Source organism: Methyloversatilis sp. (assembly GCF_051861465.1).
Taxonomy (GTDB): Bacteria; Pseudomonadota; Gammaproteobacteria; order Burkholderiales; family Rhodocyclaceae; genus Methyloversatilis.
The window spans coordinates 57,672-113,839 of the sequence record NZ_JBHYCQ010000004.1 but is presented as its reverse complement, the minus strand read 5'-3'; the positions used below and the strand labels follow the sequence as shown (position 1 = coordinate 113,839).

Annotated in this window: 54 protein-coding genes and 3 tRNA genes (1 of these 57 only partly in view); 19 read left to right on the top strand and 38 right to left on the bottom strand. The window is 64.8% G+C overall.

The window, feature by feature from the left end:
* Positions 1-554 carry the 3' end of an efflux RND transporter permease subunit gene (locus ACTIFF_RS07005; protein WP_439536187.1) on the top strand. The gene continues 2,593 nt to the left of window position 1, outside the view, so only the last 554 of its 3,147 coding nucleotides appear in the window; its start codon lies beyond the left edge, outside the window; the stop codon is at positions 552-554.
* A 2-nt stretch (positions 555-556) separates the two neighbouring features.
* Here ACTIFF_RS07005 and ACTIFF_RS07000 read toward each other — a convergent pair whose 3' ends face one another.
* The 3 genes from ACTIFF_RS07000 to ACTIFF_RS06990 form a co-directional block, all read right to left on the bottom strand.
* A complete protein-coding gene (locus ACTIFF_RS07000; protein WP_439536186.1) occupies positions 557-1,090 on the bottom strand; it encodes a PEP-CTERM sorting domain-containing protein in 534 nt (177 codons plus the stop codon).
* A 345-nt stretch (positions 1,091-1,435) separates the two neighbouring features.
* Positions 1,436-1,648 carry an RNA-binding S4 domain-containing protein gene (locus tag ACTIFF_RS06995; protein ID WP_439536371.1) on the bottom strand — a complete coding sequence of 71 codons (213 nt, stop codon included), beginning with the start codon at positions 1,646-1,648 and terminating at the stop codon, positions 1,436-1,438.
* 9 nt (positions 1,649-1,657) lie between these two features.
* Positions 1,658-2,815, bottom strand: a complete 1,158-nt coding sequence (locus tag ACTIFF_RS06990; protein WP_439536185.1) for a methionine aminotransferase — start codon at positions 2,813-2,815, stop codon at positions 1,658-1,660.
* A gap of 62 nt (positions 2,816-2,877) precedes the next feature.
* On the opposite strand from ACTIFF_RS06990, the gene mtnA reads away from it, so the two are divergent.
* The 4 genes from mtnA (at position 2,878) to ACTIFF_RS06970 (ending at position 8,095) form a co-directional block, all read left to right on the top strand.
* Complete coding sequence (gene mtnA, locus ACTIFF_RS06985; protein ID WP_439536184.1) at positions 2,878-3,945, top strand: S-methyl-5-thioribose-1-phosphate isomerase; 1,068 nt, start codon at positions 2,878-2,880, stop codon at positions 3,943-3,945.
* Positions 3,946-4,101: 156 nt separating this feature from the next.
* Positions 4,102-4,731: a class II aldolase/adducin family protein gene (locus ACTIFF_RS06980; protein ID WP_439536183.1), complete on the top strand. Its 630-nt coding sequence runs from the start codon at positions 4,102-4,104 to the stop codon at positions 4,729-4,731.
* Between the two features lie 115 nt (positions 4,732-4,846).
* The gene (locus tag ACTIFF_RS06975) at positions 4,847-7,462 is read left to right on the top strand and encodes a response regulator (RefSeq protein ID WP_439536182.1); all 2,616 of its coding nucleotides are present in this window, start codon (positions 4,847-4,849) and stop codon (positions 7,460-7,462) included.
* 48 nt (positions 7,463-7,510) lie between these two features.
* The gene (locus ACTIFF_RS06970; RefSeq protein ID WP_439536181.1) at positions 7,511-8,095 is read left to right on the top strand and encodes a rhodanese-like domain-containing protein; all 585 of its coding nucleotides are present in this window, start codon (positions 7,511-7,513) and stop codon (positions 8,093-8,095) included.
* On the opposite strand, the gene ACTIFF_RS06965 is transcribed toward ACTIFF_RS06970, so the two are convergent.
* Both ACTIFF_RS06965 and ACTIFF_RS06960 read right to left on the bottom strand, forming a co-directional pair.
* Positions 8,096-8,620: a cytochrome b gene (locus ACTIFF_RS06965; protein WP_439536180.1), complete on the bottom strand. Its 525-nt coding sequence runs from the start codon at positions 8,618-8,620 to the stop codon at positions 8,096-8,098.
* A gap of 182 nt (positions 8,621-8,802) precedes the next feature.
* Positions 8,803-10,680: a potassium transporter Kup gene (locus ACTIFF_RS06960; protein WP_439536179.1), complete on the bottom strand. Its 1,878-nt coding sequence runs from the start codon at positions 10,678-10,680 to the stop codon at positions 8,803-8,805.
* Positions 10,681-10,818: 138 nt separating this feature from the next.
* Between ACTIFF_RS06960 and ACTIFF_RS06955 the strand changes: the two genes are divergently transcribed.
* From ACTIFF_RS06955 to ACTIFF_RS06925, 7 genes are all read left to right on the top strand, one after another.
* Positions 10,819-11,172 (top strand): nucleotide pyrophosphohydrolase, encoded by a 354-nt coding sequence (locus ACTIFF_RS06955; protein WP_439536370.1) that lies wholly within the window; start codon positions 10,819-10,821, stop codon positions 11,170-11,172.
* 106 nt (positions 11,173-11,278) lie between these two features.
* Entirely contained in the window at positions 11,279-14,728 is a 3,450-nt protein-coding gene (mfd, locus tag ACTIFF_RS06950; protein WP_439536178.1) for a transcription-repair coupling factor, read from the top strand.
* A 289-nt stretch (positions 14,729-15,017) separates the two neighbouring features.
* Entirely contained in the window at positions 15,018-15,467 is a 450-nt protein-coding gene (locus ACTIFF_RS06945) for a CBS domain-containing protein (protein WP_306475994.1), read from the top strand.
* Positions 15,468-15,586: 119 nt separating this feature from the next.
* Entirely contained in the window at positions 15,587-16,525 is a 939-nt protein-coding gene (locus tag ACTIFF_RS06940; protein ID WP_439536177.1) for a diacylglycerol/lipid kinase family protein, read from the top strand.
* Positions 16,522-17,331 (top strand): metallophosphoesterase family protein, encoded by an 810-nt coding sequence (locus ACTIFF_RS06935; protein WP_439536176.1) that lies wholly within the window; start codon positions 16,522-16,524, stop codon positions 17,329-17,331. The genes ACTIFF_RS06940 and ACTIFF_RS06935 overlap by 4 nt, the downstream gene beginning before the upstream one ends.
* A 6-nt stretch (positions 17,332-17,337) precedes the next feature.
* Positions 17,338-18,156 (top strand): phosphatase PAP2 family protein, encoded by an 819-nt coding sequence (locus tag ACTIFF_RS06930; protein ID WP_439536175.1) that lies wholly within the window; start codon positions 17,338-17,340, stop codon positions 18,154-18,156.
* A 30-nt stretch (positions 18,157-18,186) separates the two neighbouring features.
* Positions 18,187-19,224, top strand: coding sequence for an ADP-ribosylglycohydrolase family protein (locus tag ACTIFF_RS06925; protein ID WP_439536174.1), 1,038 nt, complete (start codon positions 18,187-18,189; stop codon positions 19,222-19,224).
* 247 nt (positions 19,225-19,471) lie between these two features.
* Here ACTIFF_RS06925 and purL read toward each other — a convergent pair whose 3' ends face one another.
* A complete protein-coding gene (gene purL / locus ACTIFF_RS06920; protein WP_439536173.1) occupies positions 19,472-23,470 on the bottom strand; it encodes a phosphoribosylformylglycinamidine synthase in 3,999 nt (1,332 codons plus the stop codon).
* A gap of 384 nt (positions 23,471-23,854) precedes the next feature.
* On the opposite strand from purL, the gene ACTIFF_RS06915 reads away from it, so the two are divergent.
* The 4 genes from ACTIFF_RS06915 (at position 23,855) to ACTIFF_RS06900 (ending at position 28,238) form a co-directional block, all read left to right on the top strand.
* The gene (locus ACTIFF_RS06915) at positions 23,855-24,736 is read left to right on the top strand and encodes a tetratricopeptide repeat protein (RefSeq protein ID WP_439536172.1); all 882 of its coding nucleotides are present in this window, start codon (positions 23,855-23,857) and stop codon (positions 24,734-24,736) included.
* Positions 24,736-25,260 (top strand): DNA-deoxyinosine glycosylase, encoded by a 525-nt coding sequence (locus tag ACTIFF_RS06910; protein WP_439536171.1) that lies wholly within the window; start codon positions 24,736-24,738, stop codon positions 25,258-25,260. The genes ACTIFF_RS06915 and ACTIFF_RS06910 overlap by 1 nt, the downstream gene beginning before the upstream one ends.
* Before the next feature lie 31 nt (positions 25,261-25,291).
* Complete coding sequence (locus ACTIFF_RS06905; RefSeq protein WP_439536170.1) at positions 25,292-26,374, top strand: calcium/sodium antiporter; 1,083 nt, start codon at positions 25,292-25,294, stop codon at positions 26,372-26,374.
* 235 nt (positions 26,375-26,609) lie between these two features.
* Positions 26,610-28,238: a methyl-accepting chemotaxis protein gene (locus ACTIFF_RS06900; RefSeq protein ID WP_439536169.1), complete on the top strand. Its 1,629-nt coding sequence runs from the start codon at positions 26,610-26,612 to the stop codon at positions 28,236-28,238.
* A 120-nt stretch (positions 28,239-28,358) separates the two neighbouring features.
* Here the strand turns inward: ACTIFF_RS06900 and ACTIFF_RS06895 are convergent.
* The 20 genes from ACTIFF_RS06895 to rpoE all read right to left on the bottom strand — a co-directional run bounded on the left by ACTIFF_RS06895 (position 28,359) and on the right by rpoE (position 43,084).
* Positions 28,359-28,434, bottom strand: a tRNA-Gly gene (locus ACTIFF_RS06895).
* Positions 28,435-28,472: 38 nt separating this feature from the next.
* Positions 28,473-28,546 (bottom strand) — tRNA-Cys (locus ACTIFF_RS06890).
* Between the two features lie 68 nt (positions 28,547-28,614).
* A tRNA-Gly gene (locus tag ACTIFF_RS06885) sits at positions 28,615-28,690 on the bottom strand.
* Positions 28,691-28,760: 70 nt separating this feature from the next.
* Positions 28,761-29,333: a CDP-diacylglycerol--glycerol-3-phosphate 3-phosphatidyltransferase gene (pgsA, locus tag ACTIFF_RS06880; RefSeq protein WP_439536168.1), complete on the bottom strand. Its 573-nt coding sequence runs from the start codon at positions 29,331-29,333 to the stop codon at positions 28,761-28,763.
* A 4-nt stretch (positions 29,334-29,337) separates the two neighbouring features.
* Positions 29,338-31,119: an excinuclease ABC subunit UvrC gene (gene uvrC, locus ACTIFF_RS06875; protein ID WP_439536167.1), complete on the bottom strand. Its 1,782-nt coding sequence runs from the start codon at positions 31,117-31,119 to the stop codon at positions 29,338-29,340.
* Between the two features lie 33 nt (positions 31,120-31,152).
* Positions 31,153-32,187: a beta-N-acetylhexosaminidase gene (gene nagZ / locus ACTIFF_RS06870; RefSeq protein WP_439536166.1), complete on the bottom strand. Its 1,035-nt coding sequence runs from the start codon at positions 32,185-32,187 to the stop codon at positions 31,153-31,155.
* A complete protein-coding gene (gene acpS / locus ACTIFF_RS06865; protein WP_439536165.1) occupies positions 32,184-32,573 on the bottom strand; it encodes a holo-ACP synthase in 390 nt (129 codons plus the stop codon). Before acpS ends, nagZ begins: the two co-directional genes overlap by 4 nt.
* Positions 32,570-33,325 (bottom strand): pyridoxine 5'-phosphate synthase, encoded by a 756-nt coding sequence (locus ACTIFF_RS06860; RefSeq protein ID WP_439536164.1) that lies wholly within the window; start codon positions 33,323-33,325, stop codon positions 32,570-32,572. The genes acpS and ACTIFF_RS06860 overlap by 4 nt, the downstream gene beginning before the upstream one ends.
* 3 nt (positions 33,326-33,328) lie before the next feature.
* On the bottom strand, positions 33,329-34,063 hold the full coding sequence (gene recO, locus ACTIFF_RS06855) for a DNA repair protein RecO (protein WP_439536163.1): 735 nt from the start codon (positions 34,061-34,063) through the stop codon (positions 33,329-33,331).
* A gap of 58 nt (positions 34,064-34,121) precedes the next feature.
* Complete coding sequence (era, locus tag ACTIFF_RS06850; protein ID WP_439536162.1) at positions 34,122-35,084, bottom strand: GTPase Era; 963 nt, start codon at positions 35,082-35,084, stop codon at positions 34,122-34,124.
* Entirely contained in the window at positions 35,081-35,758 is a 678-nt protein-coding gene (gene rnc / locus ACTIFF_RS06845; RefSeq protein ID WP_439536161.1) for a ribonuclease III, read from the bottom strand. The genes era and rnc overlap by 4 nt, the downstream gene beginning before the upstream one ends.
* Before the next feature lie 4 nt (positions 35,759-35,762).
* Positions 35,763-36,128: a DUF4845 domain-containing protein gene (locus ACTIFF_RS06840; protein ID WP_439536160.1), complete on the bottom strand. Its 366-nt coding sequence runs from the start codon at positions 36,126-36,128 to the stop codon at positions 35,763-35,765.
* Between the two features lie 27 nt (positions 36,129-36,155).
* On the bottom strand, positions 36,156-36,968 hold the full coding sequence (gene lepB, locus ACTIFF_RS06835; protein WP_439536159.1) for a signal peptidase I: 813 nt from the start codon (positions 36,966-36,968) through the stop codon (positions 36,156-36,158).
* Positions 36,969-36,986: 18 nt separating this feature from the next.
* Positions 36,987-38,780, bottom strand: coding sequence for a translation elongation factor 4 (lepA, locus tag ACTIFF_RS06830; RefSeq protein WP_305632978.1), 1,794 nt, complete (start codon positions 38,778-38,780; stop codon positions 36,987-36,989).
* Positions 38,781-38,853: 73 nt separating this feature from the next.
* Positions 38,854-39,117, bottom strand: a complete 264-nt coding sequence (locus ACTIFF_RS06825) for a glutaredoxin family protein (RefSeq protein ID WP_439536158.1) — start codon at positions 39,115-39,117, stop codon at positions 38,854-38,856.
* Entirely contained in the window at positions 39,114-40,568 is a 1,455-nt protein-coding gene (locus ACTIFF_RS06820) for a DegQ family serine endoprotease (RefSeq protein WP_439536157.1), read from the bottom strand. The genes ACTIFF_RS06825 and ACTIFF_RS06820 overlap by 4 nt, the downstream gene beginning before the upstream one ends.
* Positions 40,565-40,993, bottom strand: a complete 429-nt coding sequence (locus ACTIFF_RS06815; RefSeq protein WP_439536156.1) for a SoxR reducing system RseC family protein — start codon at positions 40,991-40,993, stop codon at positions 40,565-40,567. The genes ACTIFF_RS06820 and ACTIFF_RS06815 overlap by 4 nt, the downstream gene beginning before the upstream one ends.
* Positions 40,993-41,877, bottom strand: coding sequence for a MucB/RseB C-terminal domain-containing protein (locus ACTIFF_RS06810; protein WP_439536155.1), 885 nt, complete (start codon positions 41,875-41,877; stop codon positions 40,993-40,995). The genes ACTIFF_RS06815 and ACTIFF_RS06810 overlap by 1 nt, the downstream gene beginning before the upstream one ends.
* Positions 41,878-41,957: 80 nt before the next feature.
* Entirely contained in the window at positions 41,958-42,479 is a 522-nt protein-coding gene (locus tag ACTIFF_RS06805; protein ID WP_439536154.1) for a sigma-E factor negative regulatory protein, read from the bottom strand.
* A gap of 5 nt (positions 42,480-42,484) precedes the next feature.
* Positions 42,485-43,084, bottom strand: a complete 600-nt coding sequence (rpoE, locus tag ACTIFF_RS06800; protein WP_069040772.1) for an RNA polymerase sigma factor RpoE — start codon at positions 43,082-43,084, stop codon at positions 42,485-42,487.
* Between the two features lie 251 nt (positions 43,085-43,335).
* Here rpoE and nadB point away from each other — a divergent pair, with 251 nt between their 5' ends.
* The gene (nadB, locus tag ACTIFF_RS06795) at positions 43,336-44,952 is read left to right on the top strand and encodes an L-aspartate oxidase (protein WP_439536153.1); all 1,617 of its coding nucleotides are present in this window, start codon (positions 43,336-43,338) and stop codon (positions 44,950-44,952) included.
* Positions 44,953-45,338: 386 nt separating this feature from the next.
* On the opposite strand, the gene fabF is transcribed toward nadB, so the two are convergent.
* The 8 genes from fabF to ACTIFF_RS06755 form a co-directional block, all read right to left on the bottom strand.
* A complete protein-coding gene (fabF, locus tag ACTIFF_RS06790; protein WP_439536152.1) occupies positions 45,339-46,577 on the bottom strand; it encodes a beta-ketoacyl-ACP synthase II in 1,239 nt (412 codons plus the stop codon).
* Positions 46,578-46,600: 23 nt separating this feature from the next.
* Positions 46,601-46,846 (bottom strand): acyl carrier protein, encoded by a 246-nt coding sequence (gene acpP / locus ACTIFF_RS06785; RefSeq protein WP_069040177.1) that lies wholly within the window; start codon positions 46,844-46,846, stop codon positions 46,601-46,603.
* Between the two features lie 132 nt (positions 46,847-46,978).
* Positions 46,979-47,725: a 3-oxoacyl-ACP reductase FabG gene (fabG, locus tag ACTIFF_RS06780; RefSeq protein ID WP_306476019.1), complete on the bottom strand. Its 747-nt coding sequence runs from the start codon at positions 47,723-47,725 to the stop codon at positions 46,979-46,981.
* Complete coding sequence (gene fabD / locus ACTIFF_RS06775; protein ID WP_439536151.1) at positions 47,725-48,663, bottom strand: ACP S-malonyltransferase; 939 nt, start codon at positions 48,661-48,663, stop codon at positions 47,725-47,727. Before fabD ends, fabG begins: the two co-directional genes overlap by 1 nt.
* Positions 48,664-48,676: 13 nt before the next feature.
* Positions 48,677-49,639, bottom strand: coding sequence for a beta-ketoacyl-ACP synthase III (locus ACTIFF_RS06770; protein WP_439536150.1), 963 nt, complete (start codon positions 49,637-49,639; stop codon positions 48,677-48,679).
* Positions 49,636-50,649, bottom strand: a complete 1,014-nt coding sequence (gene plsX / locus ACTIFF_RS06765) for a phosphate acyltransferase PlsX (protein WP_069040174.1) — start codon at positions 50,647-50,649, stop codon at positions 49,636-49,638. Before plsX ends, ACTIFF_RS06770 begins: the two co-directional genes overlap by 4 nt.
* A gap of 76 nt (positions 50,650-50,725) precedes the next feature.
* Complete coding sequence (gene rpmF / locus ACTIFF_RS06760; RefSeq protein ID WP_019917801.1) at positions 50,726-50,905, bottom strand: 50S ribosomal protein L32; 180 nt, start codon at positions 50,903-50,905, stop codon at positions 50,726-50,728.
* 157 nt (positions 50,906-51,062) lie between these two features.
* Positions 51,063-51,602: a YceD family protein gene (locus ACTIFF_RS06755; RefSeq protein WP_439536149.1), complete on the bottom strand. Its 540-nt coding sequence runs from the start codon at positions 51,600-51,602 to the stop codon at positions 51,063-51,065.
* 159 nt (positions 51,603-51,761) lie between these two features.
* Between ACTIFF_RS06755 and ACTIFF_RS06750 the strand changes: the two genes are divergently transcribed.
* Together ACTIFF_RS06750 and ACTIFF_RS06745 are read left to right on the top strand one after the other, a co-directional pair.
* The gene (locus ACTIFF_RS06750; protein ID WP_439536148.1) at positions 51,762-52,352 is read left to right on the top strand and encodes a Maf family protein; all 591 of its coding nucleotides are present in this window, start codon (positions 51,762-51,764) and stop codon (positions 52,350-52,352) included.
* Entirely contained in the window at positions 52,349-53,077 is a 729-nt protein-coding gene (locus tag ACTIFF_RS06745) for an SAM-dependent methyltransferase (protein ID WP_439536147.1), read from the top strand. The genes ACTIFF_RS06750 and ACTIFF_RS06745 overlap by 4 nt, the downstream gene beginning before the upstream one ends.
* A 24-nt stretch (positions 53,078-53,101) precedes the next feature.
* Here ACTIFF_RS06745 and ACTIFF_RS06740 read toward each other — a convergent pair whose 3' ends face one another.
* The 4 genes from ACTIFF_RS06740 to ACTIFF_RS06725 are packed head-to-tail and all read right to left on the bottom strand — an operon-like array spanning position 53,102 to position 56,078.
* A complete protein-coding gene (locus tag ACTIFF_RS06740; RefSeq protein WP_439536146.1) occupies positions 53,102-54,067 on the bottom strand; it encodes a S49 family peptidase in 966 nt (321 codons plus the stop codon).
* Between the two features lie 22 nt (positions 54,068-54,089).
* Positions 54,090-54,428 (bottom strand): Rieske (2Fe-2S) protein, encoded by a 339-nt coding sequence (locus tag ACTIFF_RS06735; RefSeq protein ID WP_439536145.1) that lies wholly within the window; start codon positions 54,426-54,428, stop codon positions 54,090-54,092.
* Positions 54,416-55,072 (bottom strand): HAD family hydrolase, encoded by a 657-nt coding sequence (locus ACTIFF_RS06730; RefSeq protein ID WP_439536144.1) that lies wholly within the window; start codon positions 55,070-55,072, stop codon positions 54,416-54,418. The genes ACTIFF_RS06735 and ACTIFF_RS06730 overlap by 13 nt, the downstream gene beginning before the upstream one ends.
* On the bottom strand, positions 55,056-56,078 hold the full coding sequence (locus tag ACTIFF_RS06725) for an RluA family pseudouridine synthase (RefSeq protein ID WP_439536143.1): 1,023 nt from the start codon (positions 56,076-56,078) through the stop codon (positions 55,056-55,058). Before ACTIFF_RS06725 ends, ACTIFF_RS06730 begins: the two co-directional genes overlap by 17 nt.
* Between the last annotated feature and the right edge of the window lie 90 nt (positions 56,079-56,168).

Here is a 56,168-nt window from a genome sequence, read left to right as displayed (position 1 = left end):
CGGTGACCGGTGCCGCCGAAGCGCAGGCACAGGCGCGACGCGAACTGGTCACGCATTCGGCGCTCGCCGCCGCTGCCATTGCCATCATGTTGATGCTGGCGTTTTCGAGTTCGCGCAATCTCGTGATCACCTTCGTGAACCTGCCGTTCGCGCTCATCGGCGGTGTGCTGGCGGCGCTGGCCGGTGGCGGCTGGCTGTCTCTGGGTTCCGTGGTCGGCTTCGTCACGCTGTTCGGCATCACCCTGCGCAACTCCATCATGCTGGTGTCGCACTTCCAGCACCTGGTGGAGCGGGAAGGTCATCCGTGGAATCTGGACACCGCCATACTCGGCGCGTCGCAACGCCTCCCTTCAATCCTGATGACCGCACTGGTGACCGGTCTCGGCCTGATGCCCCTGGTCCTGGGCTCGGGCGAACCCGGTCGGGAGATCGAAGGGCCGATGGCCGCCATCATCGTCGGCGGCCTGACGACCTCGACGATACTGAACCTGCTGGTACTGCCGACGCTTTTGCTGCACTACGGCCGCTTCGCCAAAACGCCGCAGGACAGCTGAATTCAGGCGCGCGGCGAACGACGCGAAGCGGCAATCCCGATCAGGCCGAGGCCGGCGAGCATCAGCGTAAAGGCTTCCGGCTCGGGCACGACGCCGGTGACGAACTGAGCGCTCAGAAAGGCGCCCTGGGAAACGGGCTGGTCGGTCCAGGAAAATTCAGCGAACGTCGGTCCGACAGTCACTTTGACATTGCTGAGGATCGTGATCAGCACAACATCCTTCAGCACGATCGACGGGCCGAATTCGAGGCCCGACAGCTTCAGGGTCATTTGCTCCCGCGCTTCTCCGCAACTGCGGATGCCGCAGAAGTCGCGCGGCGACCCCAGTGAGAACCCCGAGTCGGAATAGTCGAACGGCAACATGCCACCGACCAGACTGCCCTCTACGCCAGCGCCGACGACGGCCGAGAACCGACCGTAATCAGCCGTTTCGGCGCGCAGGGCAGTAGAGACGATGTCGCCGTTGAGTCCGGCTGCCGCCGGAAAGGAAAGCACGGCGCCGAGCGCCGCCACGCCAAACAGGGTGGGAAATTTCATTGAGTACCTCGCATCGCGATCCGCAGTAACGCCGCGGCAATTCAGAAGGAAGGAATATCCGCCTGAACGGATGCAAGCAGAGATCAAGCCAAGTGAGGAAAAAAATAACAAAACCGCGTCGAATCAATCACCTCTCGGATGCCTCCAACCCGCCTCCCGGGCCAACGTCACCCGGCCTGGTGCAAATGTAAAAAGCGTCGACACAATCCAGGTGCGCCAAGGTCTGTTCTCATCTGATTCGCACATGACGCGTGCCGTCAGTGCGCCCTGCGGGTTTCCCCTGGGCGACGGGTCGCACGAATCAGACCAGAACAGACGCCAGGGCGACAAGACCCTGGATGTCCGTCACCGGACGGCGATGCACACCCCGTCACACACCACCTTCTGGCCGCTGCGGATCTTCGCCGTCTTGCGGGTTTCGTTTTGCCCGTCCACCTGCACATCGCCCCGTGCCACCCGCACTTTCCCTTCGCCGCCACTGCTGGCGAGGCCGGCGAGCTTCAGCAGGTCGCACAGTGCGACGTATTCTCCGGTCAGCTTGAAATCAACGGTTTGCATGGTCATCCTTCAGTAGACACTCAGCCGGTCGACCGCCCGCGCAATGACAGCTTCCGTCTTGGCGAAGCAGAAGCGGATCAGCCGCGCATCGTGGCCGTCGTGGTGAAAGGCCGACACCGGGATCGCCGCGACACCGGCTTCGCGCATGAGGCGACGTACGAAGGACTGATCCGGTTCGTCGCTGATGGCGCGATACGACGCCAGCTGGAAGTAGGTGCCCGCGCACTCCGGCAGTTCGAAGCGCGAGCCGGCCAGACCGGCGCGGAAGGCATCGCGCTTGCCCTGATAGAAACGGCCCAGTTCAAGGTAGCGCGATGGCTCGGCCATGTAATCGGCCAACCCGAGCTGGCAGGGTGTGTTCACCGCGAACACGTTGAACTGGTGCACGCGGCGGAATTCTGCGCTCAGTGCGGGGGGCGCGCAGACGAAACCGACCTTCCAGCCGGTCACATGGAAGGTCTTGCCGAAGCTCGACACCAGCACCGTACGCGCCGCCAGTTCCGGCAGCCGCGCGGCACTGGCGTGTTCGCGTCCGTCGAACACGATGTGCTCATACACCTCGTCCGAAATCACCACGATATCGCGGCTGTCGCACAGTCGGGCAAGTGCGCGCTGATCGTCCATCGACCACGCGGCCCCCGTTGGATTGTGCGGCGTATTGGTGATGATGAGCCGGGTGCGCGGCGTGATGCAGCGCGCCACTACCTCCCAGTCGGGCAGGAAATGCGGCGCTTCGAGGCGCACGAACACCGGCGTGGCGCCGGCCAGCCGGATGCCCGGCAGATAGCTGTCAAATGCCGGCTCGAACACGATGACTTCGTCGCCCGGCCCGGCGAAAGCCGTGATCGCCGTATAGACCGCCTGGGTTGCACCGGCGGTGATCGTGATCTCCTGTTCGGCGTCATAGTCGGCGCCATACACCGCGCGCATCTTCTGGGCCACGGCCTCGCGCAGCGCCAACTGGCCGGACATCGGGGAATACTGGTTGCCGCCTGCCCGCATGTGCGACGCCACGGCATCGAACAGTGGCGGATCGGCACTGAAGTCGGGAAAGCCCTGTGCAAGATTGATCGCGCCGCAGGCCTGCGCCTCGCGCGAAATGACGGTGAATATCGTTGTGCCGACGTCGGGCAGTTTCGACGTCAGATGGCCGGAGAAGTCCTGCATGTCGGATGTCTGTGTCGCGAATCGACGGATTATGCTTGAAGCCCCGCCCATCCCGATCCGACATGAACGACACGCCCAGCCCGTTGCGCCTCGACGGCAACCGCCTCTACATCCTCGACCAGACGCTGCTGCCCTTTGCCAAGCAGGAAGTGGGCCTTGAAACCGCCGCGCAGGCGGCCCGCGCCATCGCGACCATGCAGGTCCGCGGCGCACCACTGATCGGCGCCATCGGTGCCTTCGGTCTGGCGCTTGCGCTGCGTAAAGCGGCCGACGATGGCGCGCTCGACGAGGCCGTACGCGCCCTCGCGGCAACCCGCCCGACCGCGGTCAATCTTGCGTGGGCACTGCATCGCATCGCCACGCATGTGCGGCCGCTGCCGCCGGCCGCACGCGCCAGTGCCGCCTGGCGCGAGGCCCTCGCAATCTGCGACGAGGACCGCGCCGCCAACCGGCGCATCGGCGAACTGACGCTCGAACTGATGCAGGCAATCACGCCCCGGTCCGGCCGGCTGAACCTGATGACCCACTGCAACGCGGGCTGGCTCGCCACGACAGGCTGGGGCACGGCGCTGGCCGGCGTCTATCTCGCACACGCCGCCGGCGTCGACCTGCACGTATGGGTCTCGGAAACCCGGCCGCGCAACCAGGGCCTGCTGACCGCCTGGGAGTTGGCAGGCGCTGGTGTGCCGCATACCGTCATCGCCGACAACGCCGCAGGCCAGCTGATGCGCGCGGGTCAGGTCGACGCGGTCATCATCGGCGCCGACCGCATCGCCGCCAACGGCGACGTTGCCAACAAGGTCGGCAGCTATCTGAAAGCGCTGGCGGCACGCGACACCGGGCTTCCGTTCTGGGTTGCGGCGCCGTGGTCGACGGTCGATGAAGGTTGCGCCAGTGGCGCAGCGATACCGATAGAAGCGCGCCATGGCGACGAACTGCGCGTGCTGCGCGGCGACGCCGGCAGCGTCCGCCAGCTCGATCCGCACAGCCCGGTCGAGAATCCGGCATTCGACATCACGCCGGCGCCGCTCGTGACGGCACTCATCACCGAGCGCGGCATCGTCGATCCTGTCGCCGGGATGCATTTCCCAGGCAACACGCTGCTGAATGATCCACAGAACCTAAAGTGAATTCTAGGAGCGTGAAACCCACGACGACAAAGCCTCTCCGCGATGTTGCATCGCGAAACACCTGATCTATCGTCAATTTTTAATGTAAACCCGCTTGTATTCTAGGCTCCGGTCAGGATAATCCACTGTTAATCCACAATACAGGGGCACACCCTGATGAACGAGGTCAGCGGCAGCGATGTGCTTGAAGCAGCGCGCCGGTTGGAAGTTTGCGGACTTAACCGCGGTGCCGCTGGCAACGTCAGCGCGCGCCGCGGTCCCGCATTCCTGATCACCCCGAGCGGACTCGAACCCTCTGAATGCACCGCCGACGACATGGTGGAAGTCTTCGGTGATGGCCACTGCAGCGGCCGCCGCAAGCCCTCTTCAGAATGGCGCATCCATCGCGACATCTACGCGAACCGCGCCGACGCGGACGCCATCGTGCACACGCACTCGCCATTTGCCACGGCACTCGCCTGCATCGGCGAATACATCCCACCCTTTCATTACATGATCGCCCGCTTCGGCGGCAGCACCGTGCGCTGCGCACGCTATGCGACCTTCGGAGAGCAGGCCTTGTCCGACGCGGTGCTCGACGCCCTGCCCGGCCGCTGCGCCTGTCTGATGGCGAACCACGGCATGCTGGTTTTCGGGCGCAGTCTGCGCCACGCGGTCGCGCTGGCCGTGGAACTCGAAACGCTGTGCGAGCAGTACTGGCGCGCGCTGCAGGTCGGCACGCCGAGGCTGCTCGACGACGACGAGATGGAGCGGGTGCTCGGCAAGTTCGCGGATTACGGTCAATGAGCATGCAGCACGAGCGGCCCGCACATGCTCAAGAATGGGGCTCGGCAGCCGTGAACCCTGTCAGCCTCCGTCGTCGCAATCCGGAGGCGATTTGCCCCTGATGCCGAATCCGTCAATGCCCACCACCCTTCTTTCACACGGCGCCACGCCGCGCAGCGAGCACGCAGAACGCCAGGTCGAGGCGGAACTGGTTGCGCTCGCCTACCGGCTGACTCCGTTCACGCTGGTGATGGCGATCGTGCTGGCCGGCCTGATCTGGGGCGTGCTGCACAAGGTTGTCGACATCAACGCACTGACCACGTGGCTGGTCGCCATGGTGCTGATCAACGTCGGCCGCTTCGGCCTGATCATGGCCTGGCGACATGTCGCACCGGGCGTCAATGAAACGCTGATCTGGAAGTGGCTGTTCATGCTGGGGGTGTTCGTCGCCGGCTGCGGCTGGGGGGCGCTCGGGGTCGCCCTGATGCCCCCGCCGGGCCACCCCTACGAAATGGTGGTGCCGCTCTGTCTCGTGGCCGTGGCGGCGGTCGGGCTGTTTTCGCTCACCGGCATGTGGAAGGCCTATGTGCTGATGGCACTGCCCACCTTGCTGCCGACCGCTTTCTTCTATCTCACGTCGCCCGAGCCGGAGCGCGAAGTACTCGGCGGCTTCATCCTGCTGTTTCTGCTGATCGCTGTTGTCAACGCCAAACGCTTCCAGAAGAACACCGCCGAATTTATCCGCCTGCGCCTGCATCACGCGCATGTGGCGAAGGAGAATGAAGAAGCCAAGGAAGCGGCCGAGCAGGCCAACCAGGCCAAGAGCCAGTTCCTGGCCAACATGAGTCACGAAATCCGCACGCCGATGAACGGCGTGCTGGGCATGGCGCAACTGCTGCTGCGCAGCGAACTGAATGGCGAACAGCGGCGCTATCTCGAAACGCTTTATCGCTCGGGCGAAAACCTGCTCGACCTGCTGAACGACATTCTCGATCTGTCGAAGATAGAAGCCGGCCGCTTCGATCTGGTACGCAGCGAATTCGACCCGCGTCGCACGCTGCGCGAAGTGACCGAACTGCTCGGTGCCCAGGCACGCGAGAAGGGACTGACGCTGGCACTCGACGTCGATGACGCGGTCCCCGGACGGGTCGAAGGCGATCCGGGACGACTGCGCCAGATCGCGGTCAACCTGATCGGCAACGCCATCAAGTTCACCGATCATGGCGGCGTGTTCGTCACGCTGCGCGTTCACTCGATGGACGATGACCTGATGCTGCAGCACCGCCCGACCACCGGCGCAGTGCGCATGGTGATGGCGGTGCGCGACACCGGCATCGGCATCACCGAACCCGACCAGGCGCGCATATTCGATGCCTTCGCGCAGGCCGACAACACGGCATCCCGCCGCTTCGGCGGCACCGGGCTGGGCCTCGCCATCTCGCGGCAACTGGCCGAAATGCTCGGCGGCGCCGTGACCTTGCGCAGCGCTTCGGGTATCGGCTCGACCTTCACGCTGTCGTTGCCCTGCAAGGTCGTGAGCACCGGCATGGAAGAAGCCCAGCACAGTCTGTCCCTGCCCAATCTGCCCCGCCTGTCCGGCACCGTGTTGCTGGTGGAGGACAGTGCGGTCAATGCAGAAGTCGCTTCCAACATGCTCGAGGCGTTCGGCCTGCGCTGGACGCTGGCGCGCGACGGCCGGCAGGCGCTGCAGGAGCTCGAGCATGCCCGGTTCGACCTCGTGCTGATGGATTGCCAGATGCCGGGCATGGACGGTTTCGAAGCCTGCGAACGCATCCGCGATCGCGAGCGTCTGGTCGGCCTGCCCGCGACACCGCTGATTGCGCTGACCGCCGGGGCCAATGACGGCGACCGCGAAAATTGCATCGCCGCCGGCATGGACGACTACCTCGCCAAGCCTTTCCGTGAAGACGATCTGTACGCGATCGTGCGCAAGTGGCTGCCCGACAACGCCGTGTCCGGTACCGGCACGATTTCGGTAGACGCGATCAGCCAGCACGATCGCGCCCGCTTCGCCGCGCTGTACGAAAAGGAATCGCAGCGCAATGTGGTGGCGCTGCAGGAAGCCCTGCGCGGCCACGATGACCACACGCTGCGCCGTGCGGCGCACACGCTGAAATCGCTCGCCGTGCATGCTCAGGCCTTCGATCTGCACGACACGATGCGCAGGCTCGAGGCGGCGGCCGTCGAAAAGGACTGGGCGCTGGCAACCGCGCTGGTGCCGATCGCCAGCCGCATGCAGCTCGAATCGGTGCGCCGCGTCGCCGAATGCAGCGCCGATGGCGACTCCGGCGGCGGATCGCTGCCCGGCGCGGTGGACATCCTGATCGTCGACGACGATGAAGCGGAACGCTTCCTGATGCGCAGATCGCTGGAGAACGCCGGCTGCACCGATGTGCGTGAAGCGGAAAGCGGAGAGGAAGCGCTGTTGATGGTCGGCCAGCAATGCCCGCACGTGGTGCTGCTCGATGGCCTGATGCAGGGCATGGACGGCATTGCCACCTGCCGGGCGCTGCGTGAGCACTATGCCCCGGAGCGCCTGATCATCGTCATGCTGTCCGGCATCGAAGATCCCAACTGGCAGCGCGCCGCACTAGACGCCGGCGCCAGCTGCTTCGTCGCCAAGTCGGTGTCGCGCGACGCACTGATGGACGCGCTCGCCACCAAGCTGGCCGAACTCGACCGCCCGCTGCGCAGTCGTACGCGTGGCAGGCCGCGTCTCAGCGTCGCCTGACCGACGCGTCGCCGCCTAAGCGCGACGCCGACACTCCGGGAGCGCGCGATGAACAAGTCACTGATCACCTTTCTGTTATGCCTGTGCGGCAGCGCATTGGCGATCGATGTATCCGATGTTCCGACCGACAAGCGCACCACACTTGATCGTTATCTGACAGCCGTGGAAGCACACCGCATGGTCAGCGAACGTGCGGCGAACGTCCTGTTCCTCGATGTGCGCACGCAGGCCGAGGTGAGCTACGTCGGCGCACCGGCAGGCATGGATGCCAACATTCCTTTCATGCTGGTCGATTTCGACCACTTCGACCCCAAATCCCGCCGCTTCACGCTGCACAAGAATCCCGCCTTCGTCAGCGCGGTCGAAGAGCGCCTCAAGGCCAAAGGCCTCGACAAGACGGCCGACGTCGTGTTGATCTGCCGTTCCGGCGATCGCACCACGCGCGCCGTTAATGCGCTGGCAGCCGCCGGATTCACCCGCGTCTGGACGGTGATTGACGGATTCGAGGGCGATACCGCGTCGGCGGGTGCCGACCGCGGCAAACGAACCGTGAATGGCTGGAAGAATGCCGGCCTGCCGTGGTCCTATGCGCTGGACAGCTCGCAGGTGTGGCTGCCCGCGGGCGCGCAATGATCAGCGGCCGGGCAGCATGCGCGAGAGCAAGCCGTCGCGATCGATGAAATGGTGCTTGACCGCAGCCAGGACGTGCCCGATCACGACCGCCATGAAGAAATAGTTCAGGAAGCGGTGCACGAGCAGCAACGCGTCACCCAGCGCCTCGTTCTTGTCCAGCAGATCGGGCAGCGGCAGCACGCCGAACCACACGGTCTGGAAGCCCTTGGCCGAACTCATCAGCCAGCCTGACAGTGGCGCCGCAATCATCAGTACATAGAGCAGATGATGTCCGGCGGCGGCGGCCCTGGCCTGCCACGCAGGTGTGCTGAGCGGCAGCGCGGGCGGCGCGTGCGTGACGCGCCAGCCCAGCCTCAGCACCACGAGCAGAAACAGCGTGACGCCAGCCCACTTGTGATACGAGTACAGCTTGAGTTTGGTCGGGGACAGCGGCAGTTCGGTCATGTACAGGCCGAGCCCGAACATGCCGAACAGCATCAGGGCAATCAGCCAGTGCAGGGACATCGCGGTGCGGGTGTAGCGCATGGTTCTCCTTTTTGGGGTGCCGTCGCAGGCCTTGCCGACCCGGGGCGCGATCGCCCCCGGTTCGCCGGGCCCGGTCCGGCGAACCGGGGGATTCGAGTCGGCCTGCCCAGTCTGTCATTGTCGCAGCCCGGCAGTTCCCGTACGACAGCAGGCCCACGGCGCAACCCGACGCGATGCATGCTTCAGAGGCTGATCTGCGTACCCAGTTCGACCACCCGGTTCGGCGGCAGATGGAAATAGTTTGCCGGCCCCTCCGATTGCCTGAGCATCCAGCCGAACAGCGCGCGGCGCCATGTCGACAGATCACCCACACCTTCGACGACGGTCGAGCGCGCGACGAAATAGGTCGTATCCATCGCTTCGAGTTCCAGTACTTCAGGCGGCAGCGCCTCCAGTGCTTTGGGAATATCGGGCTCCTCGCGGAAGCCGTAGCGCACCTCGATCGCCCACGTGTTGTCCGCCAGCCGCTGCACGGTCATCCGTTCTTCCGCCGCCACCCGGGGCACTTCCTCGATCCGTACGTGCAGGAACAGCACGGACTCATGCAACACCTTGAAATGTTTCAGATTATGGAACAGCGCACTCGGCACGGTTTCCGGGTCGGACGTCAGATAGATCGCGGTACCCGGCACGCGCGGCACCTCGGGAATCGGACTGGACAGGAAGTCCTCCATCGGAATGTTGATGCGCCTGCGCTCGCGCGCCAGCAGCTCGCTGCCGCGCTTCCAGGTGGTCAACATCGTGAACAGCGCCGCGCCCAGCAACATCGGCAGCCAGCCGCCATCGAGGAATTTGGTCAGGTTGGACGCGAAGAACAGCAGTTCGATGACGAAGAACACGCCCAGCACGGCAAGCAGCGCCACCTTCAGGCGACGCTGCGACATGGTGGTGATGAAGATCATCAGCAGCGTCGTGATGATCATGTCACCCGATACCGCAATGCCGTAGGCCGCCGCCAGATCGCTGGAGGTGTCGAATTCCAGCACCAGCACGACGACGCCGATCAGCATCAACCAGTTCACGGCCGGAATGTAGATCTGCCCGCGCTCGGTGTCCGACGTGTGCAGCTGGCGCAAGCGCGGCAGATAGCCCAGCCGCGAGGCCTGTGCAGTGATCGAGAAGGCGCCGGAAATCACCGCCTGTGACGCGATGACGGTCGCCATCGTGGCCAGCAGCACGAGCGGCAGGCGCAGCGCCTCGGGCGCCAGATTGAAGAAGGGATTGCTGACCGTTTCGGACGCCCGCAACACCAGTGCGCCCTGACCGAAGTAATTGATCAGAAGTGCCGGCGACACGATGAAATACCAGGCCAGCCGCACCGGTCGCTTGCCGAAATGCCCCATGTCGGCGTACAGCGCCTCGCCACCGGTCAGCGCGAGAAACACGGCACCGAGCAGCAGGAAAGCCTGCGCCGGTTTGTCGATCGCGAACACGATGGCGTACGTCGGATCGAGTGCGCGCAACACGTCGGGCGTCTGCACGATGCTGTTGATTCCGAGCAGCGCAAGCACCGCGAACCACACGATGGTGATCGGGCCGAAAAAACGTCCGACCAGCGCAGTGCCCTGACGCTGCACCGAAAACAGCACGATGATGATGACGATGGTGATCGGCTCGATCCAGTGCTCAAGCGTCGGCGCCACGACGGCCAGCCCTTCGACCGCCGACAGCACGGAAATGGCGGGCGTGATGACCGCGTCGCCGTAGAACATCGCCGCGGCGAACACGCCGGCAGCGGTCACTGCCGCCACCCGCCGGCGCACGCCTGCGCGGGCGGCCCGCTGCGCCAGCGACGCCAGCGCGAGCGCGCCGCCTTCGCCGTCGTTGTCGAAGCGAAGCACGATGAACACGTACTTGAAGGAAATGATCAGCGTGACGGACCAGAACAGCGCCGACAGCGCGGCCAGCACGTTCGCTTCCGACAGCGGCAGGCCGTGGCTACCGGTGAAGGCTTCCTTGAAGGCGTACAACGGACTCGTGCCGATGTCGCCGAACACCACGCCCAGCGCCGCCAGCATCAGCGGGCCGAGCGCCTTCGCGCCTTCTGTTCGTCGAGTCATTTCTGCGTCGTGGAATCACAGGTCGCCGATATTGCGCCGCAACATTTGCAAGATCAAGCGATCGTGCGCACATCCTGCGACACATTTGCAACAATCAGCCCGACTTCCAGAATCCGACTCACCATCGCCCCGCACACCATGGACGACACCGCTGACCTGTTGTCACTGCGCAACCTGATCCGTCAGTTCGTCGATGAACGCGACTGGGCGCAGTTCCACACCCCGAAGAATCTCGCGATGGCCATGAGCATCGAAGCCGCCGAAGTGATGGAACATTTCCAGTGGCTGGCCACCGGGCATGAGCTGACGGACACGAAGAAGCGGGCAGTCGGCCACGAACTGGCCGATACACTGGTGTATCTGGTTCGGCTGGCCGATACGCTGGACATCGACCTTCCCGCCGCCATCGCCGAAAAGATGCAGATCAACCGCGACAAGTACCCCGCCGAGCGCGTGCGCGGCGACGCGCGCAAATACGACGAATACGAGTGAGGCAGCCGGCAACCGTTTCCGCGATAATCCCGGCCTTCGCCGACCGCTGGCTATTTGATTTTTCGCGGTGCGCGAACCTCGACGTACCGCGGCGCTCTACCCGCCCATGACTTCATCGCCCTCGCTGCTGGACTCGCTTCTGCGTCCGCTGCCACGCCCACGTCCATCCAGCCGCATCGACTGGCCGCCGTTGCCCGGCGGCGCGCAAGCGCTCGCGCTCGCCCGACTGGCACGCGGAGCCGGCGCACCGCTGGTCGTCGTCGCGGCTCGGCCGATGGACGCGCAGCGCCTGCTCGACGAACTGCGCTGGTTCGCGCCGTCCTTGCGCAGCTTCCAGCTACCGGACTGGGAAACCCTGCCGTACGACCAGTTCTCGCCGCACAACGATCTGGTATCCGAGCGCCTGGAAACGCTGTACGCGCTGATGCGCGGCGAACTGGACGTGCTGGTCGTGCCGGCCTCGACCGCGCTGTACCGGCTGGCGCCGCGCGAATACCTCGCTGCGCACACCTTCTTCGTCAAGCAAGGCGAAAAGCTCGACGTCGAGCGCCTGCGCCTGCAACTGACGGTGGCGGGCTATGGCCCGGTGACCCAGGTGGTGGCGCCGGGCGAATACAGCGTGCGCGGCGGTCTGGTCGATCTGTATCCGATGGGCGCCGCCCTGCCCTACCGCATCGACCTGTTTGACGACGAAGTGGAAAGCATCCGCACGTTCGACGTGGACACCCAGCGCACCGTGTTCCCGACCAAGGAGATCCGCCTGCTGCCGGCACGCGAATTCCCGATGGATGACAAGGCGCGCACGGCCTTCCGCTCGCGTTTCCGCGAAGCGTTCGAGGGTGATCCGTCGAAGTCGGTCATCTACAAGGATGTGTCCAACGGCGTACCGACCGCGGGCATCGAGTACTACATTCCGCTGTTCTTCGAGCGCACCGACACGCTGTTCGACTATCTGCCGGTCAACGCGCTGGTGGCGCTCGATGCCGAGGTGAATGACGCCATCGGCGATTTCTGGCGCGACACGAAAAGCCGCTTCGACCTGATGAAGGGCGAACGTGCGCGGCCCATCCTGCCGCCGACCGAACTGTTCCTGTCGGAAGAGCAGTTCCATGTGTCGCTGGCCAATCGCGCCATCGTGCGCCTCGGGCGCGGCGCACCGGACACGTCGGCGGGTGCGTCGACCTTGCCGGAGCTGGGCATCGAGCGGAAGGCGGCCGACCCGCTGCACCGGCTGCGCGCGCAGGTCGCGGCACAGCGCGTCGTGGTGATCGCCGAATCGGCCGGGCGCCGCGAAACGCTGATCGACTATTTCGCCGAATACGGGCTGGCCAGTGCGCCGGTCGAGGGTTTCGACGCCGCCATCGCCGCAGACGCCGCCCTGACGGTCGCCATCGGTCCACTGGTCGAGGGCTTTGCGCTGTCATCACCCGCGATCGCGCTGGTGACCGAAAGCGAGCTGTACCCAACGCAGGCGCGTTCGCGCGGCAAGCGCGACGGCCGAAAGGTCACCGCCGAGAATTTCCTGCGCGACCTGACCGAGCTGAAGATCGGCGATCCGGTGGTGCATCTGCAGCACGGCATCGGGCGCTACATCGGCCTGACCCACATGGATCTGGGCGAAGGCGAAACCGAATTCCTGCATCTGGAATACGCCGACGGCGACAAGCTGTATGTGCCGGTGTCGCAGCTGCACCAGATCAGCCGCTACAGCGGCGCGCCGGGCGACCAGGTGCATCTGCACAAGCTCGGTTCAGGCCAGTGGGACAAGGCGAAGAAGCGCGCCGCCGCGCAAGTGCGCGACACCGCCGCCGAACTGCTGGCGCTGTACGCCCAGCGTTCGGCGCGCAAGGGCCATACCTTCGGTTTCAAGCAGCACGACATGGATGCCTTCGCCGAAGGTTTCGGCTTCGAGGAAACGCCGGACCAGATGGGCGCGATCAACGCGGTGGTCGGCGACATGACGTCCGGCCGGCCGATGGACCGCCTGGTGTGCGGCGACGTCGGCTTCGGCAAGACCGAAGTCGCGCTGCGCGCCGCCTTCGTCGCGGTGGCCGATGGCAAGCAGGTGGCCGTGCTGGCGCCCACCACGCTGCTGGCCGAACAGCACTACCAGACCTTCAGCGACCGCTTCGCCCAGGTGGCGCACGAATGGCCGGCACGCATCGCCGAAATCTCGCGCTTCAAGAGCGCGAAGGAACAGACGCAGGCGCTGAAGGAAGCCGCCGAAGGCAAGATCGACGTGCTGATCGGCACGCACCGCCTGCTGCAGAAGGACGTGAGCTTCGCCCGCCTCGGCCTGGTCATCATTGACGAGGAACACCGCTTCGGCGTGCGCCAGAAGGAGGCGCTGAAGTCGCTGCGCGCCGAGGTCGACGTGTTGACGCTGACCGCGACGCCGATTCCGCGCACGCTGGCCATGTCGCTCGAAGGCATCCGCGATTTTTCGGTCATCGCCACCGCGCCGCAGAAGCGGCTGGCGATCAAGACCTTCGTCAGCCCGTGGTCGCGCGGCCTCATCCGCGAGGCGGTGCTGCGCGAATTCAAGCGCGGCGGGCAGGTGTATTTCCTGCACAACGAGGTCGACACCATCGAAGAGATGGGCACCCGGCTCGCCGACCTGCTGCCGGAGGCGCGCATCGTCATCGGCCACGGCCAGTTGCCCGAACGCGAGCTGGAGCGCGTGATGCGCGAATTCACGCAGCGCCGGCACAACCTGCTGCTGTGCACGACCATCATCGAAACCGGCATCGACAATCCGAACGCCAACACCATCATCATCAACCGCGCCGACCGCTTCGGTCTGGCCCAGCTGCACCAGTTGCGCGGCCGGGTCGGTCGCAGCCACCACCAGGCCTACGCCTACCTGCTGACCGACGCGCACGCCAAGCCGACCGAACAGGGTCGCCGCCGGCTGGAAGCCATCACCATGATGGAAGAGCTCGGATCCGGCTTCTACCTCGCGATGCACGACCTGGAAATCCGCGGCGCCGGCGAAGTGCTCGGCGAATCGCAATCCGGCGAAATGCAGGAAATCGGCTTCAACCTCTACACCGACATGCTCAAGAGCGCGGTCAAGTCGCTGCAAAGGGGCGAAGACGCCGACCTCACGCAACCGCTGGACATCGTGTCGGAAATCAATCTGCACACGCCGGCGCTGCTGCCGACCGCCTACTGCCCGGACGTGCACGAGCGGCTCACGCTGTACAAGCGGCTCGCCAACTGCGAAACCGTCGACGAGGTGTCGGCGCTGCGCGAAGAACTGGTCGACCGCTTCGGCCAGATGCCCGACCAGACACGCGCCCTGCTCGAAACACACCGGCTGCGCATCGCCGCCAAACCGCTCGGCATCACCAAGATCGACGCGCACGACACGCAGATCCTGGTCACCTTCGTGCCCAACCCGCCGATCGAGCCGATCCGCATCATCCAGCTCGTGCAGAAGGACCGGAACTTCAAGCTGGCCGGCCAGGACCGACTGTCCTGGAAGCGCTCGAGCGCCGACCTGGATGCGCGCGTGGCCGGCGTGCGGGAGCTGATGAAAAAGCTTGCCGGCTGACAGGTGTCCCCGCACGTCCGGTGCGCCAGGGCATCAGCCTGCTGTTCGGCAACCGGCCTTTGTGAGACAGTGCGCCGTCGTTTGTTTTGCCGCACGCCGCTTGGGGTCTGTCGACCGCGCGGCGGCGTGCCAGCCGCCGCTCAACCGTCACCCGTTCAGAACCTGAAAGTCTGACGCCGACGACACCATCCCGTTCGCGCGAGGCACCGACCAACAGGCGCCCGCGCAACGAGAAGATCATCGCCCGACCCCACGGGCGGGATACGTCACGTCAACGAAGGGAGCTGAAATGGTTACGGTGAAGCAATTGCTGGCAGGCAAGCCACACAGGACAGTGCGCGCGGTCGCGCCGTCCGACTCGGTACAGACCATCCTCGAACTGATGAAGGCACACACGATCCGGTCGGTCGTCGTGCTCGAGTCCGACGCGCTGATCGGCATCGTGTCCGAGCGCGATTGTGCGCTCAAGGTACTGATGAACCAGGCGAGTCCGCGGCAGACAAGCGCGCGCGACATCATGACGTCGGACGTCGTGACCGTGACCGAAGAGAATTCGGTCGACGAATGCATGCGGCACATGACATCGAAGAACATCCGTCACCTGCCGGTCTGTACCGGCCGCACCGTGATCGGCATGGTGTCGGTCGGTGACGTGGTCAAGGAAGTCATCCGCCAGCAGACCGAGCACATCACTTACCTCGAAAGCTACATCAAGGGCCACGGCGTGCGCGGGTACTGAAGCACGTCATTCCGGTTCACCGATGGCGAGGCGTGTCAGTATCGTCCGGCTGACCGGGCGATACAGGCTTGCTATCGTCCGGCGCTTCCGGGGCCACGCCCCACAACCGAACGCACGCCATGCATGCCATACAGCCGCACGACGCGGCACCGTTTTTCATCGTCCTCAATGCGGCTTCCGGCAGCAGCGACGCCGCACAGACCTGCGCCACCATCGCTTCTGTGCTGGCGGCCGCTGGTCGAACGCACCACATCCTGATGGTGGAATCAGGCCAGACACTGCCCGAGCTGGCGCGCGATGCCGTGGCGCGGGCGCAGGCCGAACAGGGCATCGTGGTTGCGGCCGGCGGCGACGGGACGATCAACGCCGTCGCGCAGGCAATGCTGGGCAGCGGTCTGACCTTTGGCGTGCTGCCACAGGGCACGTTCAACTACTTCAGCCGCGAACACGGCATTCCGGCCGACACCGAAGCTGCAGTGCAACTGCTGCTCGACGGTGACGTGCGGCCGGTGCAGGCGGGCCGCGTGAACGACCGTGTGTTCCTGGTGAATGCCAGTCTCGGTCTGTATCCGGCGCTGCTGGAAAACCGCGAGGAGTGGAAGCGCCAGCTCGGACGCAGCCGCCTCGTCGCCTTCTGGGCCGGTCTGCTGACGCTGCTGCGCGAACACCGACGACTGACGCTGGACATCGAGCACGGCGGCGAGCGGCGCACCATCCGGACGGTGACGCTGTTCGTCGGCAACAACCGTCTGCAGCTGGAGCAGCTGGGTCTGCCCGAGGCGTCGGACCTCGCCCGCGGCAGGCTGGCCGGCATCACGCTGCGCCCGACCGGCAAGCTGGCCATGCTGTGGCTGCTGGTGCGCGGGGCGCTGGGTCGACTGGGTGACGCCGACCGCGTGGTCAATTTCAGTTTCCGCACGCTCAACCTGAGTTCGCGCCGGCGCCGGCACATCAAGGTGGCCACCGACGGCGAAGTCGCGTGGATGAATACACCGCTGCATTTCGAGGCGCTGCCGGACGCGCTGAATCTCATCGTGCCGCGCGGCCCGACGGCATGAGTGCACTGCTGATGCAGATTTCCGACACCCATTTCGGCGTCGAACGCCCGCCTGTGTGCGACGCCCTGCGCCGGCTGGCGCGGGCACAGCAGCCCGGCGTGCTGCTGCTGTCGGGCGACATCACTCAACGCGCACGCGCGCGTCAGTTTGCCGCCGCGCGCAGTTTTGTCGACAGCCTGGGCATCCCGGCGCAGGTCACCCTGCCCGGCAATCACGACATCGCGTTGTTCAACGTTTTTGAACGGCTGCTGGTGCCCTACCGCAGCTACCGGCGCGCCTTCGGCGCCGCGCACGATGCAGTGTTCGATGCTGAAGGTGTGCGCATCGTCAGCGTCGATTCGACGCGTGCATACCGCCATGTCGACGGCGAACTGTCGGCCGACCAGATCGAAGCCGTCGCGCGTGCGCTCGACGGCGCACCCGCCGGTGCGATGCGCATCGTCATGCTGCATCACCCGGTGGCCGTGAGCCGGCCCGACGAGAAGCACAACCGTGTGCATGGCCATCGCGAGGCAGTCATCCGCTGGCGGGCCGCCGGCGCCGATCTCATTCTGGGCGGCCACATCCACCTGCCCTTCGTGCGCCGGCTCGACGGCGACGGCCTGCGCACGGCGTGGGCCGTGCAGGCCGGAACCGCCGTGTCGGAGCGCACGCGACCGGAAGCCGGCAACTCGGTCAATCTGATCCGCGCGATCACGCTGCGTGGCGCGCGCGCCGCCGTTGTCGAGCGCTGGGACTACTGTTCGGAAAGCGATCGCTTCGAGTCGGGCGCACTGAGCGCGCTGGCGCTGGATGCGCATCACTGAGCACCGATGAGCGCCCTTCCTGCCGACCCGCAACAGCTGGCCGACTTCATCGCGCAGCACGCGGTGCCGCTCTGTCTGGGCGCCCTCGGCGTCGCCTTCACACTGGCCGTCGCCGGCCACACCACTGCCCGTCGCCTGTGGCCGGCGGGCGCCCGCACCCGCGTGCAGATCGCAACCACCGGCGCCGTCTGTCTGTTGTGTGCGCTGCTGCTGTTCGCTGCCCTCGCATGGGCCGTGTCCGGCGACGGCCGACTGGTGCAGTTCGACCACGCGCTGGCCGATGCCATGGCCGCGCATCAGCCCGCCGGTACGCTGCGTGTATTCGCCCGTCTCACGCACTTCGGCGACACGATCGTGCTGACCACGCTGTGCATCGTAGGCGCAGCCGCACTGCTGGCCGGCGGCGAACGCCTGCTGGCCGCCTCGTGGGTGGCGGCCATCGGCGGAAACTCGCTGCTCAATCATTCACTGAAGGCGATGTTCGAACGCGTTCGCCCGCTGCACGAACATGGCCAGACCTGGGAAACCAGCTGGAGTTTTCCGAGCGGTCACAGCTCGGGTACGCTGGTGGCCTATGGCATGGCCACCTGGATATTGATGCAACTGCTGCCGGCGCGCTGGTATCTGCCGGTGCTGCTGAGCGCTGTCGCGATCGCGCTGGTGACCGCGCTGAGCCGCATCGTGCTGCACGTGCATTTCGCCAGCGATGTGATGGCCGGCTTTGCATCCGGCTCCGCGTGGCTCACGTTGTGCATCACCGTCGCGGCGCTGTTTCGTCGACGCCCGGGCCGCATCATGCAACCATCCGGCCCGCGAAATGCCTGACCGCACAACGGTCCACAAGGAGCAGCAACCATGATCGATCACTCGCGCCTCGAAGCGGCCTGGTGGGCCAGCTTCATCGGCGACGCACTGGCCATGCCGGTGCACTGGTACTACACGCGCAGCCGCATCGCCGTCGACTATGGCGAGATCGACCATTACATGGCGCCGCACAATCCGCACCCGGACAGCATCCTGTGGCGCAGCACGTACCAGCACACCGACTCGACCGACGACATCCTGCATGACCAGGCCCGCTTCTGGGGCGGGCCACGCGGCATCCACTACCATCAGTTCCTGCACGCCGGCGAAAACACGCTGAACATCCGGCTCGCCGCCCTGCTGGCCGAGTCGCTGGTCGAGTGTGGCCACTACGACCGCGACGACTTCGCGCGCCGCTACCTCGACTTCATGCTGACACCCGGCATGCACGGCGATACCTATCTCGAGGAGTACCACCGCGCCTTCTTCAAGCACTACGCCGAAGGCCGCGAACTGGGCGACTGCGGCATCGAGGATATCCACATCGGTGGTCTGGCGACGCTGACACCGCTCATCCTGTTCCACGCCGCCAACCGCCACGCGATGCATGAAGCCGTGGCGTCGCACATCGATCTGACGCACAAGGGGCCGGTCGCGGCCGAAGCGGCGAAAGTGTTCGCCGACCTGATGTACTTCCTGCTGCAGGGCGTGCCGATCGATGACGCCATCGAGCGCGCGGGCGGCGCCGCGCACACCGCACTGACCTGGCCCTACCGATCGTGGGTGCGCACGCGGCCGGACGAAGAAGTCGTCGGTGCCCAGTTCAGCCCGGCCTGCTACCTGGAAGATTCACTGCCGGCGACGCTCTTCCTCGCCGTGAAATACGGGTCCGACCTGCGCGCCGGACTGATGTCCAACGCACGACTGGGCGGCGACAACTGCCACCGCGGCGTCGTGCTCGGCGCGCTGCTCGGCGCGCAGAGCGGCATGCACGCCGTGCCGCAGGCGTGGATCAACGGGCTGCATGAGCATGATCGCTTGAAGGACCTGCTGGAAAAACTCTCTGCGCTGGCGCTGAAGGACTGCTGACGACAGGCCAGCGCATGTCCCCCCACGTCGATACCTGGCACGCCGACCCTGCGGGAGCGGTGGCCCTTTGAAGGCCCTCCTGTGGGAGCGGCGGCCTCGCCGCGATACGCACTCTGCAATGAGACCATTGCTACGATGATCGCGGCGGGGCCGCCGCTCCCACAGGCCGCCTCTCCAATAGAGGCCGTTCGCTCAGAAGATAGGGGTCAGTCGCACACGCGCACCCCAGGAACAAGCCGTGCTCGGATCACCCCACCCACACCCGCGCATTCCTGAACATGCGCATCCACGGGCTGTCCTCGCCCCAGTGGTCCGGGTGCCAGCTCATCTGCACGCTGCGGAATACGCGCTCGGGGTGCGGCATCAGGATGGTGGCCCGACCGTCATCCGTCGTGACCGACGTGATGCCGTCGGGCGAGCCGTTCGGGTTGCGCGGATAGCGCGTCGCGACCTTGCCGTCGTGGTCGATGTAGCGCATCGCGACCCGGGCCAGCGACTGCGCCTGCAGGTCGTCGAACACGGCGCGCCCTTCGCCGTGCGACACCACGATCGGCAGTTTCGACCCGGACATGCCACGGAAGAAGATGGACGGCGACTCGACCAGTTCGACCATCGTGAAGCGCGCCTCGAATTGCTCCGAGCGGTTGCGCTCGAAACGCGGCCAGTGTGCCGCGCCCGGAATGATGTCGCGCAACTGGCTCATCATCTGGCAGCCGTTGCACACACCCAGTGCAAACGTGTCTTCGCGGTTGAAATATTCGGCGAAGGCGTCGCGCAGCTGTGCATTGAACAGGATGGACTTGGCCCAGCCGGCGCCGGCGCCCAGCACGTCGCCGTACGAAAAACCGCCGCAGGCGGCCAGACCCTTGAAGTCAGCCAGTTTCACGCGTCCCGCCATCAGGTCGGACATGTGAACATCGTGCGCTTCGAAGCCCGCGCGGTCGAAGGCGGCCGCCATTTCAACCTGACCGTTCACGCCCTGCTCGCGCAGGATGGCAATCCTCGGACGCTTTCCGCTGCTCACGAAGGGCGCTGCAACATCTTCCTGCGGCTCGAAGGTCAGCGCAGCGAACAGGCCGGTGTCATCCGTGTCGTCGAGCAGTGCGAACGCCTCGTCGGCGCAGCTCGCGTCGTCGCGCAGTGCGGCGATGCGGTGGCTGACTTCGCTCCACGCCTTCAGCAGATCGCTGCGCGCTTCGCTGAAAATGACCTTGGCGTTGTGCCACAGGCGGATTTCGTCGCGGTCATTCGGGCTGCCGATGCCGTGCGTGACGCCGGACAGCCCGCCTTCGCGCAGCACATCCATCACCTTCGAACGGTCCGCGACGCGGATCTGGATCACCGCGCCCAGTTCTTCCGCGAACAACGCCGAGAAGGTGCGGTCGTTGAAGCGGCCACGCACCGCGTCCGGCTTCTTGGCAAGCGAATCGACGTCGACCAGCAACGGGTCGTAAGCCAGCGTATCGAGGTTGATCGACAGACCGACCCGCGATGCGAACGCCATTTCGCACAGTGTGGCGAATAGGCCGCCGTCCGAGCGGTCGTGATACGCCAGCAGATAGCCTTCGTCGCGCAGCCGGTTGATCGCCGGCAGGAAGCGGCCCAGCAGCACCGCGTCGGCGTCCGGGGCATGTTCGCCCACCACGCCATAGGCCTGTGCAAACGCCGAGCCGCCGAGGCGGTTCTTCATCTGGCCAAGATCGAGCAGCAGCAGTTCGGTGTCGACTTCAGGGTCCGTCAGGAGCTGCGGCGTCAGCGTCTTGCGCACGTCGCCGACCGGCGCGAACGCCGTGATGACGAGCGACAGCGGTGAAATGACTTCCATCTGCCGCGCGTTCTGACCTTCGCCCTCGGTCCAGCGCGTCTTCATCGACAGGCTGTCCTTGCCGACCGGAATCGACAGGCCGAGCCCGGGGCAAAAGTCGATCGCCACGGCCTTCACCGTGTCGAACAGTGCCGCGTCTTCGCCCTTGTGGCCGGCAGCGGCCATCCAGTTGGCCGACAGCTTGATGCGGTCGAAGCTGCGCACGTCGGCGGCGACAAGATTGGTGATCGCCTCGCCGATCGCCATGCGACCGGATGCCGGGCCGCTCAGCAGCGCCACCGGCGTGCGCTCGCCCATCGCGAACGCTTCGCCCTGGTAGCCGCTGAAACCTGCGCTGGTCACGGCCACATCCGCCACCGGCATCTGCCAGGGGCCGACGAACTGGTCGCGCGCAGTCAGGCCGCCGACCGATCGGTCGCCGATGGTGATCAGGAAGGACTTGCTGGCGACCGACGGCATGCTCAGCACCCGGTAGGCGGTGTCCTTCAGGTCATAGCCGGCGACGTCCATCGGCGGCGCAAAGGCCGGGCGGCGCTGCACGGTACGGTGCATCTTCGGCGGCTTGCCGAGCAGCACGTCCATCGACATATCGACCGGCCTGGTGCCGAAGTGCGGGTCTTCGACCGTGAGCTGACCATCCGGCGTCGCCTCGCCGAGCACCGCATACGGGCAGCGCTCGCGCTCGCACAGGGCGCGGAAGTCATCGACCCGTTCGGGCGCGATCGCCAGCACGTAGCGCTCCTGCGATTCGTTGCACCACAGTTCGGCCGGACTCATGCCCGACTCTTCGCTCAGGATGGCGCGCAGATCGAACCACGCGCCGTGGCCTGCACCGTGGGCCAGCTCGGGCAGCGCGTTCGACAGACCGCCGGCGCCGACGTCGTGCACCGCAAGAATGGGGTTGTCGTCCTGCATCTGCCAGCAGCGGTCGATCACTTCCTGCGCGCGGCGCTCGATTTCCGGGTTGCCGCGCTGCACCGACGCAAAGTCGAGGTCGGCGGTGTTGGTACCGGTGGTCATGCTCGATGCCGCGCCGCCACCCAGACCGATCAGCATGGCCGGGCCACCCAGCACGATCAGCTTCGTACCCGCCGGAAACTCGATCTTCAGCGCGTCGCGCGCGCTGATGTTGCCGATGCCGCCGGCGATCATGATGGGCTTGTGATAGCCGCGCATTTCGCCCATGAAGGGCAGTTCGAAGGTGCGGAAATAGCCGGCGAGATTGGGCCGGCCGAATTCGTTGTTGAACGCGGCCGCACCCAGCGGGCCGTCGATCATGATCTGCAGTGCAGAGGCGATGCGTTCGGGCTTGCCGTAAAGCGCGCCGTCCACCCGCTCCCACGGCTGTTCGAAGCCCGGGATGTTCAGGTTGGACACGGAAAATCCGGCGAGACCCGCCTTGGGCCTGGCACCGCGGCCGGTCGCGCCCTCGTCGCGGATTTCGCCGCCGGCGCCGGTTGCGGCACCGGCGAACGGCGAAATCGCGGTCGGATGATTGTGCGTCTCGACCTTGGCCAGGAAGTGCATCGACTCGGCATGCCAGCCCCAGCGGCCGTCGCGGTCCGGGTAGAAGCGGTCGACCGGCGCAGTCGTTGCGCCTTCGATCACCGCCGCATTGTCCGAATACGCCACCACGGTGTGCTGCGGCGTCGCGCGGTGGGTTTCGCGGATCATGCCGAACAGGCTCAGATCCTGCGTCGCGTAATCGATGTTCCAGCTCGCATTGAATATCTTGTGCCGGCAGTGCTCCGAGTTGGCCTGCGCGAACATCATCAGCTCGACGTCAGTCGGATCGCGGCCAAGCTTCGAATACGCCGAGAACAGATAGTCGATCTCGTCGTCGGACAGCGCGAGGCCGAGCGCACTGTTGGCCTGCACCAGCGCGGCGCGGCCCTGCTCCTTGCCGCCGTCTCCGAGCGACACGCTGACCAGCGGGCGCGGTGGCACATGGCTGAACAGCGCATCGGCGTCCTCCAGGCTGCCCAGCACCGATTCGGTCATGCGGTCGTGCAGCTTCGCCGACAGCGCCGCGCGCTCGGTCGCGTCGAGCGACGCCGTGCCCAGCAGCCCTCTCGACAGCTCGATTTCGTACAGCACGCCGCGCTCGATGCGCAGCACATTGCTCAGCCCGCAATTGTGCGCAATGTCGGTCGCCTTCGACGACCAGGGCGATATCGTGCCCAGCCGCGGCGTCACCAGCAGCGCACCCGCAGCCGGCATGGCTGCAGGTTCGGCCGCCAGCAGCGCGTGTAGCTGCGCCAGTTCGCCGGCGCCCGGTGCTGCGCTGCATTCGACGAAGAAGTGCTGCGTCGCGCGCACTTCGCGCACCTTGCCGACCGTCGCGCGACAGTCATCGGCCAGACGCGCCAGACGCGCCTCGGAAAAGGCAGGGGTACCGCGGAGCTTCAGAATCAGGGTCATGAGGGGAAACTGGAGGAAAGGACGCCGGACACCGCCACGCGGATCCGAATTCGCAATTATATATAGGGGGCACCGATCACCGCAGTCGGATCGTTGCGCCGGCGTTTTGTTCGCAATTCGCGCGAGGCGTAGTCAGCGTGCCGTGGCGGACGGCTCGCGGGCCGTCACTGCCCAGGGCGCAGGGTTGCCGCGGAACCTGTGGGCGCTGTGCCTGCGGGGCTGTTCCCGCGGGAGCGGTGCCGATCGCGGGGAGAACGCCGTTGTCGCACGTCCCCGGCGCAACATCGGCCCCCCGCCCGGGCTTGATCTTTGTATGCTGCATCGCATCTGAAGGTATGAGCTACAGACTGCAGTCCGGATCGACGATTTTCACAAGGAATGAACATGCATCCCGACGCCCCCGACGGGGCAGGTGGCAACGTCATCGAAGTCACCCTGACCAATTTTCAGCGCGATGTGATCGACGTGTCACAACGCATGCCGGTGCTGGTCGACTTCTGGGCACCCTGGTGTCAGCCCTGTCAGGCGCTGACGCCGCGGCTCGAAGCGCTGGCAGCCGGCTACGCCGGCCGGGTGCGGCTGGCCAAGATCAATTCGGACGACAACCCGGAACTGGCGCGCCGCTTCGGCGTGCGCGGCATTCCGAACGTGAAGGCCTTCGTCGGCGGCGTGATGGTCGACGAATTCACCGGCGTGCTGCCGGATCGCGAACTGCGCGAATTCATCGACGCCCTGCTGCCATCGCCGGCCGAGCCCACCTGCGACGAAGCGCGCGCCGCGCTGCTGCGCGGTGATGCTGACACGGCGCTGGCGCTGAACGAGGCCGCGCTCGACCTCGATCCGCTGTTTGAACCGGCCATGCTGGGCCGGGTAGAGGCGCTGATTGCACAGGCGAAGCTGGACGAAGCTCAGGCCGCACTCGATGCGCTGCCGGGCGACATGAACGACCGCGCGCGCGTCGGCACGCTGTATGCGCGCATCGCCGTCGCACGGCGCCAGCCAGGTGACGCCGACCACGACTACGCGGCGCGCATTGCACGCAATCCTGATGACCTTGCGGCACGCCTCGAATGGTCGGCGCTGCACGCGGCGGAAGAAGACTGGGAGGGCGCGATGAAGCAGGCGCTCGAAGTGGTCAGACGCGACCGCGATTTCGGCGACGATGCCGGCCGGCGCACGCTGATCGATCTGTTCGACCTGCTCGGCAGCGACCACCCGCTGGTGCGCCACTACCGCCGCGAACTGGCGGCCGTCCTGAACAAGTGATGGCGGAGGGCTCGCGCATCCGCTGCTTCCCGCCGGTGGCCGATCCGGCCACCGCGCGCGTCCTCGTCCTGGGCTCGATGCCCGGCAAGGCATCGCTTGACGCCAATCAGTACTACGCCCATCCGCGCAACCAGTTCTGGACCATCATGGGCACCCTGTTTGGCGCCCACCCCGCGCTGCCCTACGCCGAACGGCTGGCGATGCTGACCGGCGCCGGCCTCGCGCTGTGGGACGTGCTTTCGAGCTGCGAGCGACGCGGCAGCCTGGATTCGGCGATCGATCTTCGCTCCGCCCAGGCCAACGATTTCGCCGCGTTTCTTGGGCGCCACACCGGCATCCGGCGCGTGCTGTTCAATGGCGCGCTGGCCGAAACCTGCTTCCGGCGAGACGTGATGCCGCACGTCCGCGCGCTCGACATGCTTAGACTGCCGTCGACCAGCCCGGCCCACGCCGGCCTGTCGGCAACCGACAAGCTGCAGGCCTGGCGGACCGCGCTGCAACCCTCTTTGGTCGTCGCGGTCTGACATCCTTCTTAAAAATTATGGATTCGATTTCATGACCTTCCTGCTGTTCGGCCTCGGCCTTGTCGCACTGATCGCGGGGGCCGAGCTGCTGGTGCGCGGCGCCTCGAAACTGGCGTTGTCGTTCGGCATTTCGCCACTGGTGGTCGGGCTCACCATCGTCGCCTTCGGCACCAGTTCGCCTGAACTGGCGGTATCGGTGCAGTCGGCCTGGAACGGCAAGACGGACATGGCGGTTGCCAACGTGGTCGGCAGCAATATCTTCAACGTGCTTTTCATCCTCGGTCTGTCGGCGATGATTACGCCGCTGCTGGTCGACAAACAGCTCATCCGCCAGGAAGTGCCCATCATGGTCGGCATATCACTGCTGTTCGTCGCGCTGACGCTGGATGGCAGCGTGTCCTTCGGTGACGGCGCGCTGTTCGTCGGCCTGATGATCGCCTACACGACCTTCCTGATCGTCCAGAGCCGCCGCCAGACGAAGGCACTGAACGACGAGTACGCCGAAAGCGTGGTCGGCCCAGGCGCGGGCTGGGACTCGACGCTGCCGGTGCAGATTGCACTGATCGTCGTCGGTCTCGGGCTGCTGGTGCTCGGCTCGAACCTGCTGGTCGAAGCGGCCATCGTGTTCGCGCGCTACCTGGGCCTGAGCGAAGCGGTGATCGGCCTGACCATCGTCGCTGCCGGTACCTCGCTGCCTGAGGTGGCTGCATCGGTCACCGCGGCACTGCGCGGCCAGCGCGACATCGCGGTCGGCAATGTCGTCGGCAGCAATACGTTCAACATCCTGGGCGCGCTCGGCGTGTCGGCGATGGTGGCACCGAGCGCGCTCTCGCTGCCGCCTTCGATGCTGGCCTTCGACATTCCTGTCATGGCGGCCGTCGCCATCGCCTGCCTGCCCATCTTCATGACCGGCAACCTGATCGCGCGCTGGGAAGGCGCGCTGTTTTTCGCTTATTACGTCGCCTACACGCTCTATCTCATCATGGCCGCCAAGGAGCACGACGGGCTCGGCGACTACGCCTTCGTGATGCAGACCATCGCGCTGCCGCTGACGGCGATCACGCTGGTCATCATCGTGGTGCGGCATCTGCGCCAGGGGCGCACCAGCGCCTAGCAACGCGCAAGGACTCCAGGAGCGTGGGTGACAAAAAAGAAGGGAAGCCGAGCTCCCTCCTCTCACGCCACGCTGGCGTCGCAAACGAAACCCGAAGCGGCGTCGGACAAAGGCAAACGCCTGTGCGCGCCAGACACGAGTCTTAACTCAAGTCGGCACATTGTCTTCCGTTACTCAGCCTCGTTCACAGACAGGCTTACAAGAAAACAAGACGATGTCGCACATGAAAACAGGCATGACAATTGGCAAGCGTCTCGCACTGGCCTTCGGCGCAGTGATCGCGCTCATGGTCGGGGTGACGGCCATCGGCATGAATCGCGTGGTGTCGATCAGCAGCGTTCTGACATCGATCACGGACGTGAATGCGGTCAAGCAGCGATATGCGATCAACTTTCGCGGCAGCGTTCATGACCGCGCAATCAGTCTGCGCGATGTCGTGCTGGTGCCGGACAGCGAACTTGCAGGCGTCACCGCGGACATCACCCGTCTGGAAGGCTTCTACGCCGAGTCGGCCGAAAAGCTCGACAGGATGTTCGCTTCGGGTGAAGGCATCACGCAGGACGAGAAGGACATCCTCGCGTCGATCAAGAATGTGGAAGCGACCACCCAGCCCATCGTGAGAAAAGTGATCGACGCACGCAAGGCAGGCAATGCCGATGCCGCACACCAGCTTCTTCTTGCCGAAGCAGGTCCGGCTTTCACGGTGTGGCTGCGCGAGATCAATCGCTTCATCGACCTGCAGGAATCGCGCACTCGGCAGCAGACTGCTGTGGTGCGCGGCGTCGCTGAAGGATTCTCGCTGCTGATGGTTGCGCTGTGCGCGCTGGCGATTGCCCTGGGGGCCGCCATTGCATTTGGAATCACAAGGCATCTGCTGCGCGCCATTGGTGGAGAGCCGGCCGAAGCCGTCAATGTGATTTCGCGCATCGCCCAGGGCGATCTGCACACGCGGGTACCGGTGTCGCCCCCCGGCAGCATGCTGGCCGCGGTCGCCACGATGCAGGAGAAGCTGCGCGTCATCTTCGCCGAAGTCGTGGCATCCGCCGGCACTCTGTCGGAGAACGCCATGCGGGTGGGCAATGTTTCGCGCGAAGCGCAGTCGGCAGCAGCTGAACAGGCCGAATCGTCCGCCGTCTCCGCGGTCAGCATCGAACAGATGAAATCGAGCATTCAGGAAGTATCGGCAATTGCGAATCAGACCGAAATCAATTCAACGCGTACATCCGAAATGTCCGAGGCCGGCGCACGTCTGGTCAGAACGGCGGCTGAAGAGATCGAACGGGTAGCACTGACGGTTCAGGAATCGTCATCAAAGATCAACGGCCTCGAAAAGCGCTCGCATGAGATCGGCGGAATCGCGCAGGTCATCAAGGAGATCGCCGACCAGACGAATCTGCTTGCACTGAACGCCGCCATCGAAGCCGCGCGGGCAGGCGAAAGTGGCCGCGGCTTTGCGGTGGTTGCGGACGAAGTGCGCAAGCTTGCCGAACGGACAGCAGGCGCCACCGCCGAGATCGCTGCAGTGATCGCCCTGATACAGAAGGACACCGGAAGTGCTGTCGAAGCGATGGAACGGGCGGCCCCGCAGGTGACGAAAGGACTGAATCTGGCAAACGAGGCGAACACCCTCCTTACCGAGATCCACCGGCAGGCGGTCGATTCATTGCAGAACGTGAAGAGCGTCGTCGGTGCGGCCCAGCAACAGGTCGTCAGCGCAGCGGAAATCTCTGGCCATGTCAGCCGCATCGCCGAAATGTCCGAACACACCAGCGCATCAATGCGTGACAGCGTGAGTGCTGCGCATGAACTGGAGCGCATTTCGCGCACGCTGAAGGAGCATGTCAGCCGCTTCAGACTGGACTGATGCGTCAGAGACGTGGCTCATCAAGCCAACAGCCAGGGTGCTTCTGGCTGCGGCGAGCGCAGGGCGCGGTGAACGACGGTGACAAAAAAAACAGGAAGCAGGGCTTCCTGTTTTTTCGTCTGGAGCGGGAAACGAGACTCGAACTCGCGACCTCAACCTTGGCAAGGTTGCGCTCTACCAACTGAGCTATTCCCGCGGTGCGGATGACCCGGGCGGGTTATCCGACGGATGTACTGGAGGCGAGGGTCGGAATCGAACCGGCGTCCACGGCTTTGCAGGCCGCTGCATGACCACTCTGCCACCTCGCCGGTGGTGCCGCCATCTGACTGGCTGCAAACAACAAGGGGGAAGCAGGACTTCCCCCATTTGAATATCTTGGAGCGGGAAACGAGACTCGAACTCGCGACCTCAACCTTGGCAAGGTTGCGCTCTACCAGCTGAGCTATTCCCGCAAGACAGGCGCGCATTATAGGTCCGGCACGAAACCTGTCAATACTCCGGGTGCAGAATTTTGCCGAGTGCTCAGATCGCCTTGCGCGCGCGCAGTTCGGGCCAGGCGCGGCGCATGTAATACACCATCGAATACACCGTGAGCACCGCAGCGATCCAGATCAGCCAGCGGCCGATGGAGGCAATGTCGACGCCAAGCAGCGGTTCGTAGTAAAGCAACATCGGGATGGCCGTCATCTGCGCAGTCGTCTTGATCTTCCCGATCATCGACACGGCCACACTGCGCGAAGCGCCGACCTTGGCCATCCACTCGCGCAGCGCCGAGATGGTGATTTCGCGACCGATGATGACGAAGGCGATGACCGTGCTGGTGCGGTCGAGCTCGACCAGCATGATCAGCGCCGCCGCCACCATGAGCTTGTCCGCCACCGGATCGAGGAAGGCACCGAAGGCGGTGGTCTGGTTCAGCGTGCGCGCGAGGTAGCCGTCGAGCCAGTCGGTCACCGCGGCGATGACGAACACCAGCGTTGCGGTGAGGTTCTTGTCGGCCATCACCAGCGTGCGCTCGGGCAGGAAGAACACACCGACGAACAGGGGAATCAGCAGGATGCGCGCCCAGGTGAGCGCGGTCGGTACGGTGAACATGGAGTCAGTTTAACTGCCGCTGTATCTGTTCGGCCAGTTTGCGACTGATACCTTCGACACGACACAGGTCTTCGACCGTGGCATTGCGCACGCCGCTCAGTCCGCCGAAGGTTGTCAGCAGCCGTTTGCGGCGCGCCGGACCGATGCCCGGAATGTCTTCCAGCGTCGAGGTGAGCCGTTTCTTTTCGCGCCGCGCACGGTGGCCGGCGATGGCAAAACGGTGTGCTTCGTCGCGGATTTCGGCAATCAGGTGCAGTGCCGGATGCTCCGGCCCGAGCACCAGCCCCGCTTCGACGCCCGGACGGATCAGTTCTTCCGCCCCCATCTTGCGCTCAACGCCCTTTGCCACGCCGACCAGTGGCAGGTCGAGTCCGAGTTCGGCCATTACCTCGACCGCGATGCCCAACTGCCCCTTGCCGCCATCGATCAGCACCAGATCGGGCCGCACACCTTCGCCGGTGACCACCTTCTCGTAGCGGCGCGTCAGCACCTGGCGCATCGCGGCGTAGTCGTCGCCGGGCGTGACGCCTTCGATGTTGTAGCGGCGGTATTCGCTGTTGCGCATCGCGCCGTTTGCCCACACGACGCAGGACGCCACCGTGGCTTCGCCCATCGTGTGGCTGATGTCGAAGCATTCGATGCGCTCGGGCGCCACATCCAGCTCCAGTACCTCGACCAGCGCGCGCACGCGGTGCGTGGCGCGTGCGCCGGCGTCGAGCTTCACGCGCAGCGCGATCTCGGCGTTCTTCAGCGCCATGTCGGCCCAGGCGCGCTCACGCTCGTTGCGCGCCAGTGCGAGCGCCGTGCCGGGGATGGGCGCTTCGGCATCGTCGTCCGGCAGCACATTCACGATGACACGGCCCGGCGGCGGCTGGCTGGCAAAGTGCTGGGCGAGGAAGGCACACAGCATGTCGGCTTCGCTGCCCTGCCCCGCGGCGGGGAAGTGCGCATGATCGCCCAGGTGGCGACCGCCGCGCACCATGGCGTGATTGACGCAGGCGGTGCCGTCACGCTCGACCGCGACCACGATGTCGATATCCTCGTCACGCGCGCTGTCGGCGTACTGCTTGTGCAGCACACGGCTCAGTGCCTTGATCTGGTCGCGCACCTGGGCCGCCTTCTCGAACGCAAGCGCCTCGGCGGCGGCATTCATCTGGTCGGACAGCCGGTCGATCACCTCGCTGTGCCGCCCGCTCAGGAACAGGCTGGTCAGTCGCACATCCTCGTCGTAATCGGCCTTCGACACCTTGCCGACACAGGGTGCGGAACAGCGGTGGATCTGGTGCAGCAGGCAGGGCCGCGAGCGGTTGGCGAACACGCTGTTTTCGCAGGTGCGCAGCAGGAAGGCGCGCTGCACCAGCTGTATCGTTTCGCGCACCGCCCACACGCTGGGCAGCGGCCCGAAATAGCGCGCATCGCGTCCCACCGTGCCGCGGAAGAAGGCGATGCGCGGGAAGGCATCCTGCGTGAGCTTGATGTAGGGGTAGGACTTGTCGTCCCGGAACAGGATGTTGTACTTCGGCCGCAGGCTCTTGATGAGGTTGTTTTCGAGGATAAGCGCTTCCGCCTCGGAGCGTACGACCGTGGTATCCACCCGCTGCACCTGCGACACCATCATGCCGATGCGCGGGCTCGACGCGGTGCGCTGGAAATACGACGACACGCGCCGCTTCAGGTTTTTCGCCTTGCCGACGTAGAGCACCTCTTCGTCGGCACCGATCATGCGATAGACGCCGGGCGCCTCGCTCAGCGTCTGCAGATAGGTCCTGGCGTCGAACACGCTCATCGGGCAGGCATGCGGAACTTCACGGCCGGCCGGTCAGGCGGTGAGCCGCTGCACCTGATCGAGCGCATCGCGATAGCGTGTGTCCTGCGCGAGCTGCGTACGGCCGCCGAACGGCTGCTTCGGCAGCAGCGACGCGACGCGTGCGCTGCGCACGGCGTCGGGCGCCGGATGCCAGCCGTCAATGAGCCGGATCGCCTGATCACGCGCATTGCACACCAGCACCATGTCGCAGCCGGCGTCCCACGCCGCTTCGGCGCGTGCGACGACGTCACCGACGACCGATGCGCCTTCCATCGACAGGTCATCACTGAACACCACGCCGTCGAATTCGAGCCGGCCGCGCAGGATGTCCTGCACCCACTTGCGTGAAAAGCCCGCCGGCAGCGCGTCGACTGCCGGGTAGATGACGTGCGCCGGCATCACGGCATCGATCTGCCGGCCCAGTTGCAGATAGGGCTGGATGTCGGTGCGCCAGATCGTGTCGAAATCGCGTTCGTCGACCGGGATGGCGACATGCGAATCCGCAGCGACGAACCCGTGACCGGGGAAGTGCTTGCCGACCGACTTCATGCCAGCCGCGCGCAGCCCCTCGGCCAATGCGCCGGCCAGTGCGGCGACGATGGCTGGATCGCCGTGAAAGGCACGGTCGCCGATGACGGCGCTGGCACCGAAATCGAGATCGAGCACCGGCGTGAATGACAGATCGACGCCCAGCGCACGCAGTTCGGCGGCCAACACGAATCCGGCGGCGCGCGCATCGCCCAGCGCTGCGCTGGCATCGGTTTCGTAGCGTGTGCCCAGCGTGCGCATCGCCGGCAGATGGGTGAAGCCATCACTGCGAAAACGCTGTACGCGACCGCCCTCGTGATCGACCGCGATCAGCAGCGGCGGTGTGCGCACGGCATGAATGGCTTCGGTCAGTGCGGCGAGCTGGCGTGCATCGCTGAAGTTGCGAGCAAACAGGATCAGCCCGCCGATCGAAGGATGCGCCAGCAACTCGCGGTCTTCGGCGTCGAGCTCGAAGCCGGCCACGTCGAGCATGACCGGACCGGGTGGCGTATCCCTCATGCCGGGGTCTCCGTGCGCTCGACCACGACGAAGGCCAGCGCGTACGCGACCTCATCCGAAAGCGACAGATGCGGATGCAGGCCGCGCTGGTCCAGCCACTGCGTCAGCAACTCGTCGAACAGGAACACCGGCTTGCCGAGGTCGTCATGCGTCACGGCGATGGAGCGCAGCAGCACCGGCGCGCGCACCCCGGTCCCGAGCGCCTTGCCGAGCGCCTCCTTGGCCGCGAAGCGCTTGGCGAGAAAGCGTGCCGGTTCGCGTGCGCGCTCGAACTCCACCATTTCGGACACGGCCAGAATGCGCCGTGCCAGCGCCTCGCCATTGCGCGTGACCAGCCGTTCCAGCCGCGCGATGCTGCACAGATCAGTGCCTACACCGAATATCATGCCGCCCTCCCCGCCGCCTCTCGCATCAGTTGCTTCATTTCCCGCACCGCCTCGCGCAGGCCGACGAACACCGAACGGCTGACGATGGCGTGGCCGATATGCAGTTCGCGCACGCCCGGCAGCTCCGCCACCGGCTGCACATTGGCATAGTTCAACGCGTGGCCGGCGTTGAAGCGCATGCCCAGATCGCGGATCGCCTTGCCGGCGGCGCGCACCTTGTCCAGTTCAACCGCCACCGGCTGCGACTCGCGATCGCGGCCGAAACCGTGAAAAGCATGTGCGTACGGACCGGTGTGCACCTCGCACACCTGGGCACCGATACGCGCTGCCGCTTCGATCTGCGGCAGTTCGGCGTCGATGAACACGCTGGTGACGATGCCGGCATCGCGCAGGCGGCCGACCACGCCATGCAGCCGCGCTTCCTGCGACACGATGTCCAGTCCGCCTTCGGTGGTCACCTCGTGCCGCCCTTCCGGCACCAGCATGGCCATTTCCGGCTTCAGCCCGCAGGCGATGCCGACCATTTCATCGATGGCCGCCATTTCGAGATTGAGCTTGATGTGCACCAGATCGCGCAGCCGGCGCACGTCGTCGTCCTGGATGTGACGACGGTCTTCGCGCAGATGCACGGTGATGCCGTCGGCACCGCCCAGATGCGCCTCCACGGCAGCCCACACCGGGTCAGGCTCGTAGGTACGGCGCGCCTGGCGCAATGTGGCAACGTGGTCGATGTTGACGCCCAGTTCGATCATGAGTCAGAGATCCTGTAGTTCGATGAATACACGTCGTGTTCGCAGTTCCTGCCCCTGCAGATAATGCGCGATCAGCATGCGCATCAGTGTTCGTGCCAGCCGCGCGACCTGCGGATCGCCGTAATCGTCACCGTTGATCGCCAGCGCCTGCGCGCCCGTGAGGCTGACGACATCCGGCGCACCCGCGTCAGCCTGCACCAGACCCTGCTCGGCCACATAGTGGTAGGACGCGCCGATATCCAGCGCGGCGCCCTGCGCATCGCAGTCCAGCGTCAGACCGTACCCCAGTTCCTGCAGCAGCGATTTCTCGAAGCTGCGCAACAGCACCTGATGGCCGGCCGTTTCGCCCGGTGCCAGCGCCAGCTTCTGCAACGTGTCGGCATAACGGTCGAACAGCGCCGGGTGCGCGTCCTCGCGCGCCAGCAGTCGCTGCAGCAATTCGTTCAGATAGTAGCCCAGCAGCAGCCTCGGGCCGGACAGCATGGGCCATGCGCGCTGCCATTCGGCGCGCGCCAGCGTACGCAACTCCCCCTGGCCGAACCAGCCCAGATCGAGCGGCTGGAATTCCACCAGCACGCCACGCAGCGCCGCACGCGGTCGCTTGGCACCGCGTGCCACCAGACCGATGCGGCCGAAATCACGGCTGAACACGTCGACCACCAGACTTGTTTCGCGGTAGGGATGGGCCTGCAGCAGGAAGGCGGGCTGGCCGTCCACCCGCTGCTTGCCCGAATTCACCTGACCGCCTTCCGGCAGCGCGCGCTGCGCCGCCGCGCGGCATGCACCGGCAATAGGCTCACGGCTCGAAACCCAGACTTTTCAGTGCGCGCTCGTCGTCGGCCCAACCGCTGCGCACCTTCACGTGCAGTTCGAGGAACACCTTGGAGTCGAACACCTTTTCCATGTCGTGCCGCGCCGCGCTGCCAACGGTTTTCAGCACTTCGCCATTGCGGCCGATGACGATGCCCTTGTGTGCCTCGCGGCCAACGATGACCGCCGCGGCGATGCGGCGCAGGTTGCCTTCCGCCTCGAAGCGTTCGATCTCGACCGCCAGACCGTACGGCAGTTCGTCGCCCAGTTGCCGGAACAGCTTCTCGCGGATGTACTCCGCGGCGAGAAAGCGTTCGCTGCGGTCGGTGAAGTCATCGGCGTCGAACATGGCCTGACCTTCCGGCAGCAATTCTCCGGCCACCTTCATCAGCGCATCGAGCCCGTCGCCGCGCTGCGCACTGACCGGCAGGATGGCGTGGAACTCGTGCAGCTTCGCGATGCGCTCGACGAAGGGCAGCAGCTTCGCGCGGTCGCCCGCCTTGTCGGTCTTGTTCAGCAGCAGCAGGACCGGCCGGTCTTTCGGCAGCAGCGCAATCACTTCCTGATCGGCTTCGGTCAGCTTGCCGGCTTCGATGACGAACACGATCACGTCGACGTCGGCCAGCGCCTGCGTCACCGAGCGGTTCATCACGCGGTTGAGCGCATTGCGGTGTTTCGTCTGGAAACCGGGCGTATCGACGAACACGAACTGACGGGCGTCACGGGTCAGCACGCCGTGTATGCGGTGCCGGGTGGTCTGTGCCTTGGCCGAGGTGATGCTCACCTTCTGGCCGATCAGACGGTTCATCAGCGTCGATTTGCCGACATTGGGCCGCCCGACAATGGCAATGAAGCCACAATGGGTAATCGGCGGAGTGGTCGGCAGCGCGGTCGTTGATGCATCGGGCGGCGTGTCCGGCAATTCGCTGTCCGCAATGGAATCGGTCATGTCTGTCCCTGCAATTGTTCGAGCGCGCGCGATGCCGCGGCCTGTTCGGCGGTGCGCCGGTTGCTGCCTTCGCCTTCGGTCGCGAGACCCAGCGCCTCGACGCGGCAGCGCGCGCGGAAGGCCTGGGCATGTGCGGCCCCGGTCACGGCGCTGATTTCATAGACCGGAAGCGGCTTGTGTCGTGCCTGCAGCCATTCCTGAAGTGCGGTTTTCGGGTCGCGCGAATCGATGTAAGGATCCAGACTGGTCAGGCGCGCGCCGAACAACCGCGCGACCGTCTGCCGCGCAGCGCCGTAGCCCGCTTCTATGAACACGGCGCCGATCAGCGCTTCGAGTGCGTCGGCGAGGATGGACGGTCGGGAACGGCCGCCGGTCTTCACCTCGCCATCGCCCAGTCGCAACGCGCTGCCGAGATCGAGTTCGCACGCCATGTCCGCCAGCGTGTCCTGCTTGACCAGATTGGCACGCAATCGGGACAGCACGCCTTCCGGAAGATCGGGGAAGCGCTCGCACAGCAGATCGGAGGCAATGCAGTCGAGCACCGCATCGCCGAGGAATTCGAAGCGCTCGTTGTGCGTAGCGGAAAAACTGCGATGGGTCAGCGCCTGGACCAGCAGGTGCTTCGATACGAACACGTGGCCGAGCCCCTGCTCGATCTGCCCGGCGGAGGTCACAGCGTCAGTTCGGCCCGGTGGCCGACCCTTCGAATTCGAACAGGATGCTCACTGGCCCGAACATGTGCACCTTGCGGTCATAGGCAAACGAGACCTCGACGCCCTTCGAGTCCTTGATGATGTCGAGATCGGCGGGCGTCACGCTGGACATTTCATCCATGATCGAGCGCTTGGAATAGGCATTGCGATAGTCGGCCACCGTGCCACCCTTGATCTCGCCGTTCTTCACGATGGCATTCACGTTCTTCAGGATGGTGTAGTACTCGATGACGGCCGGAATCGTCTTCATTCCGAGTACCAGAACGATGCCGGCGACGCCGGCAACGAACAGGAATCCCACCAGACTCAGACCGGATTGCTTGCGCAGCATCTGTTGACTCCTCATGGTGCGATCAGACTACCTGAAGCTGCCGATACGGCCGAAATCGATGCCTTTCGGCGGCAGGATGGTATCCGCGTGAAACCAGATGAAAAAAGCCTTGCCCACGATGTTTCCGTCCGGCACGAACCCCCAGATGCGGCTGTCGGCACTCTGGTCGCGGTTGTCTCCCAGTACCAGGTAGTGGCCGGCCGGCACTTCGCAGCGCACCCCTTCGCGATTGTAGACACAGTTTTCGCGCCCCGGAAAATCGAGTGCGGTCGGGATGTCGGCCCGGGCATCGCGGTCGTTCAGGATGTGGTGCTGCACATCGCCCAGCGTTTCGCTGAAGCGACTCGAGTAGTAGGCGCGCTCGCTGTGGAAGTAGTCTTCCGCCGGTTGCAGCGGGACTTCGACACCGTTGATGGTCAGCCGTTTGTTCTGGTAGGCCACCGTGTCGCCCGGCAAGCCGACCACGCGCTTGATGTAATCGACCGACGGATCAGCCGGGTAGCGGAACACCATGACATCCCCGCGCTGCGGATCATTCATCGGAATGATCTTGTCGTGCAGCACCGGCAGACGCACGCCATAGGTGAATTTGTTCACCAGGATGAAATCGCCGATCAGCAGCGTCGGAATCATCGAGCCGGAGGGGATGCGGAACGGCTCGACAACAAAACTGCGCAGACCGAACACGACGATGATGACCGGAAAGAAGCTGGCGCCGTATTCGACCCACCAGGGGTCCGGTGCGCCGGCCGGTCGCTTGCGCGCGAATACCATGCGGTCAAGGCCCCACAGGATGCCGGTCACCACGCACAGCACGAAAAGGATGAGTGCAAAGTTCAAGATTCGGGTCCAGTCGTTTTATTTGTCGTCGACACGCAGTACGGCAAGGAACGCCTCCTGCGGAATTTCGACGTTTCCTACCTGCTTCATGCGCTTCTTGCCGGCTTTCTGCTTTTCGAGCAGCTTCTTCTTCCGTGAAATGTCGCCGCCGTAGCATTTGGCGAGCACGTTCTTGCGCAGCGCCTTGATCGTTTCGCGCGCGATGATGTGCACCCCGATCGCGGCCTGCACCGGCACGTCGAACATCTGGCGCGGAATCAGCTCGCGCATCTTGGCCGCCACTTCGCGGCCGCGGTACTGCGCATTGGCCCGGTGCACGATGACCGACAGGGCATCGACCTTCTCGCCGGCCACCATGATGTCGAGCTTCACCACGTCGGCTGCGCGGTACTCCTTGAACTCGTAATCGAGCGACGCGTAGCCGCGCGACACCGACTTGAGCTTGTCGAAGAAATCGAACACCACCTCGGCCATCGGCAGGTCGTAGGTGAGCTGCACCTGACGACCGTGATACAGCATGTTCACCTGCTGCCCGCGCTTCTGCTCGCACAGCGTGATCACCGCACCCAGATATTCCTGCGGCAGGAAGATGACCGCCTTGATGATGGGCTCCCGGATCTCCGACATCTTCGACACCTCGGGCAGCTTGGCCGGGTTCTCGACCATGACGATGCTGCCGTCGTTCATCAGCACCTCATACACCACGGTCGGCGCGGTGGTGATGAGGTCCATGTCGAATTCGCGTTCCAGCCGTTCCTGCACGATTTCCATGTGCAGCATGCCGAGGAAGCCGCAGCGGAAACCGAAACCCAGTGCCTGCGACACTTCCGGCTCGTACTGCAGCGATGCGTCGTTCAGCTTGAGCTTCTCGAGCGACTCGCGCAGCTGGTCGTACTCGCTGGCTTCCACGGGGTACAGCCCGGCGAACACCTGCGGCTTGATTTCCTTGAAGCCGGGCAGCGGCTCGGGCGCACGGTGATCCGCCAGCGTGATGGTGTCGCCGACCTTGGCGGCCTTCAGTTCCTTCAGGCCACAGATGACGAAACCGACCTCACCCGCCGACAGGCTTTCGCGCGGCAGGGACTTGGGCGTGAACACGCCGACCTGATCGACCTGGTACTGCGCGCCGGTCGACATGAACAACATCCGGTCCTTGGGTTTCAATGCGCCATCGACCACGCGCACCAGCATCACGACGCCGACGTAGTTGTCGAACCAGGAATCGATGATCAGTGCCTTCAGCGGCCCCGCAGGATCCCCCTTGGGCGGCGGAATGCGCACGACGATCATTTCGAGGATGTCGTCGATGCCCAGCCCGGTCTTGGCGGAACACTGGATCGCATCCGTCGCGTCGATGCCGATGACGTCCTCGATCTCCTGGCGAGCATTCTCGGGGTCCGCCTGAGGCAGATCGATCTTGTTGAGCACCGGCACCACTTCCACGCCCAGGTCGAGCGCGGTGTAGCAGTTGGCCACCGTCTGCGCCTCGACGCCCTGCGACGCATCGACCACCAGCAGCGCACCTTCGCAGGCGGACAGCGAACGACTCACTTCGTACGAGAAATCGACGTGACCCGGGGTGTCGATCAGGTTGAACTGATAGATCTGACCGTCGTTCGCCTTGTAGCGAAGGGCCGCAGTCTGCGCCTTGATCGTGATGCCGCGCTCGCGCTCCAGATCCATCGAATCAAGGACCTGCGCCTCCATTTCGCGGTCGGACAGACCGCCGCAGCGCTGGATCAGACGGTCGGCCAGCGTGGACTTGCCGTGGTCGATGTGGGCAATGATGGAAAAGTTTCGGATGTGCTGCATCGTCAGAGTGGAAACAGGAATGAAAAAGGGTGCCCATGGCGGCACCCTTGTCTGGTCAGCCGGACCGACGAGATCAAGCGCGCGATTCTAGCAGATAGGCCTGCACCGCCTGCGGATCAAGCCGGTGACGGCACAGTTCGCGCTCGCCGGCGCACAGCACCGGGATGTGCTCGCCATAGGGCGCCTCGAATTCCGGGTGCTCGTCGATGTCGATTTCACGCACTTCGACACCATGCGGTGCAATCAGCGGTGTCAGTTGTTCGAGCAGATCGTCGCACAGATGGCACCAGCGACGCAGATAGAGCGTCAGCGTCGGCGCATCCGTCGGCGGACTCACTTCTCCGCGTCCTGACCGTTCTGCACGCGCAATGTCAGGAAGGTCTGGTTGGTGCCCCGTCGCACCAGAACGGTCAGGCCGACCTTCGGTTCCATGCTGGACAGGATGCTGTTGAACTGGTCCAGCGTGGACACCGGTGTCTGCTTGCCACGCGCAATGACGGCCAGGATGACGTCGCCGATGCGCAGGTCCGACCGGACGCCGCCGGTGATGTTTTCCACCCGCAGGCCACCTTCGATCTGCATGCCGCGCCGCTGCTGTGGCGTCACTTCGGACAGCACCAGACCCAGACGGTTGGACTGCGGTACCGCGTCCGGCGCACCGCCGCCACGACGGCTGCGTCGCGGGTCGGCCAGATCGTCGTTCAGTTCGGCCACGGTGACCGCAATGTCGCGCGTGGCGCCATTGCGCCAGACCTGGGCGATCGACGATGCACCCGGCTTGGTGCCGCCAACCAGTCGCGGTAAGTCGCCCGATCCGTCCACCGGTTTGCCGTCGAAACGCAGGATGACATCCCCCGGCACGATGCCGGCGACTTCGGCCGGGCCGCGCGGTTCGACCGAGCTGACCAGCGCGCCTTCCGGCCGCTTCATGCCGAAGGAATCGGCCAGTTCCTTCGTCACCTCCTGGATCACGACACCGATGCGCCCGCGCTGCACACGCCCGTTGGCGCGCAGTTGCGACTGGATGTCCATCGCGACGTCGATCGGGATCGCAAACGACAGCCCCATGAAGCCACCGTTGCGGCTGTAGATCTGGGAATTGATGCCCACCACTTCGCCGCGCAGGTTGAACAGCGGTCCGCCGGAATTGCCCGGATTGATCGCCACATCGGTCTGGATGAAGGGCACGAAGTTTTCCTGCGGCAGCGAGCGCCCCTTGGCCGACACGATGCCAGCCGTGACCGAACTTTCGAAGCCGAACGGCGAACCGATGGCCACCACCCATTCACCGACGCGCAGCTTGGTTGCGTCGCCGAACTTCACCGTGGGCAGGCCGGTTGCGTCGATCTTCAGCACCGCAATGTCGGTGCGCTTGTCGGCGCCGATCACACGCGCCTTGAATTCGCGCTTGTCGCTGAGCTTGACGGTGATTTCCTCCGCTTCATCGACGACATGCGCATTGGTCAGCAGGTAACCGTCGGCCGACACGATGAAGCCGGATCCTAGCGAGCGCGCATCCGGCGAACCCGGGCCGCCGGGTTGCTGCGGCACAAAGCGACGGAAGAAGTCGTACATCGGGTCGTTTTCGTCCATGCCGGGGGGCATCTGCGGCATGGCACGCGTGCTGACCTTCTGCGTCGTGCTGATGTTTACGACCGCCTGCCCCTGCTTCTCGACCAGCTCGGAAAAATCCGGCAACTGGCGTAGTGCCGGGGGTTGCGCCGGCGCCGCCGCCATGGCGAGAGATGTGACAAAACTCAGGAACAGCGCGGCAATGAATGCTTTCATGGTTCCGGACGGGTTCGGGTTTGCGGAACGGCACGGATCGCCGGCAGCAGCTCGGCACGCGGCTGCACGCGTCGAAGCCACAGCACGGATGCGGTGAGGCCGGTAACGGCCCCGGCTGCAACCGCCAGATCCGAGTCACCGACGACGACGCGCGCAAGCAGCGCACCGGCAAACATTGCAGCGAGTCCGACGCCGTAGGTCATCAGCGCGGCAACCAGCGGAGCGCTTTGCGGAACCGACACTTCGACACGATCGCCTTCCGCGACCGCGTGCGATATCGGAATCACGTAGGTGGTCGGGCGGGCTGAACAGGCCTGGCCGCAGCCACCGACATCGTCACAGCGGCCGCAGCCGCTGCTGCGCACGACGTCCACCCAGGCAAGGCGACCGGCGACGCGTCGCACCTGACCCTGCCGGATGTCCATCAACGCTTCTGCTCCACGCCCTCGACCATGCGGAGCAGGCTGTGCGGTGGCACTTCGCCGAGCGCGGTGACGATGAAGTTGCCGACACGGCGCTTGAACACATTGACCGCGCCATGCTTCATCGGCCCGATGAAGTTGCCGTCTTCCTTGCGGAACGGCTCGATGAACACCGATATCGCCGCGAGGCCGTCAGAGAACACCATGTGCACCATGTCAGGCCGATCCGGGCCGAGCGAGCGGCGCATCCCGGCGATCTGACGGAAGCCCGGCACCGGCGCGCTGGCCACCCAGCCGACGTCCACGTTTTGCCCGGTGGTCGTACTGGCGGAGTGCACCGCCCAACCTTCGGACATCGCCGCCATGCGCGAACGCACATCGTCGCGGCTGAGCGGGAGGCCTATTTCAAGCTGGGCAAAGGCAAACTGTTCGATCGCCTCGCCGCGTTCATTGACCATGCGCGCCTTGAGCAACAGTCCGGTCTGTGCCTCGATCCAGAACACGTATCCGAAACGGAAGCCGTCCTTGGGTTCGAGCAGCACCGAATGCGTCTCGAACCCGGCGACCCGGCCGGGTGCGCCGCGCTTGATGGCATAGAACTCGCTCAGCGAGTTGATCGATTCCGGAAGCAGCGACGGGAACGTCTTGCGCGAACCCCGCCGATCCTCGATGACAATCTTCTCTTTCGGCAGGTAGCAGCGCACCTCGTCGTTGATGCGCACCACCTCGCGCGGACTGCCGTCGAGCACTTCAAGCCGTTCGATCGAGTTGCCGTCGGTGTCGACATAATGAGCGATGCGGGACGTTTCGACGTTTGCACCACTTTGGTACACGAAGGTGCCCGCATAGGACATGTTCTGCGAGGCAGTGACCGCCCGGCTCAACATGGAAAGCGCTTCAGCCTGGCTCTGCGCCCAAGCGACCGGCCCGCCGATCAGGGCTGCCAGCAAGCAGACTGCGCGGAAGATCATCGACGGTCGTCGGCCGAGACATCCGAAACACCACGCGCATAGAGCGCAACGCCCTGCATGCTCCCCGTGGGTGAGTAGCCATGGTGTGCAACGAGATAGGCACGCAGGGGCGCATCGTTGTTCACGACTGAGGCGCGTACCTGCGGTGTATAGCTCGCCGGCGTCTGGGTGGCCGCCATCTGGACAGGCGTGCCGGCCGGCATCAGGTCAAGCCCGAGCCAGGATACGAGTGCAACGCCGGACACCGCAGCCGCTGCCGACATCCACATGCGCTTCGGGGTGGCCGCTGTCCGGCGGGTGACCGGTGCCAGAACCGTCGGCTCATCATCAAGCCGGCTCATGACCGACGCGGTGAAGGCGGCGCCAAGTCCGATGTCGCCGCGCAAGGCGTCGCCCACCGCAACCTGCAGCGCAAATTCGTCGCGCAGGTCACCGTCGGCGTGCAGACGATCCAGCACCTGCTGGGCCTGGCGGTCTTCGAGTTCGTTGTCGATCAACGCGCTCAGATTTTCTTTCATGGGTCTTACCACCTCTTGTCAGGCGCCGTGTCGAGCAACGGCCGCAGTTTTTCCGAAATCGCCTCGCGGGCGCGGAAAATACGCGAGCGCACGGTGCCTATCGGGCAGTCCATCACGGTCGCAATTTCTTCGTATGCCATGCCTTCGAGCTCGCGCAGCATGATCGCTGTGCGCAGTTCTTCCGGCAGCGCGTCCATCGCGGCATTCACCGTTTCGCCGATCTGCTTGGTCAGCAGCAGTCGTTCCGGCGTGTTGATGTCGCGCAGGTTGTCGCTGTCGTCGAAATTTTCGGCTTCTTCAGAATCGAATTCGGTGCTCGTCGGCGCGCGTCGTCCCTGCGAAACCAGATAGTTCTTCGCGGTATTCACGCCGATCCGGTAAAGCCAGGTATAGAAAGCACTTTCGCCGCGGAACGAGGGGAGCGCGCGATAGGCCTTGATGAAAGCCTCCTGAGCGACGTCCTCCACTTCAGCCGGATCACGTATGAGTCTGGAAAGCAATCGGCCGAGCTTCCGCTGGTACTTGGTAACGAGCAGACCAAAGGCCTGCTTGTCGCCGCGCTGCGCCCGCTCGACCAGCAACTGGTCAACTTCTCGCTCGCTCATCTGTGCGGTTGCTTTGCCCGGATCTTTCACCGGTACGGCATTTGAACTGGCGCGCAGTATATCCGAGCGCTCAGGCCTGAGTACTGCTTGAAGGGGGGTAAGGGTCGCGTCCATGCTGCAACAGACCGGGGCATGTCCACAAAGTTCATCCGGTCATTGCGCAGAACGCCAAAAGCGTGCGGTTGCGCACAGAACATCTTGCCGGGCAGCCGCTGCGATATAGTGCGCGCTTTATCGAACGGCTCTTTCCCGTGTTGAATTTCGACGCGCTGGTACTTGGAAGCGGACTCGCCGGGCAGGCACTGGCGCTCCGCCTTGCCGAGGCAGGACAGCGCGTGGCGCTGATCACGAAGAAGCAGGTCGAGGATTCGGCCTCGAGCTGGGCCCAGGGCGGCATCGCGGCCGTGCTCGACAGCGCGGACTCGGTCGAGCACCACCTGCGAGACACGCTGGTCGCCGGCGCCGGCCTGTGCGACGAAGAAGCGGCCCGCTTCGTTGTCGAACACGGCCGCGAGGCCATCGAATGGCTGATCGCACGCGGCGTCCCTTTCACGCGTGATGCACAGGGCGAACTGGGCTATCACCTCACGCGGGAAGGTGGCCACAGCCACCGGCGCATCGTGCACGTCGATGATGCAACGGGCTCGGCGATCCAGACCACGCTGACCGGTCAGGTGCGCAGTCACCCGAACATCCACATCTTCGAGCGCCACCTGGCCGTCGATCTCATCGTGGGCTGGAAGATTGGCCGCCCGGAACTCGGCTGCGCCGGCGCCTACATCCTCGACATCGAATCCGGCGATGTCATCACCTTCGCGGCGCCCGTCGTCGTGCTCGCCACGGGCGGCGCCGGCAAGGTGTATCTGTATACGACCAATCCGGACACTGCGACCGGCGACGGCATTGCCATGGCGTGGCGCGCGGGTTGCCGCGTCGGCAACATGGAATTCATCCAGTTTCATCCGACCTGCCTCTACCACCCCCACGCCAAGTCTTTCCTGATCACTGAAGCGATGCGCGGCGAAGGCGGCCTGCTGCGCCTGCCGGATGGCGAACGCTTCATGCCGGCGCACGACGAGCGCGCCGAACTGGCGCCGCGCGACGTCGTGGCGCGGGCCATCGACTACGAAATGAAGAAGCGCGGCCTGGACTGCGTGTATCTGGACGTGTCGCACAAGCCGGCCGATTTCCTGGTCAGCCACTTTCCCAACATTCACGCCCGCTGCCTCGAGCTGGGCATCGACATCACGCAGCAGCCGATTCCGGTCGTGCCGGCGGCGCACTACACCTGCGGCGGGGTGAAGGTCGACCAGCGCGCGCGCACCGATGTCGACGGCCTGTATGCGATCGGCGAAACGTCGTACTCCGGGCTGCACGGCGCCAATCGGCTGGCGAGCAATTCACTGCTCGAATGCCTGGTGTATGCCACTGCGGCGGCGCGGGACATCCTTTCGCGCAAGCCGGTCGCCCCACCGGCTCTTCCGCCATGGGACGAAAGCCGCGTGACCGACGCCGACGAGCAGGTGGTGATCGCCCACAACTGGGAGGAGCTCCGACGTTTCATGTGGGACTACGTGGGCATCGTGCGCACCAACAAGCGCCTGGAACGCGCACTGCACCGCATTCGCCTGCTGGAGCGTGAAATCGATGAGTACTACGCGCATTTCCGTATCAGCAACGACCTGATCGAACTGCGCAATCTGGTGCTCACCGCCCATCTGATCGTACGCAGCGCCATCCAGCGACACGAAAGTCGCGGCCTGCACTTCAGCCTGGATTATCCGGAAACCAGCGCGATCGCCAGCCCGACCATCCTGCGCCCGCGTCGTGTGCGGCATCAGGAAGTGCTGCACGCAGCCAGCGCCTGAAGCATCGGAAGTCGTCGGCTCCGACGAACTGGTCGCCGAACAGCATCAGCGTGCAGCCTTTGCCGTGATCGGGTTGGAGGCTCAGCGACACCCACCCGTGCCCGGTTCGTCCCGTGACGGGGCGGCCGGCCGTGACCCGCCCGTCGGCGCGCCAGACCGTCATATGCCCCGCTTCGCTCAACTGAATGCGTATCCAGGCAGCGCGCCGTCGCGCAAGTACCGTGAGCGCGAGTGCGGCTGCGGCCACCGGCGCAACCGCTGGCTGCAGCGTCACCGCCGCGATCAGCGCGGCCACGCAAACAAAAAGGGCCGCGTTGCAGCAACGCGACCCCTCAAGTTCGATACGGGCAAAAGCGGCGGAACCGTCCATGCCCGAAACGACGCCCCTACAACTGGCTGAACACCAACGTCGCGTTGGTCCCGCCGAAGCCGAACGCGTTCGACATCGCCGCGCGGATGCGCAAGTCGCGCGGCACCAGCGGCACGTAATCGAGATCGCACTGCGGATCTTGATCCCGCAGGTTCGCGGTGGGTGGCGCGATCTGGTGATGCAGGGCCAGTACGGTCACCACCGCTTCGATTCCTGCCGCCGCGCCGAGCGCATGGCCGGTCATCGACTTGGTCGAACTGACGCACAACTTCCTGGCGTGCTCGCCGAAGCAACGCTTGACCGCCACTGTCTCGGCAATGTCGCCAAGCGGCGTCGAGGTGCCATGCGCGTTGATGTAGTCGATGCCGTCGGTTGCGATGCCGGCGTTGCGCAGCGAATTGTTCATGCTGCGCGAAGCTCCTTCACCGTCCTCGCATGGCGCGGTGATGTGGTGGGCATCCGCACTCATGCCGTAACCTGCCAGTTCGCAGTAGATACGAGCGCCGCGCGCCTTTGCGTACTCATATTCTTCGAGCACCAGCACGCCGGCGCCTTCGCCGAGCACGAAGCCGTCACGTCCGGTATCCCACGGCCGGCTGGCCGCTTCAGGATCGTCGTTGCGACCCGACAAGGCCTTTGCCGCCGCGAAGCCCGCAACGCCGAGCGGGCAGATGGTCGATTCGGCACCACCGGCGATCATCACGTCCGCATCGCCGTATTCGATGATGCGCATCGCTTCGCCGATGGAATGATTGGCCGTCGCGCAGGCGCTGACGGTTGCAAAGTTCGGACCTTTGAAACCGTAGTTGATCGCGATGATGCCGGAGATCATGTTGATGATCGATCCCGGCACGAAGAACGGCGACACCTTGCGCGCACCGCCGGCCAGCATGACGTTGTGCGTTTCCTCGATCATCGGCAGACCACCGATGCCCGAGCCCACGCACACGCCGATGCGTTCCGCATTGTCGGGCGATGCAGACAGCCCGGCATCGCGGATCGCATCCATCGACGCAGCGATGCCGTAATGAATGAAGGTGTCGAAGCGACGCGCTTCCTTCGGAGACAGATAGTTGGCGACGTCGAAATCGCGCACTTCGCCTGCGATCTGCACCGGCAGCTCGGACGGGTCGAAGCGCGTGATGCGCCGGATACCCGACTTTGCCGCCAGGATGTTTTCCCAGGCTTGCCCTACGGTGTTGCCGACCGGGGAAATGATTCCCAGACCGGTCACGACAATTCTTTTACGTGCCAAAACGTACTCCGTCCGATGAACGATCAGGCCTTGCCGGCGAGATGGCCATTCACGTAGTCGATGGCCTGCTGCACCGAAGTGATCTTTTCCGCCTCTTCGTCCGGGATCTCGCACTCGAATTCTTCTTCGAGTGCCATCACCAGTTCGACCGTATCGAGCGAATCGGCGCCTAGATCGTCGACGAACGACGATTCGTTCTTGATCTCGGCCTCGTTCACGCCCAGTTGTTCGGCGACGATCTTCTTGACGCGTTGTTCGATGTTTTCCATTGCGAAACTCCTTCCCTGTGTAAGCCCTGACGAGTCCGTCAGGGCACTAAAAAAAGTGGCGCGAGTGTAACAGAAAGCCTGCCCCGCTTCGCCGGCAACGACCGGCCGGCAATACCGCGGACGGCGCGCGCGTCAATGCATGAACATGCCGCCATTCACGTGCAGTGTGCTGCCGGTCACGTAAGCGGCCTGCGGCGAGGCGAGAAACACAACGGCGCCAGCGACCTCGTCCGTCGTGCCGAGACGGCCGAGCGGAATCTGCCCCAGCAGGGCATCGCGTGCCGTGTCGCCCAGCGCATCGGTCATGTCGGTCGCGATGAAGCCCGGCGCCACGCAATTGACCGTGATGTTGCGCGAACCCAGTTCGCGCGCCAGCGCCATGCTCATGCCAGCCACGCCGGCCTTGGCGGCGGCGTAGTTGGCCTGGCCGGGGTTTCCGGTCTCGCCCACCACCGACGTGATGTTGATGATACGACCGTTGCGCGCCTTCATCATGCCTCGCATCACGGCGCGCGACATGGTGAACACGGCCTTCAGATTGGTGTCGATGACGGCTTGCCATTCCTCGTCCTTCATCCGCATCGCGAGGTTGTCGCGCGTGATGCCGGCGTTGTTGACGAGCACCGTAACGGCACCGAACGCCTGTTCGATGCCGGACATCGCCGTGGCGATGTCCTCGCTGCGGGTGACATCGAGCACGATGCCACGCCCCTTGATGCCTGCACCATCAAGCGCCTGCTGGATACCTGCCGCACCGGCTTCGGTGGTGGCCGTACCGATCACGGTCGCCCCTGCGGCGCCGAGTGCCAGCGCGATCGCGCGACCGATGCCGCGGCTGGCACCGGTGACCAGCGCTGTCTGTCCGTCAAGTACGCTCATCATCGGGCTCCGATCTGTTGTGCCAGCTGGTCAAGCGCCGCGGCGTCAGCGAGCGCCACGCCGGTGAGTTCGCGGTTGATGCGCTTGGTCAGCCCGGCAAGCACCTTGCCCGGACCACATTCCGCCACCGTGACAGCGCCGAGCTCAGCCATGCGCTGGATGACTTCGACCCAGCGCACCGGCGCAGCAGCCTGACGCACCAGCGCATCGCGGATGGCGTCCGGTTCATCGGGCGAGGCAACGTCGACGTTGTTGATCAGGGTGATCGCCGGGCGGGCGAACGCCACCTCCGGCAGCGCTTCGGCCAGGCGTGCTGCAGCCGGCTGCATCAGGGCGCAATGGAAGGGCGCGCTGACGGGCAGCGCCACGGTGCGCTTGGCTCCGCGCTCCGACAGCAGCGCCATGGCGCGCGTCACCGCCTCGGCATGGCCGGCAATCACCGTCTGCTCCGGCGAATTGAAGTTGACGGCGCTGACGATCTGCCCCTTTGCCGCTTCCTCGCAGCAGGCCTGTACCGCCGCTGCGTCCAGTCCGAGTACAGCGGCCATGGCGCCGGTTCCTGCCGGCACGGCGTCCTGCATCGCCTGAGCGCGCAGACGGACCAGCGGCACCGCGTCAGCCAGCTCAAGCACCCCAGCCGCCACCAGCGCGGCGTATTCGCCCAGGCTGTGGCCCGCGACCATGTCGGGACGACGACCGGTACGTGCCATCCAGCTGCGATACACGGCAACGCCCGCGGTCAGCATCAAGGGCTGGGTGTTTGTGGTGAGGGCAAGGCGTTCGGCCGGACCTTCGCACACCATCGACCACAGGTCTTCGCCCAGCGCGGCGGACGCTTCGTCGAAAGTGCTGCGGATGGCAGGATCGTCGCCATAGGCGGCCATCATGCCGACCGACTGCGAACCCTGCCCGGGAAATACGAATGCGAGTTTCTGCATGTTCGAAAGACCTTCAGAAGCGAAGCAAAGCGCCGCCCCACGTAAAACCACCGCCGACGCCCTCGAGCATGACGATCTGCCCGCGCCGGATGCGGCCGTCGCGCACCGCCAGATCGAGCGCGAGCGGAACCGACGCGGCCGAGGTGTTGCCGTGGTCGGCCACGGTGACCACCACCTTGTCCATCGGCAGATCGAGCCGGCGGGCGGTGGATTGAAGAATGCGCACGTTCGCCTGATGCGGTACCAGCCAGTCGAGGGCAGACATCGGCAGCTTCGCTGCGTCCATCAGCTCGATTGCCGTGTCCCCGAGGACGCGCACCGCGAACTTGAACACCGCCTGACCGTCCATCTGCAGCAGGGGCGTACCCGACACCTTGCCGCCGCAGACCGTCCCGGGTACCGACAGGATGTCGTGGTAATGGCCATCGGCATGCAGCACCGACGACAGGATGCCCGGCTCGTCCGACGCCTCGAGCACGACCGCGCCGGCGCCATCGCCGAACAGCACGCAGGTGCCACGGTCGTCCCAGTTCAGGATGCGCGAAAAGACTTCCGCACCCACCACAAGGGCGCACTTGTGCGAGCCGGAGCGGATGAATTTTTCGGCAATGGTCAGGGCGTAGACGAATCCTGCGCAGACGGCCTGGACGTCGAATGCGACTGCGGTGCGGTTCTCGAGTCGGTTCTGCAGCAGGCATGCGGTGCTCGGAAAGACCTGATCCGGCGTCGAGGTTGCGACGATGATCAGGTCGATGTCCTGCGCCGGGCGACCCGCCGCCTCGAGCGCCCTGCGACAGGCATGCAGGGCCAAGTCACTGGATTTTTCGTCGTCGGCGGCAAAGTGGCGACGCCGGATGCCGGTGCGTTCGGCAATCCATTCGTCCGACGTCTCGATGCCACGCGCAACGAGATCGTCGTTGGACACCGGCGATCCCGGCAGATACGAGCCGGTGCCGGTGATACGGCAGAAGGTCATGCAGCCACCTCGGTACGTGTCATGCAAAGGGTAATGCGGGCGATCAGATCGTTGCGCACGGCATCCGCCGCACGCGCCACCGCCTCTTCGAATCCGTAGGCATCGCTCGATCCATGGCTCTTGACGACGACGCCTCGCAGTCCGAGCAGCGTGGCGCCATTGTAGCGACGATGATCAACCCGGTTGCGGAAGGCCTGGATCACCGGCCGGGCAGCCAGATACATGAGCTTGCGCAATGGTCCACGACTGAATTCCTCGCGCAGGAAGGTCGCAATCATCTGCGCCAGACCTTCCGACGTCTTCAGCGCCACGTTGCCGACAAAGCCATCGCACACAACGACATCCGTCGTGCCCTTGTAGATGTCGTTGCCTTCCACGTTGCCATAGAAATTCAGATCGCTGGCGCGCAACAACTCGGCCGCGCCCTTGACCGCATCGTTGCCCTTTATGGCCTCTTCGCCGATGTTGAGCAGGCCGACGCTGGGCCGCTCGCGCGATTCGAGGGCCGACACCAGCATGGCGCCCATCAGCCCGAACTGGAAAAGGTGCTCGGACGTGCAATCGACGTTGGCACCCAGATCGAGGACATAGGTATGTCCCTTCATCGTCGGGAGAATGGACGCGATCGCCGGACGGTCTATGCCGGGCAGTGTTTTCAGAACGAACTTCGCAATCGCCATCAGCGCGCCGGTATTGCCGGCGGAGACGGCGGCCTGCACGCGCCCGGACTTGACCAGGTCTATCGCGACCCGCATCGACGAATCCTTCTTGCCGCGCATCGCTTGCGCTGGCGGCTCGTCCATGCCGATCACTTCGGTGGCGTGCACGACGGAAAGCCTGGGTTCGTTTTCAGCCCCCAGGCGCTTCAACTCTGCGTTCAGAACGTCCTGCAGCCCAACCAGCAGCACGCTGCAGGCGGGATCACGCCGGATATAGGAAACGGCCGCCGGCACGGTGACCGACGGGCCGTGGTCCCCGCCCATGCAATCAATGGCGAGGGTGTAGCTCATGCGATGCATCCAGTCCAGTCACGATGGCCGAAACGTGCCGACATCGGGCTGTGTGCCGGAAAGTCGGAACAGGGGATCACTCGCCCTTGGTCTTGAGCACCTTCTTGCCGCGATAGAAACCGCTCGGCGAAATGTGGTGGCGCAGGTGCACCTCGCCGGTCGTCGATTCGACTGCCGTTGCCGGTGCCGTCAGGAAATCGTGCGCGCGATGCATGCCGCGCTTCGACGGGGACTTCTTGTTTTGCTGGACTGCCATGGAACCACTCCTACCGGCGAACCGGATGAATAAAACGTGATGGATCGCCGCTGCTTTACCGGCCGGTCGGCGGATGCCGAACGTTCGGAGTGCGCATGCGCGCCGACCCTGCTTGTTGCACACCACCGGCGCCATCGAGCGCCGGCACCTACGACTTTTACTGCTTTCCCTGCTTCAATCTGCCCAACTCGGCGAACGGCGAGGGCTTGGCGGCATCGGCATCAGCGCCCGCTCCAGGCGGGTTGCACTGATCATGCAGCGCGATGGCGGGCAGCGACAGCAGGACCTCGTCCTCGATCAGCGTTCGCACGTCCAGCAAGCCTTCCAGCTCAAGCGCCTCGTAACTGTCGTCATCGAGGTCCTGATCGCCCCATTCTTCACCCGCCGGAACAAGTCGGAAGCGCGAACGGCTGCGCACACCCACCGCGACATCTTCGAGGCAACGCTGGCATTGCAACATCAATGAACCGGCAAGCGCCAGTTCAAGCCAGCACGCACCTTCGGCATCAACCTGCCCGGCAATCGACCAGTCTATCCGCGCCGGAACCGCCGAGCACTCCTGCGCAACACGTTCAAGCAATGCAACATCCGTACTGCCATCGAGGACACCGGACGTCCGTGCAAACTGAATTGCGTCAAGCTGCCGGGGCATGCCGCCACCCTTCACGGGTGCCTGCTGACGGTCGCTTTGTTCCATGCCAGTCACGGGTACCTTTACCGCACCCTGCTTGGAGGCAGACCACCTGTCGGCGGGCTCGCAGGGCGCATCCGGGCGAAGAATCAAACCCAAAATGATACTATCCAGCACGCAATACTGTCAAAGCGTTCCGCAATAACGCGCCGATCCGCCCCACCCATGTCCGACATCCTGCCCCCGCTTGTTCTGGGTTCCTCCTCGCGCTATCGACGCGAATTGCTGGAACGCCTGCGCCTGCCCTTCACGACGGCCTCGCCGGACATCGACGAATCCTGCCTCGGTGATGAAACGCCCCGTGCGCAGGCGATCCGGCTTGCGCGCCGCAAGGCACAGGCGATCGCCCTCCGCCATCCGGACAGCTGCATCATCGGCTCCGACCAGGTCGCCTGGAGCGGCGCCCGTCGCTACGGCAAGCCCGGTACGCGCGATGCCGCGATCGCCCAGTTGCTCGAACTGAGCGGTGCAAAAGTGACCTTCGACACTGCGCTCTGCGTCATCGACCCGCGCAGTGGAACGCTGCATGAAGCGGTCGTCCCGACCGACGTCGTTTTCCGGACGCTGTCGGAAAGGGAAATCGAACGCTATGTCGATCTAGATGATCCGGTCGACTGTGCCGGCGCCGCAAAATCCGAATCCCTCGGCATCGCGCTGCTGGAAAGACTCAGCGGAGACGATCCGACTGCGCTGGTCGGCCTCCCGCTGATCGAGTTGAGCCGCATGCTGCGCCGCCTCGGGTATCCGCTGCCATGAGCGCACCGCCGCAGGGCGTGCTCTACATGTTGCCCAGCGCACTCGACAGCCGCGCCTTGTGGCAAGCCGACACCCCCGCGACGGTGCGCGAGTGCGCGCACCGGCTCGACTACTTTCTGGTCGAAAGCGCCAAATCCGCGCGTGCGACATTGAAGCGACTGGAACATCCGACGCCGCTGCGCGAGCTGAACATCGTCGAACTGCCACCCGAGCGCGGCAACGCTCCGCTGCGCGCGCTGCTTGAACCGGTACGCGCAGGACGCAGCGCTGGCGTCATCTCGGATGCCGGCTGTCCGGGTGTGGCCGACCCCGGCGCACTGGTGGCACGCGCCGCACACGCCATGGGTATCGAAGTGGTACCGATGGTCGGCCCGTCATCCATCCTTCTCGGCTTGATGGCCTCGGGGTTGAACGGCCAGTCGTTTGCGTTTCACGGCTATCTGCCGGTGGATGACGCGGAGCGCGCGCGCGCGCTGGCCGCCCTCGAAAAGACGTCGGCTCAGTTGCGCCAGACGCAGCTGTTCATTGAAACGCCCTACCGCAATCTGAAAATGTTCGAGACCCTCCGCGCGCACTGCCACGGCGACACGCTGCTGTGCATCGCCAGCGCGTTGACGGCGCCTGATCAATACGTACGCACACTCACCGTGGCGCAGTGGAAAACGGCAGATGTGGCGCGCATCGACCGCCGCCCCACCCTGTTCCTGATGCTGGCCGGCGCGTGACCCGCTGACCGGCCGCCACGAACCTCAGCGCAGACCGATGCGCGAGAAGGCGCCCGCAACGCTTTCCCCGACATCGGCGCCGAACTGCTTGGCGAAACGTTCCGCCAGATTCTGCCGCTGCGTGAAATCGACGATGTCTGCCGCCTTGACGACCTCGCGCGCTACAAACTCGACGCTGCCAAGATCGTCCGCGAGCCCGAGTTCGATGCTGCGGGTACCGCTCCACATCAGGCCGGAGAACATGTCCGGCGATTCCTTCAACCGATCGCCGCGCCCCTTGCGCACGACGTCGATGAACTGCTGATGCACGTCTCCGAGCAGTTCACGGGCGTGCACGCGATGGCCTTCGTCCTGTGGCGAAAACGGATCGAGGAAGCCCTTGTTTTCGCCGGCAGTCAGCAGGCGACGCTCGACGCCAAGTTTGTCCATCAGACCGGTAAAACCGAAGCCTTCCATCAGCACGCCGATCGAGCCGACGATGCTCGCCTTGTCCACATAGATACGGTCAGCCGCAACAGCAACGTAGTAGCCGCCGGAGGCGCAGATGTCCTCGACCACCGCATACAGTGGCACGTTCGGGTACATGGCCCGCAGGCGATTCATTTCGTCATTGATGATGCCGCTCTGCACCGGGCTGCCGCCCGGGCTGTTGATGCGCAGGATGACGCCCTGGGTGTTCTTGTCCTCGAATGCCGACTGCAGCGATGCCATCACGCTCTCGGCGCTCGCTTCGGCCCCGGGTGCGATGACCCCGCTCAGTTCAACCAGCGCGGTGTGCTTGCGGTGTTCCGCCTGACTGAAAAGGGTACTCCAGTCGACCAGCGCGAAAAGCAGCACGCCCAGGTAGGCGAAGCCGACCAGCTTGAAGAAAATTCCCCAGCGACGCTTGCGCCGCTGCTCGACCACCGATTCAAGCGCGAGGCGCTCGATCAGTTTTCGTTCCCAGACGGGTTCTGCACTGGGGTCACGCTGCTTTTCCGGTTCGGACATTTTTAGCCAATAAAACAAATATTTACGCGGATCGCCATACCGTTCCGCCAGATTCTTCCAGCGCAATCGGCTCGAGACGGCTGCCGCGACAGGGTCCACCGACGCAGTGCCCGGACTCAGGAGCATAGATCGCGCCATGAGTCGAACACATCAAGTATAACTTTGTGTCGTCGAAGAACTCGCCGTGATTCCAGTCAAGCTCTATCGGCACATGGGCGCAGCGATTGACGTAGCCATGCACCTGCCCGCGAAATCTGACCGCAAATGCGGCCACCGCCTTGCCGCGCTGTTCGACCTCGAAACGCACGCCGGGCCCGCCATCGACCAGTTCGGCCGACTCGCACACCGCTACGCGTGACATGCCAGCCACGCCGTCAGTTCATCGACGCTCGCACAATGTGCCTTCGGACGCGCCGCCAGCAGTTCGTGCAGCGGATGAGCACCATAGGTCACCGCGACCGACTCGCATCCGGCGTGCCGCGCCATCAGCAGGTCGTGCGTGGTGTCGCCGATGACCAGTGTGCGCGCCGGATCGAAGGACAGTTCTTCCATCAATTCGAGCACCATGTCCGGTGCCGGCTTGGACACCGACTCATCGGCGCAGCGCGTCGCCGCAAACCGGCTGCCCAGTCCGGTGTGGCCGAGAGCGCGGTCCAACCCCGCCCGGCTCTTGCCGGTGGCGACCGCCAGGGTGTGTCCGCGCGCGCTCAGATCGTCCAGCAAAGCGGGCACGCCTTCGAACAGCGTCAGTTCATGGTCGCGCGACAGGTAATGGTAGCGGTAGCGCCCCGCCAGTTCCTGATGGCGCGACGACGGCAATTCGGGCACCACGCGGGCGAGCGCATCCACCAGGCCGAGGCCGATCACGGAACGCGCGGTGCGGTCGTCCGGCGTCTCAAGCCCGAGATCTTCGCAGGCGCGCTGTATGGCATGGACGATGGCGGCGGCGGAATCGAGCAGCGTGCCGTCCCAGTCGAAAACGATGAGGTCAAACTGTGCGGGCATGAGGGTGTCCGTCGGCGTTATCGGTCTGTAGAGTCGGATCGGCGTCTTTGCGTTCGAATTCGCGCGTCTGCTGCTGATCGATGCGGCGAACGAAGCCGGCCAGATCGGCCGGCAGCGGCGCCGCCAGTTCCACCGGCTCCCCGGTCAGCGGATGCTTCAGCGCGAGACTGTGGGCATGCAGGAACATGCGCGGCAGGCCCTCCTTGCGCAAGGCCTTGTTCAGCGCGAAATCGCCGTATTTTTCGTCGCCGACGATGGGAAAGCCACTCGCCGAAAGGTGTACGCGTATCTGGTGCGTGCGGCCGGTCTTGATCCGCACGTCGAGCAGGCTGTAGCCCGGCCAGCGTACTTCGAGCCGTACGATGGAGTGCGCCGCCTTGCCATCGCTGTCCACCGACACCCGACGCTCTCCGGATTCGGTCAGGTATTTGGTCAGTGCGAGCTTGATGTGCTGCTGGGGATTCATCCAGCGCCCGCTGACCAGCGCGAAATAGTGCTTTTCCATGCCGCCATCGCGGAAGGCGTCGTGCAGCGACGTGAGCGCCGACCGCTTCTTGGCGATCAGCAGGATGCCCGACGTTTCGCGGTCCAGCCGGTGCGCCAGTTCGAGCAGCCGTGCGTCAGGTCGGGCACGGCGCAGGCTTTCGATGACGCCGAAACTGACGCCGCTGCCGCCGTGCACCGCCATGCCCGCCGGCTTGTTCAGCGCGAGAAAGGCATCGTCCTCGTAGAGGATGTCGAAATCGCGCGACGGCACCGGCGCGGGTGCGCCCGGCTCGGCCAGACGCATCGGCGGGATGCGCACCTCGTCACTTTCCGCCAGGCGGTAGGTCTGATCGACCCGCTTGCTGTTGACCCGCACTTCGCCAGAACGCAGCACGCGATAGACGTGACTTTTCGGTACGCCCTTGCAGATGCGGATCAGGAAATTGTCGATGCGCTGGCCGGCTTCCTCGATGTCCACGACATGCCGCACTACTTTCGGAGCTTTACCCAACTCCTTCATTTCAAATATACTGCGTTGCGTTTTCGGTCTGATTGCGAGATAGGCGCAGTCCGGAGCACATCCAGCCCGAAGTGGTGGACGCCGGTAACA

Excerpts from the sequence above, each read along its gene's own strand:
- ACTIFF_RS07000 (WP_439536186.1), bottom strand. The coding sequence starts at position 1,090 with ATGAAATTTCCCACCCTGTTTGGCGTGGCGGCGCTCGGCGCCGTGCTT.
- ACTIFF_RS06995 (WP_439536371.1), bottom strand. The coding sequence starts at position 1,648 with ATGCAAACCGTTGATTTCAAGCTGACCGGAGAATACGTCGCACTGTGC.
- ACTIFF_RS06990 (WP_439536185.1), bottom strand. The coding sequence starts at position 2,815 with ATGCAGGACTTCTCCGGCCATCTGACGTCGAAACTGCCCGACGTCGGC.
- mtnA (WP_439536184.1), top strand. The coding sequence starts at position 2,878 with ATGAACGACACGCCCAGCCCGTTGCGCCTCGACGGCAACCGCCTCTAC.
- ACTIFF_RS06980 (WP_439536183.1), top strand. The coding sequence starts at position 4,102 with ATGAACGAGGTCAGCGGCAGCGATGTGCTTGAAGCAGCGCGCCGGTTG.
- ACTIFF_RS06975 (WP_439536182.1), top strand. The coding sequence starts at position 4,847 with ATGCCCACCACCCTTCTTTCACACGGCGCCACGCCGCGCAGCGAGCAC.
- ACTIFF_RS06970 (WP_439536181.1), top strand. The coding sequence starts at position 7,511 with ATGAACAAGTCACTGATCACCTTTCTGTTATGCCTGTGCGGCAGCGCA.
- ACTIFF_RS06965 (WP_439536180.1), bottom strand. The coding sequence starts at position 8,620 with ATGCGCTACACCCGCACCGCGATGTCCCTGCACTGGCTGATTGCCCTG.
- ACTIFF_RS06960 (WP_439536179.1), bottom strand. The coding sequence starts at position 10,680 with ATGACTCGACGAACAGAAGGCGCGAAGGCGCTCGGCCCGCTGATGCTG.
- ACTIFF_RS06955 (WP_439536370.1), top strand. The coding sequence starts at position 10,819 with ATGGACGACACCGCTGACCTGTTGTCACTGCGCAACCTGATCCGTCAG.
- mfd (WP_439536178.1), top strand. The coding sequence starts at position 11,279 with ATGACTTCATCGCCCTCGCTGCTGGACTCGCTTCTGCGTCCGCTGCCA.
- ACTIFF_RS06945 (WP_306475994.1), top strand. The coding sequence starts at position 15,018 with ATGGTTACGGTGAAGCAATTGCTGGCAGGCAAGCCACACAGGACAGTG.
- ACTIFF_RS06940 (WP_439536177.1), top strand. The coding sequence starts at position 15,587 with ATGCATGCCATACAGCCGCACGACGCGGCACCGTTTTTCATCGTCCTC.
- ACTIFF_RS06935 (WP_439536176.1), top strand. The coding sequence starts at position 16,522 with ATGAGTGCACTGCTGATGCAGATTTCCGACACCCATTTCGGCGTCGAA.
- ACTIFF_RS06930 (WP_439536175.1), top strand. The coding sequence starts at position 17,338 with ATGAGCGCCCTTCCTGCCGACCCGCAACAGCTGGCCGACTTCATCGCG.
- ACTIFF_RS06925 (WP_439536174.1), top strand. The coding sequence starts at position 18,187 with ATGATCGATCACTCGCGCCTCGAAGCGGCCTGGTGGGCCAGCTTCATC.
- purL (WP_439536173.1), bottom strand. The coding sequence starts at position 23,470 with ATGACCCTGATTCTGAAGCTCCGCGGTACCCCTGCCTTTTCCGAGGCG.
- ACTIFF_RS06915 (WP_439536172.1), top strand. The coding sequence starts at position 23,855 with ATGCATCCCGACGCCCCCGACGGGGCAGGTGGCAACGTCATCGAAGTC.
- ACTIFF_RS06910 (WP_439536171.1), top strand. The coding sequence starts at position 24,736 with ATGGCGGAGGGCTCGCGCATCCGCTGCTTCCCGCCGGTGGCCGATCCG.
- ACTIFF_RS06905 (WP_439536170.1), top strand. The coding sequence starts at position 25,292 with ATGACCTTCCTGCTGTTCGGCCTCGGCCTTGTCGCACTGATCGCGGGG.
- ACTIFF_RS06900 (WP_439536169.1), top strand. The coding sequence starts at position 26,610 with ATGACAATTGGCAAGCGTCTCGCACTGGCCTTCGGCGCAGTGATCGCG.
- pgsA (WP_439536168.1), bottom strand. The coding sequence starts at position 29,333 with ATGTTCACCGTACCGACCGCGCTCACCTGGGCGCGCATCCTGCTGATT.
- uvrC (WP_439536167.1), bottom strand. The coding sequence starts at position 31,119 with ATGAGCGTGTTCGACGCCAGGACCTATCTGCAGACGCTGAGCGAGGCG.
- nagZ (WP_439536166.1), bottom strand. The coding sequence starts at position 32,187 with ATGAGGGATACGCCACCCGGTCCGGTCATGCTCGACGTGGCCGGCTTC.
- acpS (WP_439536165.1), bottom strand. The coding sequence starts at position 32,573 with ATGATATTCGGTGTAGGCACTGATCTGTGCAGCATCGCGCGGCTGGAA.
- ACTIFF_RS06860 (WP_439536164.1), bottom strand. The coding sequence starts at position 33,325 with ATGATCGAACTGGGCGTCAACATCGACCACGTTGCCACATTGCGCCAG.
- era (WP_439536162.1), bottom strand. The coding sequence starts at position 35,084 with ATGACCGATTCCATTGCGGACAGCGAATTGCCGGACACGCCGCCCGAT.
- ACTIFF_RS06840 (WP_439536160.1), bottom strand. The coding sequence starts at position 36,128 with ATGCTGCGCAAGCAATCCGGTCTGAGTCTGGTGGGATTCCTGTTCGTT.
- lepA (WP_305632978.1), bottom strand. The coding sequence starts at position 38,780 with ATGCAGCACATCCGAAACTTTTCCATCATTGCCCACATCGACCACGGC.
- ACTIFF_RS06820 (WP_439536157.1), bottom strand. The coding sequence starts at position 40,568 with ATGAAAGCATTCATTGCCGCGCTGTTCCTGAGTTTTGTCACATCTCTC.
- ACTIFF_RS06815 (WP_439536156.1), bottom strand. The coding sequence starts at position 40,993 with ATGGACATCCGGCAGGGTCAGGTGCGACGCGTCGCCGGTCGCCTTGCC.
- ACTIFF_RS06810 (WP_439536155.1), bottom strand. The coding sequence starts at position 41,877 with ATGTTGAGCCGGGCGGTCACTGCCTCGCAGAACATGTCCTATGCGGGC.
- ACTIFF_RS06805 (WP_439536154.1), bottom strand. The coding sequence starts at position 42,479 with ATGAAAGAAAATCTGAGCGCGTTGATCGACAACGAACTCGAAGACCGC.
- rpoE (WP_069040772.1), bottom strand. The coding sequence starts at position 43,084 with ATGAGCGAGCGAGAAGTTGACCAGTTGCTGGTCGAGCGGGCGCAGCGC.
- acpP (WP_069040177.1), bottom strand. The coding sequence starts at position 46,846 with ATGGAAAACATCGAACAACGCGTCAAGAAGATCGTCGCCGAACAACTG.
- fabG (WP_306476019.1), bottom strand. The coding sequence starts at position 47,725 with ATGAGCGTACTTGACGGACAGACAGCGCTGGTCACCGGTGCCAGCCGC.
- fabD (WP_439536151.1), bottom strand. The coding sequence starts at position 48,663 with ATGCAGAAACTCGCATTCGTATTTCCCGGGCAGGGTTCGCAGTCGGTC.
- ACTIFF_RS06770 (WP_439536150.1), bottom strand. The coding sequence starts at position 49,639 with ATGACCTTCTGCCGTATCACCGGCACCGGCTCGTATCTGCCGGGATCG.
- plsX (WP_069040174.1), bottom strand. The coding sequence starts at position 50,649 with ATGAGCTACACCCTCGCCATTGATTGCATGGGCGGGGACCACGGCCCG.
- rpmF (WP_019917801.1), bottom strand. The coding sequence starts at position 50,905 with ATGGCAGTCCAGCAAAACAAGAAGTCCCCGTCGAAGCGCGGCATGCAT.
- ACTIFF_RS06755 (WP_439536149.1), bottom strand. The coding sequence starts at position 51,602 with ATGGAACAAAGCGACCGTCAGCAGGCACCCGTGAAGGGTGGCGGCATG.
- ACTIFF_RS06750 (WP_439536148.1), top strand. The coding sequence starts at position 51,762 with ATGTCCGACATCCTGCCCCCGCTTGTTCTGGGTTCCTCCTCGCGCTAT.
- ACTIFF_RS06745 (WP_439536147.1), top strand. The coding sequence starts at position 52,349 with ATGAGCGCACCGCCGCAGGGCGTGCTCTACATGTTGCCCAGCGCACTC.
- ACTIFF_RS06740 (WP_439536146.1), bottom strand. The coding sequence starts at position 54,067 with ATGTCCGAACCGGAAAAGCAGCGTGACCCCAGTGCAGAACCCGTCTGG.
- ACTIFF_RS06735 (WP_439536145.1), bottom strand. The coding sequence starts at position 54,428 with ATGTCACGCGTAGCGGTGTGCGAGTCGGCCGAACTGGTCGATGGCGGG.
- ACTIFF_RS06730 (WP_439536144.1), bottom strand. The coding sequence starts at position 55,072 with ATGCCCGCACAGTTTGACCTCATCGTTTTCGACTGGGACGGCACGCTG.
- ACTIFF_RS06725 (WP_439536143.1), bottom strand. The coding sequence starts at position 56,078 with ATGAAGGAGTTGGGTAAAGCTCCGAAAGTAGTGCGGCATGTCGTGGAC.